Below are 54,929 nucleotides of genomic sequence, written 5' to 3'. Positions count from 1 at the left end.
AGCCTCCCCGGGTCACGACGGTCAACAGCTATCCCGGCCTGGCCACGGCGGAGGACTCGGAGGCCGTCGCGCTGCTGGCCTCGTGGCTGCCGCCGGGCACGCCGCTGACCAAGGCAGCCTTCGGCACCGAGGGCGGCTTGTTCCAGCAATTGTGGGCGCAGACCTCGGTGCTGATCTGCGGACCCGGCAGCATCGAAGTGGCGCACAAGGCCGACGAGTACGTCGAGCTGTCGCAGCTGGAGGCTTGCGACGCCATGATGGAGAAGCTGACCCAGTATCTGATGGCCTAGCGCCAAGACCCGCATCCCTGCAGGAGGATGCGGGTTTTTCGTGGTCCGTTCAGGCGCTGCCCGCCGCCTTCAGGAATTCGCGGACGATGGCGGCGGCGTCCATCTCGAATTTGGCCATCAGATAGGGCGTCGTGCCGCCATGGGTGAACTTGTCGCGCACGCCGACGCGGGCGAAGTTCACCATGACCTTGTGCTCCATGAGCAGTTCGGCCACGGCCGAGCCCAGGCCGCCAATGACCGAGTGGTTCTCGACGGTGAGCACCGTGGGCACTTGCCGCGCCATTTCGGCGATGGCGGGATTCAGCGGCTTGAGCGAGGTGACGGCGACCACGCCGACGTCGCGGCCCTGGCGGGCCAGTTCGCCTGCCGCGGCCTCGGCGGCGGGTATGCCCAGGCCGCAGGCCAGCAGCAGGCCGTCGCGACCGGGCCGCAGCCGCGCCAACCCGTCCTTGGGCGGCGGGTAATCGGCGGCGGCCGCGGAGGGGTTGGCCCGCGCCAGGCGCAGATATGCCGGGCCGTCGTGGGCCAGGGCCTCTTCGACCGCGGCAGCGGCCTGGCCGGCGGCGGGTTCCAGAATCCGCATGCCGGGCAGGGCGCGCATCAGGGCGATGTCGTCGATGGCCTGGTGGCTCACGCCGAGCAGCGTGTCCACGCCGGGAATGAAGCCGACGAGTTTGACGTTCAGGCCGGGATAGGCCACCTGCATGGCGACCTGGTCGTAGGCGCGCCGCGTGGCGAAGACGCTGAACGTGTGCACGAAGGGAATGTGGCCGCAGCGCGCCATGCCGCCGGCCATGCCGACCATATTGGCTTCGGCGATGCCGGCCTGGTAGAAGCGCTCGGGCAGGGCGTCGCGGAAGATGTCGGTCTCGGTGGGACCGCTCAGGTCGGCGGTCAGCGCGACGATGCGCGGATCGCGGCGGGCCGCGGCCAGCAGCGCTTCGCCGTATATGCGGCGCGTGGCCTGGGCGCCGGAGCGGTCGGTGAAGTCGTTGACGGCGAGCGTGTCTGGGGAATGGCTCATGCCAGGGCCTCCTGTTGATCGAGTTCTTCCAGCGCGCGGGCGGCGGCGTCGGCGGGCAGCTTCAGGTTATGGCCCAGTATCCCTTCGAGCGAAGGGGCGCCCTTGCCGACCAGGGTCCGCGCGATGATGCAGTGGGGCTGCCCGGGAGTGGTGCGCGCCAGGCGCAGGGTTTGCTGCAGGGCGGGGATGCTGTTGCCGTCGATGTCGTGCGTGTGCCAGCGGAAGGCGCGCCATTTGTCCGCCAGGGGCTCATCGGGCTGCACCTGGTTGATGTGGCCTTCGACCTGCATGTCGTTGGCGTCGATGATGAGGCAAAGATTGTCCAGGCCCCAATTGCCGGCGACCATGGCGGCTTCCCAGACCTGGCCTTCCTGCAATTCGCCGTCTCCCAGCACGACGTAGACGCGGCTGCGGCTGCCCGCGCGCTTGAGGGCCGCGGCCATGCCCACGCCGACCGACAGGCCCTGGCCCAACGAGCCGCAGGTCGCTTCGATCATGGGGCCCAGGCGTTCCGAGGCATTGATCTCCAGTTCCGAACCGTCATCGCAATAGGTGTCCAGGCGCTTGGCATCGAGGATGCCGCGCGCGGCAAGCGTGGCGTAGAAGATGGCGGTGTTGTGCGCCGTGGACAGGATGAAGCGGTCGCGCTGCGGCCAGGCGGGATCCTCGGGCTTGAGGGTCAGCTCGGAGAAGTACAGCGTGGCGAACAGGTCGGCCGCGCCCAGCCCCTGCTGGACGTAGCCCTGGCCGGTCCGCGCGACCATGCGCACGACCTGCTTGCGCAGCGCGAGCGCGATGCGCGCCAGCTCGGAAGGTTCCTGGGTGGGTGCGAATACGGGGAAAGGCGTGGGTGCAGTCTGTGCGTCCATTTTTTCTCCTTCAGTGGGCGGCCGCGTTGGCGACGGTTTCGAAGGCGCGGTCCGTCACTTGCAGGGCGTGATCGATGTCCCGCGCGGTATGCGCAAGACTGAGGAACATGTTGTGGCGGTGATGCAGGTAGACGCCGTGCTTCAGGGCTTCCGCCATGAAGCGCGCGCCGCGGGAGTAGTCCGCGTCGTCCGCGAACAGCACCAGCGGCAGCTGGGCCGGACCGGTCTGGCTGATCCTGACGCCGTGCCTGTCGGCCTGGCGCTGCAGGCCGTCGCGCAGGCGCTGGCCCATCTGTTCGAAGTGCTGGATGGCATTGCTGCTTTCCAGCACGTCCAGCGTGGCGATCGCCGCCGCCATGGCGACGCCGCCCATCCAGAACGAGCCGGTGATGTAGATCTGCTGGGCCGCCTGGCGGAACGCGTCGTTGCCGGTGACCGCCGCCAGCGCATAGCCGTTGGCGATGGCCTTGCTCCAGGCGCAGATGTCGGGCCGCACGCCCAGGGCTTCCCAGCTGCCCTGCAAGGACAGGCGCATGCCGGCGCGCACCTCGTCGATGACCAGGGCCGCGCCCTGGCGGTCGCACAGGGCGCGCGCCGCCCGGGCGAAGTCGGCGCGCGGCATTTCCTGGGGCGTGCCCAGGTCGTGGCGGAAAGCCGAGACCAGCACGGCCGCCAGGTCGTCGCCGGCTTCCCGCGCCGCCGCTTCCAGGCTTTCGATGTCGTTGAACGTGAAGTAGATGAGATGGGCGCGGTCTTCGGCGGTGACCCCGGCCACCGACGGCGTGCACCAGGGCACGGCGCCGTGGTAGGCGCCTTTGGCCAGCAGGATCTTGCGCTTGCGGGACCCGGCGCGCGCGATCATGAGGGCGGCCGTGGTCGCGTCGGAGCCGTTCTTCTGGAACATGGCCCAGTCCGCGTGGGGCAGCATGCCGACCAGCCGCTCGGACAGTTCCACCAGCTTGGCGGTGGGGCCGTTCATGCAATCGCCCTGTTCGGCCTGCTTGCGCGCGGCTTCGTCAATGGCGGGGTGCTTGTGGCCGGCGATGACCGGTCCCCAGCTGCACATGAAATCCAGGTACTCGCGGCCGTCCACGTCCCAGACGCGGCAGCCGTCGGCGCGGGCATAGAACTGGGGATAGCCGGGCGGCAGGTTCCTGGCGTGCAGGTGGCCGTACATGCCGCCCGGTATGACCTTGGCGGCGCGGGCCCGCAGGGCCGTGTCTACAAGTGCTTGGTTGCTGCCCTGGTTCAGATCTACTGCCGTTTGTGTCGCGGTCATTTGTCGTTCCCATCCCTGGCTTACGGTGCTTGGAGCAAACATGATACATGATATATGATGTTTGAAAACACACTGGTAATCCCGACTGTTGCGCGGGGACCGGAAGGGGAGCGGTTACTTGCGCGGGCTGCGGCGGACCGATTTGGCCGAGGACTTCTTCACTGGCTCGGGCTCTTCGTGGTCGATCGATTCCAGGTAGGCGACGAACTGTTCGCCGCCTTCGATCAGGTCCTGCTCCACGGCGGTTGCCAGCGCCGCGGCGTCGCCGGCCTTCAGCGCGTCGATGATGCGCAGATGCTGGTGCTCGCCTTCATAGGTGGGGTGGCCGTGGGGATAGAGGTAGTTCAGCAAGGGGCCCGCCTGTATCCACAGGCGTTCCAGGATTTCGGTCAGCTGCGGCATGCCGGACCGGCGGTAGAGCGAGAAATGGAAGTCGTAATTGGATTGGACCGCCTGCGGATAGTCTTTTTCCTCTTCGGCGCGGATCAGCGTGGCGTGGATCCGTTCGAGGTCCGCGATGAAGGCCGGGTCCGTGTGGGCCAGCGCCTCGACGGCGGCCATCGGTTCCAGGTGCAGACGCAGACGGCGGATCTCCAGGTATTCCGACAGCGAGAGGCGGCGCGTCAGGAAGTAGTAGCCGGCCTTCATTTCGATGGCGCCGTCGTTGGTCAGCAGCAGGATGGCTTCGCGCACCGGCGTTTCGCTGACTTCGAGGTCAGCCGCCAGCGTGGAGATCTTCAGGCGTTCGCCGGGCTGGAAGCGGCCGGACATCAATCTGTCGCGCAGGGTGCGGTAGACCTGACCGGTAAGGCTGGAGCGAGTGACGGAGGATTTCTCTGTTGCCATGGTGGACGGAGCGGAGGCCGGCATCGGTTGTCTTGGATCTCGATTTTAGGGAAGTACCGTCGCCTAGGTAGAACTACGGATATGACCGCACCCTAAAAGAACACAATATATTATATATCGTGTTAAGCCAGTGGCCCGGGCCACGGCAAACCGGAGGAACGCTGAATGCCATCGTCCCCTGAAGTGCTGCGAGACCGCTGGGGCATCCCGCATGTCCGCGCAGGCGGCATCGACGAGTTGTTCTACGCCAATGGCCATGTGCATGCGCAGGACCGGCTGTGGCAGATGGACGCCGCGCGCCGGCGCGCCGTTGGCCGCTATGCCGAATGGGTCGGGCCCGAAGGGGCGGGGGCGGATGCGCTGGCCCGGCGTTTGGGCGTAGAGGCGGCGTCGCGCCGCGATTACGCCGCCTTGTCTGCCGAGACCCGGCGCATGCTGGAGTGCTACGCCCAGGGCGTCAACGCGGCCATGGCGGAACTGCCCTTGCCGGTGGAGTACGAACTGCTGGGGGAAACGCCGGAACCCTGGGAGCCCTGGCATTCGGTCGCCGTGATGCGGCAGCGCGGCCTGCTGATGGGTTCCATCTGGTTCAAGCTGTGGCGCGCCGCGGCCTTGCGCACGATCGGGCCCGAGGCCGTGGCCTTGCTGCGCTATGACGACGGCGGCAATGAACGCTACGTCGTGCCGCAAGTCGATGACGGCGAGACGCGGCGCTGGATCGCCGGCCTGCAATCCCTGGCGCCCTCCATCGAGGCGCTGCTGGCCCTGGCGCCGGCGGACGGCACCATCGCCGGCTCCAACAACTGGGCGGTGTCGGGCGCGCGCAGCGCAAGCGGCAAGCCCCTGGTCGCGGGGGATCCGCACCGCATCTTCGAAATCCCCGGCATGTACGCGCAACTGCACCTGAGCTGTGGCGAGTTCGATGCCCTGGGCTTTTCGGTGCCGGGCGTGCCCGCCTTCCCGCACTTCTGCCACACGGAACACGTGGCCTGGTGCGTGACGCATGCGTTCGCGGACATCCATGACCTGTACCTGGAACGTTTCGATCCCGACGATCCCTCGCGCTACCAGACCGAAACCGGCTGGGCCCAGGCCCAGGTCCGGGAGGAATGGGTCCGGGTGCGAGGCGCGGAATCCTTCAAGGTGCACGCCATCCAGACCCGTCACGGTCCGCTTCTGGCGGATCCCGGTCCGGAAGGCTACGGCCTGGCGTTGCGGTCGGTGCAGCTGGATCCGGTGGACCGTTCGCTGGACTGCCTGCTGCCCATGCTGCGCGCCCGCGGCACGCGCGAATTCAACGAGGTCTGCCGTCCCTGGGGCGTGATCGATCACAGCGTGGTGGCGGCGGACACGGCCGGCCACATCAGCGTGAATGTGCGCGCCATCGTGCCGCAGCGCGACCGCGCCAACGGCTGGCTGCCGGTGCCCGGCTGGACCGGACAGCATGAATGGCGCGGCTACATTCCCTGGGAGCGCATGCCGCGCCAGGAGGATCCGCCCTCCGGAAAAATCGTCACCGCCAACAACCGCATCGCGCCGGACGATGGCGCCGATTACCTGTGCACCGATTGCCATCCGTCGACCCGCGCGCGCCGCATCAGCGAACGGCTCGACGCCATGGACGGCGCCCGCGTGGACGACATGGTGGCGTTGCTGGGCGATACCGACAGCGCACGGGCCCGCGACATCGCCGCGCGCATCGCCAGGACGCCAGCGCAGGGCGCCGCGGCGCAATTGGCGGCGTCGCTGCAAGGCTGGGACGGCAGCATGGCCGCAGGCCAAACGACGCCCTCGGCGTATTACCTGGTGCGCCAGGAGATGACGCGCATTCTGGCGCGGCGTTCGGGGCTGGACCGCGCAGCACAGGACATGTTCGCCGTGATGGCCGCGCCGGGCGTGGTGCCGGTCAATCAATTGTGGTGGACGCTGCCCGAGCTGCTGCGCCGCGAAGACGCCAGCCTGCTGGCCGGCGCCACCTGGGACGAGGTCATCCGGGAAGCGCTGGATACCGTCGCCGGACGCGGCGCGCCGCCGCCCTGGGGGCAGTTGCACCGCCCCATCTTTGCGCATCCGCTGGCCACGGCCTTCCCCGAGGCGGCCGCCGGGCTGGCGCCCGCTTCCAACGAGGTCGCCGGCGACGGCGATTGCGTCTGCGCCACGGGCGCCTATCCCTCCGGCGGGCCGCCCTCCAGCTATGGGCCGGTCGCGCGCTACGTCTTCGACGTGGGCAATTGGGACGAGAGCCGCTGGTCGGTTTTCCACGGCGCCTCGGGCGCGCCCGGCAGCCCGCATTACAGCGACCAGAACCCGCTGTGGGCGCGTTGCGAGCTTGCGCCCGCGCCGTTCACGCGGCAGGCGGTCGATGCTTGCGCCGTGTCGCGCCAGCGCATCGAGATCCAGGGACTGCGGCCGGAATCAGCAAGCGCCGTCAGTCCATAAGGCCTGGCGCGGGCGCGCAAGCCGCGCGCCCGCGCCGGTCGCAACCGGGTCCGCCGCAATCCTCGGCCGGACCCCATGAACAGAAAGGGGAACAGGATGTTCACGAATTCCACATTGCAGCGGATCGGGTGCGGCCTGGTCATGGGCGCCGCGCTTCTGGCTGGCGCCATGGCGCCGGCAGGCGCGGCGGAAGAGACGCCGAAGCAGGGCGGGACCCTGGTCTACGCCAGCCTGTCCGGCCCGGGCACGCTCGATCCCCAGGTCGCGGCCAGCATGGTCGACCTGGAGGTGATCCATCACCTGTACGAAGGCCTGGTGACCATAGACGGTTCCTACAACACCAAGCCCCTGCTGGCCCGCGAGGTCAAGGTCAGCGACGACCTCAAGACCTACACCTTCCTGCTGCGCAAGGGCGTCAAGTTCCACAACGGCAAGATCATGACGTCCGAGGACGTCAAGGCGACCTTTGAACGCTATGCCCGTGTCAGCCCGAACAAGGCCGCGCTCGACGACGTGGAAAGCTATGAAACGCCCGACGCCGACACCTTCGTGATCAAGCTGAAGAAAACCAACGCGGCCTTCCTGGACGTGCTGAAGACGCCGGTCTATCCCTTCGTGATCCTGCCCGCGGAACAGAAGGACAAGCCCGCGCGCGGCATCGACATCATCGGCACCGGCGTCTTCAAGCTGGGCCAGTGGGTCAAGGACAGCCACCTGGTCATCCAGCGCTTCCCGGACTACGTGCCCGACGACAGCGCGGACGGTCCCGACGGCTTCGCCGGCAAGCGCACCGCCTACCTCGACGCAGTGCGCTTCAATTTCGTGCCCGAGGCCAACGCCCGCGTGGCCGCGATGCAGACCGGCGAAGCGGCCTTCACGTCGACCATTCCGCCGGAACTGGCAGCGCGCCTGAAAGGCCAGAAGCAATTGCAGGAAGTCACGGTCTATCCGTACTGCCAGCAGTACCTGATCGTGCATTCGCAGCAAGCGCCCACGGACAACGTCAAGGTGCGCCAGGCGATACGCGAGGCGGTGCACGTCGACGACATCATGAAGGTGATAGGCGCGTCGAAGAAGAACCACTCCATGGTCTACCCCGAGGGCGCGTACTACGGCGGCAAGGTGACCGACGGCCGCTACAATCAGAACGATCCGCAGAAGGCGCGCGAGCTGCTGAAGGAGGCGGGCTACAAGGACACGCCCATTGTCCTGCAGACCAACAACAACTACGACTACATGCGCGACGCCATCCTGGTGCTGTCCGAGCAGCTCAAGGCGGCCGGCATGAACGTCAAGATCGACATCACCGACTGGACCACCAACGCCTCGAACCTGCAGACCGGCAAGGGCAACTGGAACGTGTCGACCACCAGCTTCTGCTCCAACCCCATCCTGGGTCCGCAGCAGTGGCAGTCCATGATCTACAACTTCCCGCACGTGAAGGACGACAAGGTGCTGGATGACGCCTACGCGACCTTCTACAAGACGCCCGACCTGGCGGGGCGCAAGGCCGCCTGGCTGGACATCGAGCAGCGGGTGCTGGACGAGGCCTACATGATCAAGGTGGCCGACCGCGGCAACGTGCAGGTCATCAACACGCGGAAGGTGGGCGGATTCAGGCCGTACTACATGAACCACTTCTGGAACGTGTGGCTCAAGTAAGGGGCGGCGACCATGTTGCACAGCATATCCACCCGCATCGCGCAGGCGGTGCCGGTCATGTTGATCGTGGCCATCCTGACCTTCTTCCTGATGCACCTGCTGCCTGGGGACCCGGCCGTCATCATCGCCGGCGACCAGGCAGGTCCGGAAGCCATCGAGGCCATGCGCCGCACGCTGGGGCTGGACCGGCCCCTGCTTGAACAGCTCTGGCTGTGGCTCACGCACCTGGCGCAGGGCAACTTCGGCGAATCGCTGGTCCTGAACCAGCCCGTGCTGTCCGCGGTGCTGGAGCGCCTGCCCGTCACGCTGTCGCTCGCGGCCGTGGCGTTCGCCATTACCTTGCCCGTGGGCGTGGCGCTGGGCATTACCGCGGCCTACTGGCGCGATTCCTGGCTGGACTCGGCCGTCATGGGGTTCGCGCTGCTGGGAGTGTCCGTGCCCAACTTCTGGATAGCGACCCTGTCGGTCATCCTGTTCAGCGTGAACCTGGGCTGGCTGCCTTCCGCCGGCTACGTGCCCCTGGAGGACGGCTTCCTGGACTGGCTGGCGGCGCTGCTGCAGCCGGCCGCCGTGCTGGCGCTGTTCCAGATCGGCTTCCTGGCGCGGATGACGCGTTCCGAGATGCTGGAGATCCTGGACCAGGACTACGTGCGCACGGCGCGCGCCAAGGGCGTGTCCGAGTTCTTCACCGTGAGCAAGCACGCCTTTCGCAACACGCTGGTGTCGGTGGTGACGGTCGGCGGCTACATCGTCAGCCTGCTCATCGGCGGTTCCGTGGTGGTGGAGCAGGTGTTCGCCCTGCCGGGCATAGGCCGGCTGCTGGTGCAGGCCATCATGGCGCGCGACTATCCGACGGTGCAGGGCACCATGCTGCTGCTGGGTTTCGCCTTCGTGTTGATCAACGTGTTGATCGATGTGCTCTACACCTTCATCGACCCGCGGGTGCGCTATGACTGATATTGCAATCGACAGCCAGGCGCAGGTGGCGGCCGCGGCTTCCGGCAACCGGCGGCGCGTGCTCAAGCGCCTGTGGCGCCATCGCTCGTTCCGGATCGGCGCGGTCATCCTGCTGGTCATCGTCGCCGGCGCCGTGTTCGCCCCGTTCATTACCTCGGGCGATCCGATGGCGATGCGCATCGCCGACCGCTTCCACGCGCCTTCGCTGCAGCATCCATTCGGCGCCGACATGTACGGGCGGGACGTCTTCACCCGCGTGCTGTACGGCGCCCGCCTGTCCTTGTGGATCGGGCTGGCGGTGTCGGTCCTGGCGGCGATAGGCGGGGCGCTGGTGGGGATGATCGCCGGCTACTTCACCTGGCTGGATTCGCTGCTGATGCGCATCATGGACGCGCTGCTGGCGTTTCCGGCCATCCTGCTGGCCATCGGCATCAACGCGGTGCTGGGGCCGCAGATCCACAGCGTGATCATCGCGCTGGCCTTCGCCTACGTGCCGCGCATCGCGCGCATCGTGCGGGCCACGGTGCTGGTGATCCGCCAGCTGGACTACGTCGACGCGGCGCGCATCAGCGGCGCCAGCGCCTGGCGCATCATCGCCCGCCACATCTTTCCCAACACGCTGGCGCCGCTGCTGGTGTCGCTGACCTTCATCTTCGCCTACGCCATCCTGGCCGAGGCCACGCTCAGCTTCCTGGGCATCGGTCCTCCGCCGCCCATGCCCAGCTGGGGCAACATCATTTCCGAGGGCCGCGACTACGCCGTCGAGGCCTGGTGGATCATGCTGTTCCCGGGCCTGGCCATCAGCCTGTCGGCCCTGGCCATCAACCTGCTGGGGGACGGCTTGCGCGATGTCCTTGATCCCCGCTTGAAAGTGGAGGGCGCGTGATGAACCAGCCCTTGTTGGAGGTGGACAAGCTGAGCGTGGAGTTCCGCACGGACGCGGGTTGGACCCGAGCCGTCAGCGACGTCAGTTTTTCCCTGGACGCCAACCGCTCGCTCGGCATCGTCGGCGAATCCGGCAGCGGCAAGAGCGTATGCGCGCTGTCCATCCTGCGCCTGCACCACAAGCGCACCTCGCGCATGCCCGGCTCGGCCATACGCTTCGAGGGCAAGGACCTGCTGGCCTTGCCCGAGGGCAGGCTGCGCCAGGTGCGCGGCGGCGATATCGCGATGATCTTCCAGGATCCGATGACCTCGCTCAATCCGGTGCTGACCGTCGCCGACCAGATCGGCGAAACGCTGCGCATACACCAGGGCCTGGACCGGGCCGCGGCGCGGCGCCGCGCCATCGAGCTGCTGGACATGGTGCGGATTCCCGACGCCCGCCGGCGCGTGGACGAGTATCCGCACCGCCTGTCGGGCGGCATGCGGCAGCGGGTCATGATCGCCATGGCGATCGCCTGCCGCCCCAAGCTGCTGATCGCGGATGAGCCGACCACGGCGCTGGACGTGACCATCCAGGCGCAGATCATGCAGCTCTTGCGCGAGCTCCAGGCCGAGATCGGCATGTCGGTCATCCTGATTTCGCACGACCTGGGCCTGGTCGCCGAATTCGTCGAGCGCGTCATCGTGATGTACGCCGGCCACATCGTCGAGGAGGCGGGCGCGGCGCAGATGTTCGAAAAGCCCTTGCATCCCTACACCGAGGGCCTGCTGCGGGCCATTCCCGATCTGGATGCCGATCATGAACGGCTGCTGGCCATCCCGGGCAGCATTCCCGCGTCGGGCAATTGGCCCAAGGGCTGCCGTTTCGGGCCGCGCTGCGGCCTGGCGCAGCCTGCCTGTCTGGCGGCGCCGGTGCCGATCCAGGCCTTGCCGTCGGGCCGCATCCTGCGCTGTCCGCCCCGCGCGGCCCTGCAGGCCAAGGAGGAGATCGCCGCATGAGCCAGAATCCCATCGTGCAGGTCAGCGGCCTGAGCCGCGATTTCAAACTGGGCCGGGGCGCGGGCAGGAACGCCGTGCTGCGGGCCGTAGACCAGGTGAGCTTCGACATCCTTCATGGCGAAACCATCGGCCTGGTGGGCGAGTCCGGCTCGGGCAAGTCCACCATCGGCCGGATGATGATCGGGCTGCTGCAACCCACCGAAGGCGATATCCGCCTGTTCGGGAAATCCATCGCCGGCCCGCAGGGGCGCGCCAATCTGGCCGCGGTGCGGCAACGGATCCAGTTCGTGTTCCAGGATCCCTATTCTTCCTTGAACCCGCGCATGCGGGTGGGCGACGCCGTCGCCGAGCCGCTGGACATCGCCGGCAGGCAGACCCGCAAGGAACGGCAGGACCGGGTGGCCGAGCTGTTCGACATGGTGGGCCTGCCGGCGGGCTTCGCCGGGCGCTTTCCGCACGAGTTCTCCGGCGGACAGCGCCAGCGCATCGTGATCGCGCGGGCGCTCGCGCTCAATCCGGATTTCGTCGTGTGCGACGAGGCGGTGGCGTCGCTGGACGTGTCCATGCAGGCCCAGATCGTCAACCTGCTGATGGACCTGCAGCAGCGCCTGGGCCTGAGCTATCTCTTCATCGCCCACGACCTGGCCGTCGTCAAGGCCATCTCCCATCGCGTGGCCGTGCTGTACGCGGGGGAGATCGTCGAGATCGGCCACAAGCGATCGCTCTACGCCGCGCCGCGCCATCCCTACACCCAGGCCCTGCTCAAGGCGGTGCCGCGCCCGGTGGCCGGCCGCGTGCGCCCGCCGCCGATCAAGGGCGAACTGCTGAGCGTGCTGAACCGGCCGGCGGGCTGCAGCCTGAGCCCGCGCTGTCCGCACGCGGCCGACCGTTGCCGGCAGGAGAAGCCCCTGCTGCGCGAGGTCGAGCCCGGCTGGCTGGTGGCCTGCCACTTCCATGACACCCTGGCCGCGCAATCCGTCACTCAATCCGTCGCCCAACCCGCGGTCCAACCCGCGCCCTGACCGCATCCACGAGGATTTCCCGTCATGCCCGACCCGCAGCAGCAAGCCAGACCCGAATTCGGCCCCTTGAACCAGCGGCCGCGTCCCACGGGCATCATGCATCCCGATCAGGCGCTGCACCTGTCGCATTGGTACGAGGCGCCGAGCGAGAATCCGGCGCGGCCGGAGGTGTACGTCTACACGGACGCGATGTCGTACGAGGCGGGCGAGGAGATCGCGTTCCACGCCTCCAGCACCGCGCAACGTTGGACGCTGGAGGTCTGGCTGGACGGCATGGAGCCGCAATGCGTGCATGTCCAGGAGGGCATCGCGGGCGAGTTCGCGCCCATGCCGCGCCAGGCCTATCGCGACGGCTGCGGCTGGCCTGCGGCGCACCGCTGGCGCCTGCCCCAGGACGCCGCCAGCGGCTTTTACCGCGTGGCCGCGCATTGCGAGCGCGCCGATGGCTCGCGCTTCCTGCAGCACCATTTCTTCGTCGTGCGTCCGGCGGCGGGACAAGGCGCGCGCGCCGGCAGGTTCCTGTTCCTGCTGTCCACGTCCACCTGGATGGCGTACAACGATTGGGGCGGCGCGAACGCCTACGACGGCATCGACGGCCCGCAGGAGAACCAGTTCTCGCCGCTGCTGAGCAATCAGCGGCCCTGGACCCGCGGGCTGGTCTGGCTGCCGCCGGGCGCGCCGCGCCTGTGCGATCCGGTGCCGCGCGAGCCTTGGGAGGCGCCACGCTACCCGACCAAGGAATGGGCCTATACCAACGGCTTCGCGCAGTATTACGCGTCGTCGGGCTGGGCCCAGTTCGAGCGGCATTTCGCCGTCTGGGCGCAACGCGAAGGCTATGCCTTCGACATGGCGACGCAGACCGATCTGCACTACCGGCCGGAGATCCTGCAGGATTACGCGGCGGTGGTCATCGCCGGGCACGACGAGTATTGGACGCGCGCCATGCGCGAGTCCATCGACAGCTACGTGGAACAGGGCGGCAACGTGGCGCGTTTCGCGGGCAACTTCATGTGGCAGATCCGGCTGGAGGACGAAGGGCGGACACAGGTCTGCTACAAGGCCCGCGCCAAGGCCGAGGACCCGGTGGCAGGCGGGCCGCAGAACGACTTGCTGACGGGAGCCTGGGAGGAACAGGCGGTGAACTGGCCCGGCGCGGCCACGTTCGGCGTCAACGGCATGCGTGGCGTGTATTCGTCCTGGGGCGGCTTCGCGCCGCGCGCCAGCCGGGGATTCACGGTGTACCGGCCCAGGCACTGGGCCTTCGAGGGCCTGGACATGCACTATGGCGACGTCATGGGGGCGCAGGCCGGCATCTTCGCCTACGAGGTCGACGGGCTGGAATACACCTTCCGCCATGGCTTGCCGTACCCCACGCACGAGGACGGCGCGCCGCGGAGCGCCGAGATACTGGCCATGTCGCCGGCGCTGTACGGCGAGGAAATGCACGACGGCGAAGGCTTCCGCTATTACCTCAAGGACGGCGGACTGGCGCGCAAGGCCGAGGCCTTGAGCGGCGAGGCCACGCCCGAGGCCATCGCCCGCCACCAGTACGGTTCCGGCATGATCGTCTCGATGACCCGGGGCCGCGGCGAAGTGTTCACCGCCGGCAGCTGTGAATGGGTCATGGGCCTGACGCGCAACTGCTATTACACCCAAGGCGTCACGCGCAACGTGCTGAAGCGTTTCCTGGGCCAAGGGGCGGCGTAGCCGGTCTTCCATCCCCGATTTTCCTGGCCATGCCGGTATGGTTTTGACGCCATTCTGCATTGCCGTTTGCAGCGCGCCCGCGCCAGAGCCTGCTATAAATGCGGCTGCAGCTTTTCTGTAGGGCCAGGAAATGTCCATTCAAACGTTGAGCCGCCGTGGTGTGGCGCTGCTTTTCATCGCGCTGGTTGCCGGTTGCTCATCTAGCGGTCCCAAGGGTTCGGATAGCGCTTATCCCGCCCGATCCTCCTCTTCCGCTTCCGGACCGGCCAAGGTCAGCGAGGAATGCCGGGCCAGCCGCAGCAAGTGCCTGTATCAAGGACCCTACGAGTCCGGCGAACGCGACTATGCCGAGGCGGAAGCCAAGCGCCTGAACCTGGCCGAGCTGGAACGCCTGCGCCGCGGCTTCGGCAATTGAGCGGGGCCAGCGACCGGCGCATGCCCACGCCGGCAGACATTATGAGGCATTACGAGTCCGATCCGGACGAGATGCCCTGGGTGCGCGGCAAGCCGGCGCCGGAGCAGGTCCACGTCGTTCCCTATGACCCGGATTGGCCGGTCCGCTATGAGCGGCTGGCGGCGCAGGTGCGCCAGGCATTGGGCGCCGTGGCGCTCGATGTCGAGCACATGGGATCGACGGCGGTGCCGGGCCTGCCGGCCAAGCCGGTGATAGACATCGATCTGGCCGTGGCCGATCCGGCGCGCGAGGACGAGTATGTCCCGGCGCTGGAAGCCTTGGGCTATGCCCTGATCCTGCGCGAACCCTCCTGGCACCAGCACCGCTTGTTGCAGCTGGCCTCGCCCCGCGTCAACCTGCATGTATTCGGGCCAGATTGCCCCGAGAACATCCGGCACCGGATGTTCCGGGACTGGCTGCGCGCGCATGGCGCCGACCGCGATCTGTACGCCCAGGCCAAGCATGCCGCGGCGGACGGCGTGATGCAGGTCATGGAATACAACAAGCGCAAGGAGTCGGTCTTGCGCGGCATCTACGAGCGCATGTTCCGCGCCGCCGGCTTCATCTGAATCCGGGGCGCGTCGGGCGTCCGCGTCAGTAGTGGCTCTTCAGCGGCACGGCCGGATCGGTCAGGGCCTCGCGGGGCGGATTCAGTCCCAATTCCAGCAGCTTGCGCGCCGCCAGGTGGTCCATCGGCGCGTTGATCGACTCCACGCACACCAGGTGGCCGTCGGCGAAGTGCAGGATCGAGAAGCTACCGGGCTTGGCGCCCGGACGCAGCACGCGTTCGGTGTCCGGGGGCGCGAGGCCGGCGATCTGCAGGCGCAGCGCGCCTTGATCCGACCAGAACCAGGGTAGGGCGTGATACGGCGTCTTCGTGCCGAGCAGCACGCCGGCCAGCGTGCGGGCCTGGTCATTGGCGTTCTGCACCGATTCCAGGCGCAGGGTCTTGCCCCAGCGCGCGTAGGGAAATGAGGTGCAGTCGCCGATGGCGTAGATGCCTGGGGCGGAGGTCTGCATCAGGGCGTCGACCACGATGCCGTTCACGCATTCCAGGCCGGCGGCCTGCGCCAGCGCGGTTTCGGGCACGGCGCCGATGCCGGCGACCAGCAGGTCGACCGGATGTTCTTCGCCGTTGACCACGATGTTGCGCACGCGGCCGTCTTCCGCGCGCACCTGTTGCAGATCGGAGGACAGGCGCAGCTGGACGCCGGATTCATGCAGCACGCGGGCGACGTGCTCGGAGGCCTCGGGCGACACGGAGCGCGCCAGCAGGCGGGGAGCGGATTCGAAGACGGTGACCGGGCGGCCGAGGGCGCCGGCCGTGGCCGCGATCTCCAGGCCGATGAAGCCGCCGCCCACGACCGTGACCGAAGGCGCTGCGGCGATCGCGGCGCGCAGGCGCGCGGCGTCGTCGGCGTTGCGCAGGTAGATCAGGTTCTGCAGATCATCGGGCAGGTCCGGCAGGCGGCGCGCGCGCGTGCCGGTGGCCAGCACCAGCGCGTCATAGTCCAGTTGCTTGCCGGAGGCCAGCGTCAGCCGGTGCGCATCGCGGTCGATGGCGACTGCGGGGTCGGCCAGCAGGACCTGCACGCCGGCGTCGGCGTAAGTGGCCTCGGGACGCAGCAACTGGACCGCGGCGTCCCGGGTCTTCAGATAGGTCTTGGAAAGCGGCGGCCGGTGGTAGGGCAGAGTAGCCTCTTCGCACACCAGGGTTACGCTGCCGGGAAAGCCGCCTTCGATAAGGCTGGCGCACAATTGCGCCGCCGCGTGGCCGCCGCCGACGATCACCACTTTTTGCATACCTGACTCCTGTTCTTCCTGGCGCGTCCGGTGAAGAAAGGGTCGGGTCCGGACGCGACCGGCAATCCTACCGCAGGTCGCGGCGGGACGGGGGCGGCAGGGAGGAGTCGGGGGGAGGGATCAGGCGCCCGGCAGCATGTAGCGGGCGGAGACGGCCAGGATGCGCTGGGCGGATTCGCGCAGCATGCGCGATTCGCGGTAGGCGTTGAGGGAAACCACGGCGTCGTAGCGGCGCGCGCTGCGCGGGCCGGCGAGCAGCACCGGGCGGCGGCTGAGAATGGGGGATATCAAGCGTTGCATGTGTAGCATTCCTGCGGGCTCTTGGCCCAGTCGATGCCAGGAATCGTAAGCCGGCCAGGGGCGGCGGCCAACGAATTACCTTTCATATGGATATCCGGGACGGTCCCGGGATTCGGGGTTCGGGATATCCGGACGCCAGTATGGCCCGCGAGTATGACAACCGTATGCCAACGGACCAGGGGTCTTCCCCAGGTCGCGGGAAACGGGTCTTGTGAATTCTGATACTACGCGGTAGCATTAAAAAAACGAATGCTGGATCGGAGACGGAAATGGCATTGCCCCTGGAAGGCCTGTTGGTGATCGCGGTGGAGCAGGCGGCCGCAGCGCCCTACGCATCGTCGCGGCTGGCCGACGCCGGCGCGCGCGTCATCAAGATCGAACGCGCCGCCGGCGATTTCGCGCGCGGCTACGACGGCGCCGTCATGGGCGACAGCACGTACTTCGTGTGGCTCAATCGCGGCAAGGAATCCATCGTGCTGGATTTCTCCCAGCCGCAGGACCTGGCGCTGCTGCGCACGCTGATCCTGCAGGCCGACGTGCTGATCCAGAACCTGGGACCGGGCGCGGCCGAACGCGCCGGCTTCGGCTGGCAGGAAATGCGCGCGGCCAACCCCCGCCTGATCACCTGCGACATCACGGGCTACGGCGAATCCGGGCCTTATGCCGGCATGCGGGCCTATGACCTGCTGGTGCAGGCCGAATCGGGCATCGCGTCGGTGACGGGCACGCCGGAAGCGCCGGGCAGGGTAGGCATCTCCGCCTGCGATATCGGCACCGGCATGTATGCGCACGCGGCCATCCTGGAAGCGCTGCTGCAGCGCGAACGGACCGGGCAGGGCAGCGCGCTGCATGTCTCGTTGTTCGATGCCATGGCCGACTGGATGACCGTGCCGCTGCTGCACTACGACTACGCTGGCACGGTGTGGCCGCGCGTGGGCCTCGGGCACCCCACCATCGCGCCCTATGGCGCCTTTGCCTGCCAGGGCGGCCAGTCGCTGCTGATCGGCGTGCAGAACGACGGCGAGTGGAGCCGTTTCGCCCGCGACGTCCTGCAAAGGCCCGAATGGGTCGACGACGAGCGCTACCGCAGCAACCGCGACCGCGTGCTGCACGCGGACGAACTGAAAGCCGCGATCGAAGCCGTGCTGAGCACGGTGGACCTGGCGGAATTGCGGCAGCGCCTGACGCAGGCCAAGATCGCCTATGCCTCGGTCAACGGGGTCAAGGAACTGTCGGCGCATCCGCATTTGCGCCGCTCCGAGGTGCGCACCGCGCACGGCGTGGCGTCCATCGTGGCGCCGCCCGTCCAGGTGCGCGGCGAGCCGCGAGCCCTGGGCGACGTGCCCGCCATAGGCGCCCACACGCAGGCGATCCGCGACGAGTTCGCGGGCGCCGGCCGGCAGGCCTGAGGGTAGAATTTCGCGTTTATTTCCGCTTTAGCAAGGACATTGATGGGACGGCCTAGCCTGATGGACAGCACGGAAGGAATCGAGAAGCGCCTCGGCATTCTCGACGCAGCTGCGTCCGTGTTCATGAACCTGGGCTTTTCCGCCGCCTCGCTGGACGACATCAGCGTGGCTTACGGCGCCACCAAAGGCATCATCTATTACTACTACCGCAACAAGTCGGCGCTGTTCTTCGCCGTGCAGCGGCGCGCCATGGAACTGACCCGCGAAGCGATCGAGCCGCACGCGCTGTCCGCCGAGCCGCCGGCCGTCAAGCTGCGCAAGATGGCGCACGACCACACCGTGCTGATGATGGAGCACCTGGCCTATCTGCGCGTCGCCGCGCAAGGCCTGGAGCTGCATCTGACGGGCCGCACCACCGCGTCCGAGCGCGCCGAGCTGGAAGATATCCTCAAGCTGCGCGCCGCCAACGAAGCGCTGTACGTGCGGGTGATCGAGGAAGGGGTGCAGAGCGGCGATTTCCGCGCCATGGACGCCAAGCTCCTGGTCAAGCCCTTGCTGGGGGCGCTGAACTGGACCTCGCGCTGGTATCACCCGCGCAAGAACGAAACCGCGAAGGACCGCGAGCGCGTCGCCAGCGAGCTGGCCGGCTTCGCGGTCAGCGCCTTGTTGCCGCATCCGCAGTAAACGCAGGCCGCGCGGACCGACAGGCGCGCGGCTTTTTTTTCAATCATTTTGATACTGCTTGGTATTATTTAAATAACGGGACGACAGCAATTCATGGCTCCGAAAATCCTGGTGGAACGCGATGGCTTTGTGACCACGGTGATCATCAACCGGCCCGAGGTGCGCAATGCGCTGGATCGCGAGGCGGCTTCCGCGCTGGCGCGCGCCTTGCGCGAGTTCGATGCGGACGAGCAGGCCAGGGTGGCCGTGCTGTGCGGCGCCGGCGGCGCCTTCTGTTCCGGCGCTGACCTGAAGGAGCTGGCCGGGGGCACGGACTACGAGCCCTGGGCGGGCAGTCCGGACGGCCCCTTGCATGCGCCGCTGTCCAAGCCCGTCATCGCGGCGGTGGCCGGGCATGCCTGCGCGGGCGGGCTGGGCGTGGCGCTGTGGTGCGACCTGCGCATCGCCGAGGAAAGCGCTTCGTTCGCCGTGCTGTCGCGCCGCTGGGGCGTGCCGATGAGCGACGGCACGACCGTGCGCCTGCCGCGCCTGATCGGCATGAGCCGCGCGCTGGACATGCTGCTGACCGCGCGCATCGTGGGGGCCGCGGAAGCCGAGCGCTTCGGCCTGGTCAACCGCGTGGTGCCGGACGGGCAGGCGCGCGCCGAGGCCGAGGCGCTGGCCCGGCAGATGGCGCAATTCCCGCAGATCGCGATGCGCTCGGACCGGCAGTCGGCCTACGCCCAGATGGCGCTGTCCGAGCGCGATGCCGTCGCCGCGGAAATGGCCTATGCCGCTGCCGCGCGCAAGCTGGAGGCGCGCGCCGGCGCGCAGCGTTTCCAACGGGGCGCGGGCCGTCATGGCGCCTTGCCCGAAGCCGACTAGGAGAGAACCATGCGAGCCGTCATCTGCCGCGGGTTGGACGATCCCGGCCAAGTCAGCGTCGAGACCTGCGCCGCGCCGCCCTTGCGGGCGGACAGCGTGCGCATCGAAGTGCATTCCTGCGGCGTGAGCTTCGCCAACCTGCTGGTGCTGCAGGGCAAGCACCAGAACCGGCCGCCGCTGCCGCTGACGCCGGGCACCGAGGTCGCCGGCATCGTGCGCGAATGCGGGCCCGGCGTGACGCTGTTCCGTCCGGGCGACCGGGTGGTGGCCGGCGTGCAATCGGGCGGATTCGCCAGCGAAGTGATGGCGCCGGTCGACACGACTTTCGCCTTGCCCGACGGCGTGGACTTCGACAGCGCCGTGCAGTTTCCGACCATCTACGCCACGGCCTATGGCGCGTTGAGCTGGCGCGCCCATCTGCAGCCGGGCGAGACCGTGCTGGTGCATGGCGCCAGCGGCGGCAGCGGGCTGGCGGCGATTGAAATCGCCAAGCGCCTGGGCGCGCGCGTGATCGCATGCGCCAGCACCCAGGCCAAGCTGGACGCGGCGCGCGCCCATGGCGCCGACGAAGGGCTGAACTACCGGGAAGGAGGCTTCCGCGATGCGGTGCTGGCGCTGACCGGCGGGCGCGGCGCCGACGTGATCTTCGATCCGGTGGGCGGCAAGGTCTTCGAGGAATCGCTGCGCTGCGTGGCGCCCGAGGGGCGGCTGATCCCCATGGGGTTCGCCGGCGGCGACATCCCGCAGATCCCCGCCAACATCCTGCTGGTCAAGAACGCCACCGCGATCGGCATCTACTGGGGCTATTACATGGGCTGGGGCAGGGTGGCCGTCCCGCCCGAGCGCAAGGCGGCAGTGCGCGCCGCCTTCGCCACGATGTTCGACTGGGTCGTCGAAGGGGCGCTGAAACCCTACACCCAGCAGACCTACGCATTGGAAGCATACGAAGAGGCGCTGGCCGCGCTGGCTTCCCGCGAGGTCATCGGACGGGTCGCCCTGCATCCGCAGTCATCTTCCTGACCGCGCGCGCAGGCGCTCTCATTGCAAAAACCGACAACAAGGCACCCTCACAGGAGTTGGAGACATGAAACGCTTGACCACCTTGCTCATAGGCGCCGCGCTGGCGCTGGGCGCCCAGCTTAGCTACGCATTTCCCGACAAGCCGATCCGGCTCATCGTGCCGTATCCGCCGGGCACCGGCACCGATACGCTGGCGCGCTACACCGCGCGCCAACTGGAAGCCAAGCTGGGACAGCCCGTGATCGCCGAGAACCGGCCGGGCGCCAGCGGCATCATCGCGACCCAGGCCGTCGTGTCGGCGGCGCCGGACGGCTACACGCTGCTGCTGGCGGCCAACGCGCCGGTCGCGACCAACGTCGCGGCCTTCGCCAAGCTGCCCTACGACCCCCTGGTCGATCTGGCGCCGGTGGCGGTGCTGGCCCAGGCTCCGATGGGCTTCTACGTCTATCAGGACTCGCCCTACAAGACGGTCGCGGATCTGGTGGCGGCCGCCCGAAAGGATCCGAAGAAGCTGAACTACGGGGCGGGCAGCGCCACCTACCAGATCGCCAGCGAATGGTTCCTGTCGCTGGCGCAGGCCAGCGCCAACGGCATTTCCTACAAGGGCGCGGGCCCGGCGCTCAATGACCTGGCGGGCAAGCAGGTCGACTTCGTGATCGCCGAGTACAGCGGCGCGCAGGCCCTGGTGCAGGCGGGCAAGCTGCGCCTGCTGGCCGTGACCACCGACAAGCGGCTGGCCAGCGCACCGGACGTGCCCACCTTGCAGGAGCTGGGCTACAAGGACTTCTTCAAGGTGGCATGGTGGGCCATGTTCGCGCCGGCCAAGACGCCCGCGCCGGTCGTGAAGACGCTGCAGGACGCCCTGCTGGAAATCTACGCCGACCCCAAGACCCAGGCCTTCCTGGCGCAGAGCAATTTCATTTCCTTCATCGGCGACGCGGCCGCGCTGGCCAAGTTCCAGAAGAAGGAAATCGAACTTGAGATCGCCACGGCCCAGCGCGCCAACATACCCAAGCAATAGCGCCCGGCTCTGACGACAGGACATTTCTTCATGAGCATGCAAGCGACGCTCGCGTGGCCGTTCTTCGAACCCCGCCACCAGGAAGTGCTGCGGCAGGCCGATGCCTGGCTGGCGTCCTTGCCCGCCTGGACCCCGCCGCAAAACCGGGCGGAAATGGACGGGCTATGCCGAAGCCTGGTGGCCGGCATGGGCCGGGCGGGGCTGCTGGCCCATGCCGTGCCGGACCCGCGCGACCCCGCCGTCCGCATCGACGCGCGCGCGGTCTGCCTGCTGCGTGATCGTCTGGCGCAGCATGGCGCGCTGTTCGATTTCGCCTTCGCCATGCAGGGCCTGGGTTCGGCCGCCATCGCGCTGGACGGCACGGCCGCGCAGCGCGAGCGCTATCTGGCGCCGGCGCGGGACGGGCTGCATATCGCCGCCTTCGCGCTGTCGGAGGCGCAGGCGGGTTCCGACGTGGGCGCCCTGTCGTGCGCCGCCAGGCAGGATGGCGGCGACTACGTGCTGGACGGCGAGAAGACCTGGATCTCCAACGGCGGCATCGCCGACCACTACGTGGTGTTCGCGCGCGATCCGCAAAGCGCGGGCGCCAAGGGTATATCCGCGTTCATCGTGGACGCGGATACGCCGGGGCTGGAAATCGCGGAGCGCATCGACGTCATGTCGCCGCACCCGCTGGCCACGCTGAAGTTCAGCGCCTGCCGCGTCGCGGCCGGGCAATTGCTGGGCGAGCCCGGCCAGGGCTTCAAGCTCGCGATGCGCACCCTGGACATCTTCCGCACGTCGGTGGGCGCGGCGGCGCTGGGCTTCTCGCGCCGGGCCCTGCAGGAAGCCACGCGGCACGCGCTGCAACGCCGGATGTTCGGCAAGACGCTGGCCGATTTCCAGCTGACCCAGGCCGGCCTGAGCCAGATGGCGACGCGGACGGAGGCGTCGGCGCTGCTGGTCTATCGCGCCGCGTGGGCCCGCGACGCCGGGCAGGGTTCGTCGCGCGACGCGGCCATGGCCAAGCTGGCCGCGACCGAGCACGCCCAGCAGGTGGTGGACGCGGCCTTGCAGATGCATGGCGGGCTGGGCGTGCGCGCGGGACACATCATGGAGCAGCTGTACCGCGACGTGCGGGCGCTGCGCATCTACGAGGGCGCGACCGAGGTCCAGCACCTGATCATCGGACGCGACCTGCTGCGCGAGGCGCGTGAGCAATCCGCGCTGGCAGCACTCCCATCCACTCAAGTCCCGAGCAGGGCGACCCTTAACCAGGAACAACCATGACAGGCCCTTTGTCCGGTATGCGCGTCATCGACGCCAGCAATTTCGTGTTCGGACCGATGGCGACCCAGCTGCTTGCCGACATGGGCGCCGATGTGATCAAGGTCGAACCGCCCCAGGGCGATCCGATGCGCATGGTCGGCAAGTCGCGCAACGCCAGGATGGGATCGTTCTTCCTGAACCTGAACCGCGGCAAGCGCAGCGTGGTGCTGGATTTGAAGAATGCCGCCGACGTGGCGCGGCTGGACGCGCTGCTGGCCACCGCCGACGTCTTCGTGCACAACATGCGGCCGGCTGCCGCCAGGCGCCTGGGCATCGATTACGACAGCCTGGCCCCGCGTCACCCGCGGCTGGTCTATGCCGTGGCGCTGGGCTTCCATCAGGACGGCCGCTACGCCGAGCGCCCCGCCTACGACGACGTGATCCAGGGCATGAGCGGCGTGTCCGGCCTGCATGCCAGGATGTATGGCGAGCCGGGCTTCATTCCCATGCTGTTCACCGACAAGCTCTGCGGCGTCTATCTGGCCAGCGCCATCGCGTCGGCGCTGGTGGCGCGCGCCGCCAGCGGGCATGGGCAGCAGGTGGAGGTGCCCATGTTCGAGACCATGGCCTCGTTCAACCTGGTCGAGCATCTGGCCGACAGCATCTTCGGCGGTTCGGAGGCGGTGGCCTCGCCGCGCGGCTATGAGCGCGTCTTCAGCCGCTATCACCGGCCCTTGAAGACGCGTGAGGGCCATGTGTGCCTGGTCGCCAACACCGATGCGCAATGGCAGCGCCTGTTCGCCCTGCTGGGCCGGCCCGAACTGGCCGCCGATCCGCGCTTCGCGACCATGGGAGACCGCATCCGCCACGCCGAACCCCTGTACGAGGAAGTCAGCCGCAGCCTGCTGGAGCGCGGCGCGGTGGAGTGGCTGGCGCTGTTCCTGGAACACGATATTCCCGCGGGCCCCGCCAACAACCTGGACGACCTGCTGCGCGATCCGCATCTGGCGGACGTGGGATTCTTCGAGACCGTCGCGCACCCGACGGAAGGGGAGCTGCTGTGCGCGGCCACGCCGTTCCGGTTTTCCGCGAGTCCCAGGGCGTCCGCCGGCGCCGCGCCGGGGCTGGGCGAGCATAGCGCCGAACTGCTGCGCTAGGCGCTGTGCGATTCCGCCGTCGCCGCGGGATCATGCCCCAGCCGCTGCGATAGCCGCGCGCAGATCTCGGCCAGCACCAGCTTGATCTGGGCGGTATCGGGCGTGGGCGTGCCGTCGATGCGGGCGATGTGCGGGATGTTGATGGCGGCGACCACGCGCTGGCCCAGGCCCCACACCGGACGCGCGATGTTGGTGACGCCCTGGATCTGGATGCTGGGCATCATCGCGTAGCCGGTCTGGCGCACGGTCTCCAGCAGTGAAAACAATTGCCCCGGATCCATGTCGAGCTCGCCTTCGACGTGGATGTGGTTGCTGAGCATGCGCGTGCGGGTGACTTCGTCCTGGTATGCCAGCAGCACGTGGCCGGACGAGGTGTCCGTCAGGCCCATGACCACGCCGACCTTCAAGCCGAAAGACCAGCGCTCGGGGCTGTCGACCTGGGCCACGACCACCACCCGGCCGTTCTGGAAGATGGCCAGGTGCGCGGACTGGCGCGTGCGTTCGGCCAGTTCCTGCAGCAACGGCAGGGCCGCGCCGACCAGGGACTTGATCGGCGGCTGGCGGTGCGCCAGCGCGAACATCTTCAGCGTCAGGGAGTAGCGGTCGTTTTCGTCGGTCTGGATGTAGCCGCGGTGCTGCAGCGTGACGACCATGCGGAAGATTTCGTTGACGTTGCGCTGCAGGACCTGGCTGAGCTGGTTCAGCGTATAGCCCTGCGCGCTGGCGCTCAGCGCTTCCAGGATGTCCAGGCCTTTTTCCAGCGCGGGCGCGCTGTAGCGCGCCGCTTTCTCGGCAAGCTGGGCGTCGCCTTCGGGATGGGCGGGCGGGATTTCGGCGGACAGGTCGGTCGTGCTCATGGGCAGGCGGTTTCACTGGCGATGGACCTCTCAATCATACCTGCGGGGCGCGCCTGGATGGGGTAATTTCATTCACATATAAAAATTTATCTTGTATATAAAAAATCATTGAAGGTGGCGTTCTACGGGAAAGTACGTATTACTAGAGGTAAACACGCAAAATAATATTGAAAAAAGACAGACGCATGTGTTGTTTGGCGGAAATTTATTTTTATACATAAAAATATCTGATCTGAATCGAGGGGCGCGCGGCTGGACCCGGCGCGCATGTCTGCCGGCACTGCCGGCGCTCTTGCGGACCCGCGCAGGGCCGTGGATCCCTTGCTTCATTTCCCTACGCTTGGAGACGAAATGGCTGGTCGTTTGGCAGGAAAGAGCGCATTGATCACGGCTGCCGGGCAGGGCATCGGCCGCGCGGCGGCGGAACTGTTCATCGCGGAAGGGGCGCGCGTCATCGCCACCGATCTCAAGCCCGAACTGCTGCACGGCCTGGCCGGCGGCGAGGTCCGCGGCCTGGACGTCACGGACAGCCGGGCCATCGCCGCGCTGGCGGCCGAACTGGGCGACATCGACGTGCTGTTCAACTGCGCGGGCTACGTGCATGACGGCAACATCATGGACTGCGACCGCGCGGCCTGGGATTTTTCGTTCGCGCTGAACGTGACCGCGATGTACGAAATGACCCGCGCCATCCTGCCGGGCATGCTGCGCCTGGGTCGCGGCTCCATCATCAACATGGCCTCGGCCGCTTCCAGCGTGAAGGGCGTGCCCAACCGCTTCGTCTACGGCGCCAGCAAGGCCGCGGTCATCGGCATGACCAAGGCCATCGCCGCCGACTACGTCGGCCAGGGCATACGCTGCAACGCCATTTGCCCGGGTACGGTGGAGTCGCCGTCGCTGCAGGCGCGCATCGCCAGCCAGGCGGACAAGTACGAAAAAACGCTGGAACAGGTGCGCGCGGATTTCGTGTCGCGCCAGCCGATAGGACGGGTGGGGCGGCCGCAGGAAATCGCCGCGCTGGCCCTGTACCTGGCATCGGACGAGTCCAGCTTCACGACCGGCACCGCCCAGGTCATCGATGGCGGCTGGTCGAACTGATTTTGACAAGGAGTAGTCATGAAGCTTTTGCGATACGGCCCGGCGGGCCAGGAAAAACCCGGCATCCTGGATGCCCAGGGCGCGGTGCGGGACCTGTCCGGCGTGCTGCCTGACATCACCTCGCGGAATCTCTCGGCGCAGGGGCTGGACGCGCTGCGCCGGGTCGATCCGGCGTGCCTGCCGGTGGTGGCCCAGCCCGGCCGGATCGGCACGCCCTACGCCGATCCCGGCAAGTTCATCTGCATCGGCCTGAACTACAGCGACCACGCCGCCGAGACCGGCGCCGAGGTGCCTGCCGAGCCCATCCTGTTCAACAAGTGGTCGCGCGCCACGGGTCCCGACGACGCCATCGTGCTGCCCAAGGGTTCGGTCAAGACCGACTGGGAGGTCGAGCTGGGCGTGGTGATCGGCGCCAAGGCGCGCTATGTGCCGCTGGCGGACGCACTCAAGCACGTGGCCGGCTATTGCGTGATCAACGACGTGTCCGAACGCGAATACCAGATCGAGCGCGGCGGCACCTGGGACAAGGGCAAGGGTTGCGACACCTTCGGCCCGATCGGCCCCTGGCTGGTGACGCCGGACGAGATCGCCGATCCGCAGAACCTGGCCATGTGGCTGGAAGTGAACGGCAAGCGCTTCCAGAACGGCAGCACCCGGACCATGGTGTTCGGCGTGGCCTACCTTATCCACTACGTGAGCCAGTTCGTCACCCTGTATCCGGGCGACCTGATCTCCACCGGCACGCCACCGGGCGTGGGCCTGGGCCAGAAACCGCCGGTCTACCTGAAGGACGGCGACGTGGTGCGCCTGGGCATCGAGGGCCTGGGCGAGCAGACGCAGCGCGTCCACGCCTGGAACGCCGACCTGCTGGACTGATGTTCCACCGCCGCGGGCGCCAGGCGTCCGCGGCAAGACCCCACGGTTTCCTCTCCGTCCGGCGCGCAGCCGGCCCGATAGCCATGAACTACGCTTTCCAGTTCGACGCGGTGTTCGACGCCTGGCCCCTGCTGCTGGAGGGCACGCTGCACACCATTGCGCTTTCCATGGCGGCCATGGCCATCGGCCTGTGCATCGCGGTGCTGTGCGCCTGGGGCAAGCACGCCGGGCCGCGGCCGCTGGCGTGGCTGATCAATGCCTACATCGAAGTCATCCGCAACACGCCGTTCCTGATTCAGCTGTTCTTCTTCTATTTCGCCCTGCCCAGCATCGGCCTGCAATGGTCGGCATCGACGGCGGCGCTGGTCGCCATGTTCGTGAACCTGGGCGCGTTTTCGGCGGAGATCATCCGCGCCGGCATCGAGGCGATTCCCAAGGGGCAGATCGAGGCGGGCCTGGCGCTCAATCTCAAGCGCTACCAGGTCTTCATATACGTGGTGCTGAAGCCGGCGCTCAAGACCATATTCCCGGCCCTATCCAGCCAGTTCATCCTGCTGATGCTGACCTCCAGCGTGGTCTCGGCGATCTCGGCCGACGACCTGACCTCGGTGGCGGCCAGCATCCAGTCCAACACCTTCCGCAGCTTCGAGATCTACATCGTCGTCACGGCCATCTACTTTGCGCTGTCCATGGCGTTCATGGCGCTGTTCAAGCTCTGCTACCAGCGTTTCCTCTATTACCCGGGGCATCGGTAATGCGCGACTTCTCGGTTTCAGATGTCTGGCTGATCGTCGGCGCCGTGCGCTGGACGCTGGCGCTGTCGGTGATCGCCCTGATCGGCGGCAGCCTGGGCGGATTGCTGGTGGCGCTGTGCCGCAGCTCGGAAAACCGGACGCTGCGCGCGCTGGCGCGTGGCTTCATCCTGGTGTTCCAGGGCACGCCGCTGCTGCTGCAGCTGTTCCTGATCTTCTTCGGCCTGCCCATCGTCGGGCTGGAGATCAATCCCTGGATCGCGGCCGGCGCGGCCCTGGTGCTCAATACCAGCGCCTTCCTGGGCGACATCTGGCGGGGTTGCATCGAGGCGGTGGCGCATGGCCAGACCGAAGCCGCCAAGGCGCTGAACCTGGGCTACTTCCACCGCATGCGATACGTGGTGCTGCCGCAGGCCTTCCGCATCGCGGTGCCGCCCACGGTGGGCTTCATGGTGCAGATCATCAAGGGCACCTCGCTCACCGCCATCATCGGCTTTGCCGAACTGACCCGGACCGCGCAGGTGGTCAATAACGCGACATTCGCGCCGATGCAGGTCTTCGCGCTGGTTGCCGCCCTGTATTTCTGCTTGTGCTGGCCGCTGTCCAGATGGGCCACGCACCTGGAAGGACGCCTGAAGGTTTCAGGACGATAAGGGGCGCAGCGCGCCCGATAAACCCCATGGAGACTACCGTGCATCTCAACCGCCTCAAGAATCGCCTGCATCACGCCGTGTTCGCCCTGCTGGGCGCGGCCGCCATCGCTGCCGCGCCCGCGGCGCAGGCCGCCGACAATGCCCTGGCCGCCATCCAGAAGCGCGGCACCATCAAGGTCGGCATCGTGGTGGACTTTCCGCCCTATGGCTCCACCGACGCGAACAACCAGCCCGACGGCTATGACGCCGACGTGGCCAAGCTGCTGGCGCAGCAGCTGGGCGTGAAGCTGGAGCTGATCCCCGTGACCGGCCCCAACCGCATTCCCTTCCTGCTGACCGACAAGACCGACGTGCTGGTGGCATCGCTGGCCATCACGCCCGAGCGCGAGAAGCAGGTGCAGTTCTCGCGGCCGTACTCCGCCGCCAGCATGGTGCTGCTGGGCCCCAAGGCCGTGGCCATCAAGACACCCGAGGATTTCGTCAAGTACAAGATCGGCGTGCCGCGCGCCAGCACCACCGACCTGGGCGTCAGCAAGATCGCGCCCGCCGGCACCAATATCCGCCGCTTCGACGACGACGCCTCGGCCCTGCAGGCCATGATGGCCGGCCAGATCGACGCCGCCGGCACCTCGTCGGTCATCGCCGCCCAGGCGCAGAAGCGCGCGCCCGGCAAGTTCGAGATCAAGTACGTCATCAACGAGCAGCTGATGGGCATCACGATGCAGAAGGACCGCCCCGAACTGCTGGCGGCCATGAATGACTTCGTGGCGGCCAACACCGCCAACGGCAAGCTCGACCAGCTGTTCCAGAAGTGGCTGGGCACGCCGCTGCCCGCGTCGGTCAGCAAGCAGCCCTGAGCGCCCGGCCGCCGAGCCGTCTTCCGCATTCCCGAATCGAGCATGGTCCGCAATGAACAATGACAAGCACATCATCCAGTTCACGCAAGTCGAGAAATGGTACGGCGCGTTCAAGGTCCTGAACGACATCAACCTGTCGGTCAGGAAGGGCGAACGCATCGTGATCTGCGGGCCTTCCGGTTCGGGGAAATCCACCTTGATCCGCTGCATCAACGGCTTGGAGTCCATCCAGGGCGGCCGCATCGAGGTCGAGGGCATAGATCTGACCGGCGGCGCGCGCAACGTGGAGTCGGTGCGCCGCCACGTCGGCATGGTGTTCCAGCAGTTCAACCTGTTTCCCCACCTGACCATCCTGGAGAACTGCATCCTGTCGCCGATGCGCTCGCTCAAGCAGAGCCGGGAAGCGGCCGAGCAGATCGCCATGGACTACCTGCGCCGCGTGCGGATTCCGGACCAGGCGCACAAGTATCCCAGCCAGCTGTCAGGCGGCCAGCAGCAGCGCGTGGCGATCGCGCGGGCGCTGTGCATGAAGCCGGATATCATGCTGTTCGACGAGCCGACCTCGGCGCTGGATCCCGAGATGGTCAAGGAAGTGCTGGATACCATGATCGCGCTGGCTGGCGACGGCATGACGATGTTGTGCGTGACCCATGAAATGGGCTTTGCCCGCAGCGTCGCCGACCGGGTGATCTTCATGGCCCAGGGCGAGATCGTGGAGGAAGCGCCGCCGGGCGACTTCTTCACCAATCCCAGGAACGAAGTGACGCGCAACTTCCTGGGCCAGATCCTGAACCACTGAGGCCCGGCGCCGCGCGGCGGCGTCTCGCCCTATTGCGGTTATTGCGGCTTCAGCCGCGACGGCACTTCGCCCACGTCGCTGCACACCGCCAGCACTTCGGCGGGCTTTTTGCTCAGCGACAGGTAGACGTGGCCGATGCTGCTGTCGAAGTAGGCGGTCTCCAGCTTGCCGAGCACCACGCTGTCGCCGTTCTCGAACTGGATGCGGACCTTGCCCGACAGCACCACCGCGAATTCCTGGCCCGGGTGCCGGATGTAGTCCTCGAACTCGACCACCTCGCGCGCGTCGATCAGCGCCAGCATGGGCGTCATCTTCTTGCCGGGGTACTCGCCCATCAGCAGGCGGTAGTGGTAGTTCTCGGTGACGTAGTCGCGGGCGTCGCTGAGCTTGTTCTTGACGAAGGTGGGGGCGACGGCGGCCTGCGAGGCGTCCGGCAGCATGAACATGCGGGTCATGTCTATGCCCAGCGCGCGCGCCAGGGCGGCGAACTTCTCGTAGCTCAGGGCGATCTGCCCCAGCTCCGCCTTCGACAGCGTCGATACCGCGATGCCGCTGGCCTGGGACAGCGCCTGCAGCGTCATCTTGCGCGCCTTGCGCTCGGCCCGCAGGCGAGCGCCCATTTCTTCCTTGCCCACGATCTCGGGGGGGGATGTAGTGCCGGGTAGGGCCATGTAGCGGTCTGGCAGTTAGGGTTGGTTGGGGGCAGGGCCCGCAAGCCCCGCCGCGTATGCCGGATTGTACGGGTTGGCGGGCCTCAGGCCGCGGCCCGGTTGAGCACCCGGCCGGCGTGCTGGCCGGTGAAGGACTGGTCCTGCCAGACCGCCGCGCCGTTGACGTAGACCGAGTGGATGCCGGCGGCGCACTCGGTGGGACGCTCGAAGGTGGCCGAGTCGGCCACGGTGGCGGGGTCGAAGACCACCAGGTCGGCGTAGTAGCCGGGCTGCACCTGGCCGCGCTCGGCCAGGCCGAACTTGGCGGCGGTCAGGCCGGTCATCTTCCAGACCGCCGTTTCCAGCGGGAACAGTCCCAGGTCGCGTGAGTAGTGGCCCAGCACCCGGGGGAAGGTGCCCCACAGGCGCGGATGAGGGCGCTCGTCATGCGGCAGGCCGTCGGAGCCGATCATGGTGGGGCCGAAGGCCAGGATGCGCTGCACGTCAGGCTCGTCCATCATGAAGTAGATGGCGCCCGCCGGCTGCAATTCCGGCACCACGTCGTACTTCGATTTGCCGCGTTCGGCGGCGATTTCCTCCAGGTCGCGCCCGCTCAGTTCGGGAAAGGGCTTGCACCAGGTGATGAGGGTGCGGCCCGCCAGCAGCACGCGGTCCTGCTTCAGCATGGTGGAGCCGGCCACGTAGGGATAGGCGTCCAGCGACACGTCCTGCCTGGCCATGGCGGTCTCGATCAGGGCCAGCGTTTCCTTGGAGCGGCCAAAGTTGGGCTTGCCCATCACCTTGTGGTGCGAGATCACGACCGGCACGTCCAGCTCGCGGCCGATGCGGAAGGTCTCTTCCAGGGCGGCCACGATGTGCTCGCCTTCGTCGCGCATATGGGTGGCGTAGACCCCGCCGCGCGCGCCCAGCGGGCGGCAGACCTCGATGATCTCCTCGGTGCTGGCATGGGCGGCGGGCGGATAGAAGGCGCCGGTGGAGATGCCGATGGCGCCGCTGGCGAGCGCGTCGTCGGCCAGTGCCTGCATGGCCTGGATCTCCTCGTCCGTGGCCTCGCGCCGCAGGTCGGGCATGACGGCGGCGCGCAGGGTGGAATGGCCCACCATGCAGGCGGCGTTGACCGCGGGCGGCGCGGCGCGCAAGGCTTCCAGGTAGTCGGAGAAGCGCTCGAAGCGGAACGAGCCGCCTTCGTCCAGCAGGTCCAGCGGCGCGGGCGGGTTGGCGTGCGCCAGCGGCGCCAGGCTGATGCCGCAGTTGCCGGTCACCACGGTGGTGACGCCCTGCGAGATCTTGGGCGTCATGTCGCGGTGCTTGAGCAGGTAGTTGTCGTCGTGCGTGTGCGAGTCGATGAAGCCCGGGGCCACCACTTTGCCGGCGACGTCGATGCGGCGGCGGGCGCTGCTGGCGCTCAGGTCGCCGACCGCGGCGATGCGGTCGCCGCGCACGCCCACGTCGGCCAGCCGGCCCGGAGCATTGGTGCCGTCGATGACGGTGCCGCCTGCAAGTATGTAGTCGAACGGGGTGGCGTCGGTCTGGGACATGCGTATCTCCGGCTAAATGGGGGCTGCGAAATGGCAGGCGACTTGCTGGTCGGGGGCAATCTGGCGCGGCTGCGGCGTTTCCTCGGCGCAGCGCGGCTGCGCCATCGGGCAGCGGGTGCGGAAGGCACAGCCCGATGGCGGCGACAGCGGGCTGGGAATCTCGCCTTTCAGCACCTGCACCGGCGCGCGCTCGCCTTGGCGCGCGGACGGCACGGCGGCCAGCAGGGCGCGGGTATAGGGGTGGGCGGGACGTTCGTAGATGGCGTCGCGGGTGCCGGTCTCGACGATCTTGCCCAGGTACATCACGGCGACGCGGTGGCTGATGTGGCGCACCACGCTCAGGTCGTGCGAAATGAACACATAGGTCAGGCCCAGGTCGCGCTGCAGGTCCATCAGCAGGTTGATGACCTGCGCCTGCACCGACACATCCAGCGCGGATACCGGTTCGTCGCACACGATCAGGCCCGGGTCCAGCGCCAGCGCGCGCGCGATCACGATGCGCTGGCGCTGCCCGCCGGAGAACTCGTGGGGGTAGCGGTCGGCGGCGTCCGGGCGCAGGCTGACGCGGGCCAGCAGCTGCGCGACGCGGTCGCGGATGGCGGTGCGGCCGTGGCCGAAGGCGCGCAGCGGCTCGCCGATGATGTCGCGCACCCGCATGCGCGGGTTCATCGACGAGAACGGGTCCTGGAAAATGAACTGCATGCGCTGGCGCATGGCACGCAGCTCGCGGCTGTTCATGGCGGCCAGGTCGCGGCCTTCCAGCAGGATGCGGCCTTCGGTGGGATCGGTCAGGCGGATCAGGCATTTGCCCGTGGTGGACTTGCCGCAGCCGGATTCGCCCACCAGGCTCAGCGTCTGGCCGCGCGGCACCGACAGAGAGACGCCGTCGACGGCGCGCAGCACCTTGGCGGCGCCGCCGTTGTCCACGGGGTAGTGCTTCTTCAGGCCGATGACTTCCAGCAGGGGCGAGGCCTCGGCCGCGGGCGCGGAGGCGGCGCTGGAAAGGGGGATGTCGTGCAGGTTCATGGCGGCTCTCAGGCGGTCAGGGCGGCAGGCGCGGGCGCGGCCTCGCGGGCCCAGCACCAGACGCGGTGGCGGCTGCCGGCGTCGGCGGCGGGCGGGGCCTGTTCGGCGCAGCGCGGCTGCGCCTCCGGGCAGCGCGCGGCGAAGGCGCAGCCGCGCGATTCCGGCGTCATCACCGGCACGATGCCGGGCAGTTCGGCCAGGCGCGCGTCGTGGCCCTGGCCGGCGGCAAAGTCGGGCAGGGAACGGAGCAGGGCCTGTGTATAGGGATGCTGGGCGCGGTCCAGGATGTCGTCCACGCTGCCTTCCTCCACCTTGCGCCCGGCGTACATCACGATGACGCGCTGGCACATCTGCGCGACCACGCCCAGGTCGTGCGTGATCAGCACGATGGAGGTGCCCAGCCGCTGCTGGATTTCGCGCAGCAGATGCAGGATTTGCGCCTGGATGGTGACGTCGAGCGCGGTGGTGGGCTCGTCGGCGATCAGGACCTTGGGCTGGCAGGCCAGCGCCATGGCGATCATGGCGCGCTGGCGCATGCCGCCCGACAACTGGTAGGGATACTCGCGCACGCGCCGCGCCGGATCGGAGATCTGCACCAACTCCAGCAGCGACTCGGCCTGCGCCATGGCCTCGCGCCGCGACAGGCCCTGGTGCAGCATCAGCGATTCGCTGATCTGCCGGCCCACCGTGAACACGGGGTTGAGCGAGGTCATGGGTTCCTGGAAGATCATCGAGATCTGGTTGCCGCGGATCGCGCGCATGGCCTTCTCGGGCAGCGCCAGCAGGTCCTGGCCGTCGAACTCGATGCTGCCGCCGGCCACGCGTCCGGGGGCGCGCAGGAGGCGCATGATGGACAAGGACGTGACGCTCTTGCCGCAGCCGGATTCGCCCACCAGGCCCAGGGTTTCGCCGGGCATCAGGTCGAAGGACAGGCGGTCCACGGCGACTACCGTGGTCTCGTCGCCGTCGAAACAGGTGGTGAGGTCGCGCACGCGCAAGACGGGTTGGGTTTGCATGGGCGCTCCTACAGCTTTTTCGCCAGACGGGGATCGAGCATGTCGCGCAGCCCGTCGCCCACCAGGTTGACGGCCAGCACGGCCACGCCCAGGAACAGGCCCGGGTACAGGATGATATGGAAGGCCACGGCGACGAAGTTGCGGCCTTCGGCCATGATGTTGCCCCAGCTGGGGATGTGCGGCGGAATGCCCACGCCCAGAAAGCTCAGCACGGCCTCGGTCAGGATGGCGGAGGCCGCGATGAAGGTGGCCTGCACCATCAGCGGAGCGAACAGGTTGGGCAGGATGTGGCGCAGCAGTATCGCGGGCACGCGCGTGCCCGAGGAAATGGCGGCCTCGATATAGGGCTGCTCGCGTATCGTCAGCACCAGCGCGCGCACCAGCCGTACCACGCGCGGCACTTCGGGGATGACGATGGCGATGATCACGGTGCCCAGGCCGCCCTTCAAGGTGGCCATCAGGGCGATGGCCAGCAGCACGCCCGGAATGGCCATCAGGCCGTCCATGATGCGCATGATGAAGGCGTCGATGCGGCGGAAGTAGCCGGCCGCCATGCCCAGGGCCACGCCGGCCACGGTGGACACCAGCGCCACCACGATGCCGACCACCAGCGAGACGCGGGCGCCCCAGACGGTGCGCGAATAGACGTCGCGGCCCAGCGCATCGGTGCCGAAGAAGTGTTCCGACGAGGGCGGCTTCATGCGCGCCAGCGGATTGATGTCCTGCGGGTCGACGGTGGCCAGCCAGGGCGCGGCCAGGGCGATGGCGGCCAGCGCCAGCAGGATGGCGCCGCCGATGTAAAGCATGGGGTGGCGGCGCAGCGAGCGCAGGAGGCGGCGGTGGCGCGGCCGCCGCGCGGGCAGGGACAGGGTGGTGGTAGTCATGCGTCGCCCCGTTAGTAGCGGATGCGCGGATCGAAGAGCCGGTAGCTCAGATCGACCAGCAGGTTGATCAGTACATAGATGCCCGAGGCCACCAGCAGCACGCCCTGGATCACGGGATAGTCGTGGCGCAGCACGGCATCGATGGTCAGCCGGCCCAGGCCGGGGATGGCGAACACGGTTTCCGTGACGACCACGCCGCCGATCAGCAGGGCCACGCCCACGCCGATGGTGGTGACGATGGGGTTGGCGGCGTTCTTCAGCGCGTGCCAGACGATGGGGCCCGCCGCCAGGCCCTTGGCGCGGGCGGTGCGGATGTAGTCCTCGGACAGGGCTTCAAGCATGGTGGCGCGCGTCATGCGCGTCAGCAGCGCCATGTAGACCAGGCCCAGCGACAGGCAGGGCAGCACCAGGTGGCGCAGATAGGGCACCACGCCGTCGGCCAGCGGCTTGTAGCCCTGCACCGGCAGCCAGCCCAGCTTGATGGAAAAGCCGTAGACCAGGCTGTAGCCGATCAGGAACACCGGCACCGAGAAGGCGCAGACCGCGCCTATCATGACCAGCCGGTCCAGCCAGCGCCCGGCGTTCCAGGCCGCCAGCACGCCCAGCGGAATCGCCGCGATCACGGCGAACAGCATGGTGAAGAGGGCGATGGACAGCGTCGGCCCCATGCGCTGGCCGATCAGCTGCGAGACCGGCATCTGCGTCGACATCGACGTGCCCAGGTCGCCCGTGGCGATGTGGCTGACCCAGATGCCGAACTGCTGCAGCAGCGGCTTGTCCAGGCCCAGGTTCTGGCGGATTTTCTCCACGTCGTCGGCGGTGGCGTTGTCGCCCGCGATCACGGCCGCCGGATCGCCCGGCGACAGATGGATCAGCAGGAACACCACGACCGCGACCACGGCCATGACGGGTATGACGGCCGCGATGCGGCGCAGTATGTATTTCACGCTGGATTCCCCCTGGCTGGCGGCCGGGCGCGCGCGGCGCCCGGCGCCTGCCTTACGGCTTCTCGATGTTCCACATCACCGGGATGCCGGTCTTCAGCAGTTCGGTGTGCGTCAGGCCGCGGAACGCGGACACGGGCTTGAATTCGCCCCACATGACGTACGGCACGGTCTGGTAGGCGCGGGCCTGCATCTGCGCGGCGATCTCCTTGCGCTTGGCCGCGTCGGTCTCGCGGATCCAGCTGGTGCGCAGCGCGTCCAGTTCCTTGTCGCAGGGCCAGCCCGGCAGGCTGTTGCCGCAGGCCGCGGACATCCAGGGGTTGGTCACCGGCGTGCTGGCGTCGTAGTAGCCGCCCCAGGTCAGGAACACGTTCCATCCGCCTTGCGCGGGCGGATCCTTCTTCAGGCGGCGTCCGGCCAGCGAAGCCCAGTCCATGGATTGCAGGTCGACGTTGATGCCGGCCTTCTTCATGTTCTGCGCCAGCACCATGACGGCGGGCGCGCTCAGGTGGTCCGTGGGGTACAGGACCACGACCTTTTCGCCCTTGTAGCCGGCTTCCTGCAGCAGCTGCTTGGCGCGCGCCGTGTCGGTCTTGGCGTAGGGCGCCGCGCCCGCGTCGCTGGCCAGCGGCGAGCCGCAGACGAACAGGCTGGGGCAATAGTCGACCCGGTACTTGTCCGGGTAGCCCATGGCCGACAGCATTTCCTTCTGGTTCACCAGGTGGTACAGCGCCTGGCGCGCCAGCTGGTTGTCGAAGGGCGGATGCAGCGAGTTGAGAATGACCATGCCCTGCGAGGCGACGGACGTGCTCAGGGTGATGTCCTTGTTGCTTTCCAGCACGGGCAGGAAGTCGGGCGTGGTCTGTTCGATCATGTCGACCTCGCCGTTCATCAGCGCGGCGGTGGACGTGTTGCCGTCGGGGATGTAGACCCATTCGACCCGGTCGACCTTGACGTTCTTGCCACCCGCCAGGCCGTCGGCCGGTTCTGCGCGGGGCACGTAGGCCGGGTTCTTCACGTAGACGACCTTGTTGCCCGGCACCCATTCGTCGCGCTTGAACAGGAAGGGGCCCGAGCCGACCATTTCGGTGACCTGGGTGTTCGGGTCCGTCATGGCCAGGCGCTTGGGCATGATGAAGGGCGGCATGCCGGACGGCTTGGACAGGGCGTCCAGCACCAGGCCGAAAGGCTCCTTGAACGTCAGCGTGAAGGTGTTGTCGCCGGTGGCGGCGAGTTCGGCGCCGGCGGCCATCATGGCCTGGCCCAGCGTGTCCTTCTTGGCCCAGCGCTGGATCGACGCGACGCAGTCCTCGGCCTTGACCGGGGTGCCGTCATTGAACTTCAGGCCGGGACGCAGCGTGAAGCTCCAGCTCTTGCCGTCTTCGGACGTGGTCCAGCTGTCCACCATCTGCGGCTTGGGCTGGCCCTTGCTGTCCTGCGAGAACAAGGTGTCGAACACCATGTAGCCATGGTTGCGCGTGATGTAGGCCGTGTTGAACAGCGGATCCAGCGTCTTGAGGTCCGCATGCGGCACCAGGCGCAGGGTCTTGGTCTGCGCCAGCGCGCCGGTGGCGGCCCCCATGGCCAGCAGGGCGGCTGCGCCCAGCAAACTGAAACGTCTGATCATTGTTATCCCCTTCGTTATTCCCACGCCCGGGTCGGGCGGCAATCGTTGAGCCTCAGGCCTTGAACGGCCACTTCGGCAATTTGCGCTTGGTGTACGGCAGCGCGTTGTAGTCGGTCGTGATGGCGCCCGGCGTTTCCACGTAGATGACGTGGCGGCCGACCTGCGAATACGAGGCGTAGAAGTGCTGCGACGATTTCACGATGATGAGCTTCATGGCATGCAGGTCGACGCCGAACTGCGTGAACAGGTCGGTGCCCATGGCCTGGGTGCGGTTGGTGGTCAGGGCGATGGTCACGCCCTGGCTGCGCACGATGGCCACGTCGCCCAGCAGCGCGGGTGTGCCCGCCAGTCCGGTCATGATGGCGTCGCGCTTGAGCGCCACGATCTCGCAGTCCAGGTCCAGCGGCCGGCCCGACACCGGCGCCACCTTGCCGCCGATGCGCAGCTGGATGCGGGCGCCTTCGCCCGCCTCGAAACAAAGCTGCACGGCCACCGGATCCCAGAACGGGCCGGTCGCGACGTCGGTGATGCCGCGCGCCAGCACGCGCTCGAGGATGAAGGTGGCGTCGCTGGGCGCACCGCCGCCCGCGTTGTCGGCGGAATCCGCCAGCACCACGGGGAAGTCGTTCAGCGCCAGCGCCTGGTCCAGCGCCTCGTCGGCGCCGGGGTAGGGCGGCGCCAGCTGGTCGCGGAAACCGATGATTTCTTCGCCCAGCGCGCGCGCCAGGGCTTCGGCCTGGGCCTGGTCTCCGTCGGTGTAGACCAGCACCTTGGAACCCATGTCGGGCGTGTCGCCCCAGGGAAAGCCGTGGGCGATGGACACGGACAGCACGCCTTCCTTGCCTTCCAGGGCGAGCAGGCGGTCGACGAAGCTGCGCATGGGCTCGCGGCTGGTGTGCATGATGGAGATCATTTCGCAGTCGTACACGGCGCGCGCGGGTTTGATGCGGCCTTCGGCGCGCGCCACGCACAGATCCACCAGGTCGTAGGCGCGCTCCAGGATGTCGGTATGCGGATATTCCTTGAAGCACACCAGGAAGTCGGCGTTCTGCACCATGGCGTCCGTCATGTGGCAGTGCGGGTCCAGTTCGGCGCCGATCACGGCGTCGGGGCCGACGATCTCGCGCGCGCGGCGCAGCAGGTCGCCTTCGCAATCGTCATAGCCGTCGGCCACCATGGCGCCATGCAGGCCGAACAGGGCGATGTCGACGCGGCCGGCGCGCTTCAGGTCCGCCAGCAGTTCGTCGCGCAGGGTTTCGTAGGCATGGCGGGTGGTGATGCCGGCCGGCGTGGCGCCGGCGGTCAGGCCCTCGACCAGCGTCCAGTCCTTGCCCTGTGCGCGCTGGCGCGCGGCCCACAGCGGGCCGGAGAACATCTGCATGCGGTCCGGATGCTGGCCGGCGGGATAGTAGCCGCGGGCCCGGTAGGCGGACAGCCCGGTCGGAATGGGAGAAAAGGTGTTCGTCTCGGTCGCCAGGGACCCGGAAAATATCTTCATGCTGCCGCTCCGCGTAGGGATGTGCACAGGAGGGCGCAGGCGTTGCCGCGAGCGCGTGGGAAAGTCCGCACCGCCCGGCTCCGGCCAGGCGGTGGCTAGCAATCAAATCGGCCCGCGCCGCGGGCTCAGGCTTCGGACACGGGGCCCGGCATGAAGCCGCCGCGGCCCACGGCCGCGCCCAGCCAGGCCTGCACTTCGATCTCGACGTCCACGCCCATGGCCAGTTTGGCCTCGACCGTCGAGCGCGAGGGGAAATCGGACGAGAAATGGCTGCGGTAGGCGTCGTTGAACTGGGCGAACAGCTCCAGGTCCGACAGCCACACCGTCACGCGCACCACGTCCTTGAGCGTGGCGCCCGCCAGGGCCAGGGTCTCCTTGATGCGCTCGATGGCGGCATGGGTCTGGGCGGTGATGTCGCCGCGCACGACCTGGCCGTTGGCGTCCATAGGGATCTGTCCCGACAGGAACAGGAAGCCGCCGGCCTGGGTGGCGCGGGAGAACGGCAGGGGCAGCGTGCTGGGGTAGCGGGCGATGGAGGTCATGGTGTGGGCTCTCTCAGGCTAAGGGGAGGTCAGCGCAGGCGCGCGGGACGCACGGCTTCGGCATCCACGCCGTGCGCATGCAGATGGGCGGGCAGCGGCTGGCGAGTCAGCAGCGCGGCGGCCAGCTCGGAAGTCGCCGCGGCCGTCTGGATACCATAGCCGCCCTGCGCCGCCAGCCAGAAGAAGGCGGGCGCGTCGGCATCCCAGCCAACCACGAAATCGCCGTCGCGCACGAAGGAGCGCAGGCCGGCCCAGGTGTGCTTGGGGCGGCGGATGGTCAGCGAGGTCGCGGTTTCGATGCGGTAGATGCCGGTGGCCACGTCCAGTTCTTCCGGCACCACGTCGTGGGCCGCGACCGGATCGGCGTTGGCCGGCGATCCCAGCAATTGGCCTGCATCGGGCTTGAAGTAATAGCTCTCGTCGACGCCGACCACCGCCGGCCAATGGGAAAAGTCCACGTCCTGCGGACCGGAAAAGGTGAAGGCGGTGCGGCGGCACGGCTGCAGGCCGACCGGCGAGGCGCCGCACAGCGCGGCCGTGTGGTCCGCCCAGGCGCCGGCGGCGTTGACCAGCGCGCGCGCCCGCAGGCTGCGGCCGTCGGCCAGCGTCAGCGTCCAGGCGCCATCGGCATGGGCGGCCGACACGACTTCGGCATTGTTGTGCAGCACCGCGCCCTGGCGGACCATGCCGCGCAGAAAGCCCTGGTGCAGCGCGTGCACGTCGATGTCGCGCGCGTCCGGTTCTTCGATGGCGCCGCAGATCTGGTCGCCCCGCAGGCAGGGCACGCGCTCGACCGCTTGTTCGGCGTCGATCAGCGCCACGTTGGGCGACTGGCTGCGGAAGTCGTCGTACACCTCTTGCAGCAGGTCCCGCTGTTCCGGCGTGGCGATGTACAGCACGCCGCGCGGGCTGAGCAGCGGGTGTTCGCTGAAACCTTGCGGCGGATTCTCGTAGAAGGCGCGGCTGGCGCGGGTGAGCGCCTTGATCTGGGCCGTGCCGTAGGTTTCCATGAACATGGCCGCGGAGCGGCCGGTGGAGTGGTAGCCCGGCTGGGCCTCGCGTTCCAACACGGCGACCGAGGCCGAGGCGCTCAGGCGGTAGGCCACGGAAGCGCCGGCGATGCCGGCGCCGATCACGGCGTAATCGAATAGGGGTTCTGCTGTCATTTTGTCGGAAGCGAGAATTCTCTTATTTGATAATTCTCGAATACGATAGTTTTTTGACGGCAGCCAGGTAATAGGGGAAACCCCGGATGGTGATTTAAGGCTTCAGGTCAGCCGCGTGCCGTTGGGCACCTCGGCGTCCGGCACGCCCAGCACGATGCCGCCGGCCTCGTCGGCGAAACCCAGCACCAGGACCTCGGATTTCACTGGCCCGATCTGGCGCGGCGGAAAATTCACCACCGCCATGACGCGCTTGCCGGCCAGGTCCTCCAGCGTATAGCGCGCGGTGATCTGCGCCGAACTCTTCCTGATGCCCACGCCGGGACCGAAATCTATCGTCAGTTTGTAGGCGGGCTTGCGCGCCTCGGGAAAGGCCTCGGCGGATTGGATCGTGCCGATGCGGATATCGACCTTGAGGAAATCGTCGAAGCCGATGTCGGCGGCGGGCGGGGAGTTCGGATCTTGCGTGAAGTGCATATGGGTTCCTTGAATTGGCGCGGTCCGTGTCTTACCAGGAGCTGATTTGCTTCATGGGCAGAACAGTTTGTTCCGATTGCCACCACGCTTTTTTGGCTTGTGTACGTATTCGGGACAATTGCCGCTCGTTAGAATTCCTCATGCATTTTCCCCTATCTACTCGTCGGAAGGCCATATCGTCATGAGCAACGCTTATCTGGAGGCGCTCAAGCAGCGCCGCACGCAATACTCGCTGGGCCGCAACCTGTCGATCTCCAAGGAGGATCTGGCCTCCCTGATCCAGGAAGCGATCAAGCACAGCCCCTCGTCGTTCAACTCGCAGAGCTCGCGCGCGGTGATCCTGTTCGGCGCCGAAAGCGAAAAGCTGTGGAACATCGCCATCGAGGAAGTGCGCAAGGTCGCGCCGGCCGAAGGCTTCGACAAGACCGAAGCCAAGCTCAAGAGCTTCGCCGCCGGCGTGGGCACCGTGCTGTTCTACGAAGACCAGGACGTGGTGCGCGGCCTGCAGGAAAAATTCGCGCTGTACGCGGACAACTTCCCTGTCTGGTCCGAGCAGTCGGGCGGCATGGCCCAGCTGTCCACCTGGAGCGCCCTGGCCAGCGCCGGCGTGGGCGCCAGCCTGCAGCACTACAACCCGCTGATCGACGCCGCCGTGGCGCGTGAGTGGAACGTTCCGGCCTACTGGAAGCTGCGCGCGCAGATGCCTTTCGGTTCCAACGAGAACGGCTTTGGCGCCAAGGCCTTCATGGACGACGCCGAGCGCTTCCGCGTGGTGGGTTGAGCGGTCGGGCGCCTTGGGCGCCCCTGTATCGCTCCCGCATCGCCGAGCCCGCATTGCCTTCAAGGGAATGCGGGCTTTTGTTTGCCCGAGGGGCTCAGGACAGCTTCATGACCTCGCCCGTGGCGCGCGGATCGCGCGCTGTCCAGCGGCCGGCCTCGACCGTGGATATGAAGTCCAGCACGGCGCGGTTGAAGGTTTCGGGCTCTTCCAGGTTCAAGGTATGGCCGGTCTTGGGCAATACCAGCAAGCCGCTGCAGGGCAACGTGCGCTTGAGGAACAGCGCCGGCTCCAGGGCATGGTCATCCTCGTCGCCGGCGATGATCAGCGTCGGCACCGCCAGCTTGGCCAGCGGACCGGCCAGCGTGTCCAGCGCGGGACGTCCGGCCTGCACGCCGCGCAGGGTCAGGGCGGCGCCGGTGGCGTCGTGGCGGGCGAGGGCCTCGGCAAACGCCTGCCAGCCGCGCGGATCCTTGTTCTGGTACTGGACGCGGGCGGCTCCTGCCGCGTAGACCGGTCCATAGCCTGCGCTGCCCTGCGCCTCGAAGCGTTCGGCCGCCTGTAGCGAGGCGTCGCGGAAGGCGGCGTGGCCCGAGGCTAGGGCGCCGTATCCTGCGCCGGCGATCGTGAGCGACAGGGCGCGTTCCGGGTGCGCCAGGCCGAAATGCAGCGCGGCAAAGCCGCCCATGGACAGTCCGACGACATGGGCGCTGTCGACGCCGGCGGCGTCCAGCGCCGAGACGATGTCGCGGACCGCGTTTTCCTGGGAATAGGCGGCCGGGTCGCGCGGCACGTCTGATGGCGGATAGCCGCGGGCGGCGTATGCGATGCAGCGGTGGCGGCGGGCGAAGGCCCGCAGCTGGGGTTCCCAGCTGAGATGGTCGCCAGCGAATTCATGGACGAAGACGACGGGAGATCCCTGTCCGGCTTCTTCCATGTGGAGGCGGTAACCGTCGTGGGTGAGGGCAGTGCGCATGGCGGCTAGCGTCCGGAAACTGGGGGCGGGCGGCGGAGCTTGAACCAGTCGGCGATCTGGCCTCCGGTCATGAAGTCCACCTTGGGGTGGCGCATCAGCAGATCCAGCATTTCCTCGAAATAGCCATGGCGGTGCGGCACGCCCATCAGATGGGGGTGCAGGCCCAGCGCCAGCACGCGGGGCTGGTTCTCGCATTCGCGTTCGAACAGTTCCAGGGTCCGCGTCAGCCGCAGCAGGAACTCCGGAGAGGAGTGCTTTTCGATGGCGTAGATGACCGAGTCGTTGAGCTCGAGGTTGTAGGGCATCTGGATCAACGTGCCGCGCTTGACGCGCATCCAGTTGGGCAGATCGTCCAGTACCCAATCGCACACGTACTCGACGCCGGCGTCGGCCAGCAGGTCCGGCGTGTCGGGCGTTTCACGCAGGCCGGGGCTGAGCCAGCCCCGCGGGCGGCTGCCGGTGAAGGCGCGCAGCTTATCTAGGCAGGACTCGATGAGCGCGGCTTCGCCGTCGGCCTGGTTCAGCGACTTCTGGTGCATGCCGTGGCCGATGAATTCCCAGCCCGCGGCGAGCATGGCTTCGGCCGCGCGCGGGTAGGCGTCGATCACGCTGGCGTTGCAGCTGGTGGACGCGGGCAGGCCGCGCGCCTGGATGGCCGCGAGCATGCGCGGCAATCCGGCGCGCATGCCGTATTCCGCCCAACTGAAATTGGGTACGTCAGGCACGGTTTCGCGGCCGTGGGGCGGGGTGATGATGGTGCGCGGCATGGGCTGGTCGAAGGGCCAGTGCTCGACGTTGATGACCAGGTGCACCATGATCCTGCCTTGCCCCGGTTCGGCCAGGTCGGACGGGTCGGCGGAAAACGCGTGGGGGATACGGGGAGTCGCCATGATGGATCCGTGGGGTCAGTGCCGCATTTGCTTGAGGATTTCGCGCTTGAGTCCGTTGAACGCCTCGCCGGTGATCAAGTCCAGCGAGCGCGGGCGTTCGATGGGCACGGTGATGCGGGTGGCGATGCGCCCCGGGCGCGCCGACATGACGTAGATCGTGTCGGCCAGCAGGATGGCCTCGTCGATGTCGTGGGTGACGAAGACCACCGTGGTGCGCAGCTTCTGCCACACGGACAGCAGCAATTCCTGCATGGTGAGCCGCGTCTGCGCGTCCAGCGCGCCGAAAGGCTCGTCCATCAGCAGCACCTTGGATCCCAGGGTGAGCACGCGCGCGATGCCCACGCGCTGGCGCATGCCGCCCGAGAGCTGGATGGGCAGATGGCGCGTGAACGCCGACAGGCCGGTGATGCGCAGCATCTCTTCGGCGCGCCCGGCGTATTCGGCCTTGGGCAGTCCGGCGATCTTGGGGCCGAACACCACGTTTTCCCAGACGTTCAGCCAGGGGAACAGCGCCGCTTCCTGGAATACCACGCCGCGTTCCGGACCCGGGCGCGACACGGGCTTGTGATCGACGGCCAGGGCGCCCGAAGAGGGCGATTCAAAGCCGGCGATCAGGTTCAGCAGCGTGGACTTGCCGCAGCCGGAGGGCCCGAGCAAGGCCACGAACTCGCCCGCGGGGACGTGCAGGTCGATGTTGTCCAGCGCAAGCACCGGGGTCGTTCCCGGATAGGTCTTGCTCAGGTTCGAGACGGAAATGTCAGACATGGCACCCTCAATGGTTCTGCAGCATGCGCCAGACCAGCACCCGGCGTTCGATGATGACGATCAGGCGGTCGCTGAGAAAGCCCATCAGCCCGATGGAAACCATGTCCGCCAGCACGATGTCCATGCGGCCGACGTAGTAGGCGTCCCATAGCACATAGCCCAGGCCCGATTTCACGGCCACCATTTCAGAGACGATCACTGCCGTCCAGGATATGCCCAGCCCGATGCGCAGCCCGGTGAAGATGGCCGGCATAGCCGCGGGCAGGACGACCCTGCGCAGCAGCTGGCTCGACGAGGCGCCCATCATGCTGGCCGCGCGCACCAGGTTGCGGTCGACGTCGCGGGCGCCTTGCGTGGTGTTGACGACGATGGCGTAGAAGCCGCCCAGGAAGATCAGGAAGATCGAGCCCATGTCGCGTATGCCGAACAGGGCGATGGAGAAAGGCAGCCAGGCCGTGATGGGGATCGGCCGCAATCCCTGTATCAGCGGGTCCAGCGTTTGAGAGGCCAGGCGGCTCCAGCCTATGGTCAGGCCCAGCGGTATGCCCAGCAGCATGGCCAGCGCAAAGCCCTGCAGCACGCGCATGGCCGAGTACTGCACGTTGCCCGCCCAGGTGCCCTGGTAGGGGTTCAGGCCCATGCCCGGGGAGCCGAAGATCCAGGCGTACCAGGCGCGGGCCACCTGGACCGGCGTGGGGACCACGCCGGCCATGTCGGGCGACTGCCCCGCGAGTTGCCAGATGATCAGGATGAGGGCTGGCACGGCCAGGGCCAGCCCGGCCCGGCCGATCGCGCGGCGGGAGCGGCGGATCGGCGTTGCGTATTTCAGTGTTGAAGCGTTCACCTGCGTCTCCCTGGCCGGCGGCAGCGCGCGCTGCCCGCCAGCCGCGCAATCACATGATTTCCTTGAGCAGCCCTTCGTCCCAGACCGTGTCGATCTGTCCGCTCACGTCCTTCGGAATGACGCCCAGTTCGTTGAAGGTCTTGGCCTGCCGGCGCAACTGATCCAGGTCCAGCACGCCGCCCAGCTTGATCAGCTTGGCCGATTCGCGGGTGACGTTCAATGGCAGGCCGGTGTACTTGGAGTAGGCTTCGGCGAACGCCTCGGGATCCTTGGCGAGCCTTTCTTCGGCGCTCTTGTAGGCCCACAGGAAGCACTTGACCGCCTCGCGCTTGTCGCGCAGCGCGTCGCGGGTGGCCGCGAGCAGGCCTAGTTCGGCGCCGACCGCCTTGCTCTGGCTGTACTCCAGGTTCTTTGCGAAGAAGGCGCTGCCGTCGGCGACCAGCTGCGATTCGAAGGGTTCCCACAAGGCCACGGCGTCGACGTCGCCGCGTTGCAGGGACTGGACGAAGGCCGTGCCCCCGCCCTGGATGTTGACGGCGGTGAAAGTGTTGTACGGCACGCCCTTCTCGGCCAGCATGGCGGCCCACTGGAACCAGACGGCGGATCCGGGCGCGATGCCGATGCGCTTGCCCGCGAGGTCCTTCCAGTCGTCCATCTTGACGCCCTTGCGCGTCACCAGGTATTTGGGCGAGGAGGCGACGCCCGACAGGCCGACCAGCTTCTGGCTGCCTTGGGCCAGCGCGATCGCCAGATCGGCGGGGCCGATGCCGGAGACATCCACCGAGCCGGAAAGCAGGGCGGTGCGCGCGTCGGCATAGCGGACGAATTCAACCGGCTTGACCTCCACGTTGCAGGCCTTCAGTTCGTCGGCGACGAAGATGATGGGCGAAAGATGGCCGACCTTGACATAGCCCACCGTCAGGACCTGCTTTTGCGGCGCGGGCGCGGGACGCGGGCCGACTGCGTGGCTGGCCGCGGCATAGGCGCAGAGCGCGGCCGCCAGGGTCATCCTATGGATATGGAGCGTTTTCATGCATTTTCCCCTTGTTGCTTGATAAACACTGCGAGCGGCGCGGCGGCGCCGCGCCGGGAAGGAGCCGGGCGCGCTCGCGCTCAGCTCCCGGTAAAGGCCGGCGGCCGCTTTTCGCGGAAGGCTAGCTGCCCTTCCTGATAGTCCCGGCTGACAAAGCAGGCGCCGACGGCCGTGTTCACTGCTTGCGCGGACGGCGCCGAGGGTTCGCCCGCCAGATGCCGCAAGGCCATCTTGGCGGCGCGCAGCGTCAGCGGTGCATTGCCCGCCACTTCGCCGATGCGCCGGGCGACGGCCTGGTCGAATACCTCGTCGTCATAGACCTCCTGCACCAGGCCGATGCGCGCGGCCTCCAGGCCGTCCACGGTGCGCGCCGTCAGGAACAGGTCGGCGGTGCGCGCCGTGCCCAGCATGTCGCGCATGCGTTGCAGGCCCTCCATCGCATAGCCCAGGCCCAGCCGGCCCGCAGGCATCCGGAAGCGCGAGGCGGGCGTGCAGTAGCGCAGGTCGCATGCCAGCGCCAGCGCCATGCCGCCGCCCATGCAGATGCCGCGTATCGCCGCGATCACCGGCAGGGGGCAGGCGCTCAGGGCGTGCATGGCCGCGGCCACCGCCGCGTCGTAGCGCGCCACCTGATCGGGGTTCTTGCGCTGGGAGGCGAATTCGGAAATGTCGGCGCCGGACACGAACGCGCGCTGGCCCTCGCCCGCCAGCACCACGGCGCGCGCGCCGTCATGCTCCGCGGCCGCGTGCAGCGCGCGCGCCAGGTCTTCCCACATGGCCAGGGACATGGCGTTGTAGCGCGCGGGGTTGACGATGCGCACGCGCACGATGCTGCCGTCGAACGCGATGTCCAGACGGCCGGTAGAGGGGGGAGAGCTCTGGGTCATGTTGATTTCCGCTGCTGCGTCAGATGGCGCGGGCCGCGCGCAGGCGTTCGATGTCGGCATCGCCGTAGCCGGCTTCGAGCAGGATTTCCTCGGTGTGTTCGCCCCAGCCGGGCGCGGTGCGGGCGATGTCGGCGGGCGTCCTGGCCAGGGTGACCGGCTGGGTGATGAGCGTGCGCTCGCCGCCTTGCCACGCCGGGCAGGCGCGGGCGGTCTGCAGGTGCCGCACCTGAGGATCGTCGAACATCTGCGGCACGGAATAGACCGGACCCGCCGGCACGCCCGCGTCGTTCAGCAGCGTCACCCAGTGGTTCACGTCGGCGTGCAGGAAGACGGCCTGGATCTCGCGGTTCAAGCGCTGCCGATTGGCCACGCGCAGCTTTTCCGTGGCGAATTCCGGATCCGATTCCCAGTCCGGCCGTTCCAGCGCGGCGCAGAAGCGCTTCCAGTTGCCTTCGCCGGCGGCGCCCAGGTTGAACATGCCGTCGTTCGCCTGGAACAGCCCCATCGGGCTGCTGGTCGGATGGTCGTTGCCCTCCTGGCGCGGCACGTCGCCGTCATTGAGGTAGCGCGCCGCCTGGAAATCCATCATGGCGATCTGCGCGTGCAGCAGCGAGGCATGGACCCATTGGCCCTGGCCGGATTGCTCGCGTTCCAGCAGCGCGGTCAGGATGCCCAGCGCGGCATACAGCCCGGTGCTGGAATCCGCGACCGCCAGGCCCGCGCGCACGGGACCCTGGCCCGGCAGGCCGGTGACCGACATCAGGCCGCCCATGCCCTGGATGATCTGGTCGAAGCCGGGCCGGCCCGCGTACGGGCCGCTCTGGCCGAAGCCGGAAATGCTGGCGAGCACCAGGCGCGGATTGATCAGGCGCAGCGATTCATAGTCGAGGCCGAGCCGCTGCTTGACGTCCGGACGCCAGTTTTCGACCACCACGTCTGCCTCGGCGGCCAGGCGCTTGAACACCTCCAGGCCTTCGGGCTTCTTCAGGTTGAGGGTCAGCGAACGCTTGTTGCGGTTCAGGTTCTGGAAGTCTCCGCTCCAGCGGTCCGCCGCGAACATGGCCTCGTTGGGATCGACTCCGGGGGGCGGTTCTATCCGGATCACGTCCGCGCCGAAATCGGCAAGCATGCGCACGCAGGTGGGGCCGGCGCGCACGCGGGAAAGGTCCAGCACGCGGAAGCGACGAAGGGCGGGCGAGGCGGAGAGTTGTGGCATGGTCTCGGCTTCAAAGAGTGGATGGAAGGAAAGGAGCCGCGCAGGGATGCGCCTGCTCCACGTGGTGCGCGAACGCCAGCAGGCGGGCTTCCTGTCCGGGCCGGGCGATGGCTTGAACGCTGATGGGGCGTCCGCGTCCATCCAGCCCGATCGGAAAGACGATGGCGGGCAGTCCCAGGTAATTGACGAAGGACATCCAGGAAAACAGGTCGAGCAGGCGGCGTGGTTCGAATTCGGCCGAAGTGGTCAGCACGTGGCGCCAGTCGGGGACGCCGCGCGGCAGCGCGGGTGTCAGCAGCAGATCGGCACGGCGCAGCGCTTGCGCGATGAACCGGCGAGCCTGCGCGCCGCGTTGGCGCAGCGCTTCGATGTACCAGGGAGCGGGCAGGGCCGCGCCGGCCAGCGCGACGGTTCTCGTCAGCGGCGTCAGCGGCGGTGCTTCGGCGCGCAGGGCCGCATGGTGCACGGCGGCGGCTTCGGCGTGCAGCAGCGTGTCCGCAAGCCGGGTCCAGGTCGACAGGTCGTCGAGCGTGGCCGCGGTCCGCGCCGTGCCTGGCGGCAGGGCGTCCACCAGGTCTTGCAAGGCTTGGCCGACGTCGCCGTCCAGCGCCACGGCGGAATTCGGATGTTCCCAGCAGGTCGCGACGCGCCAATCCGCCCGCGCCGGCGCGCCGGCAAACATGGCGGCGCCTTGCGGGAACAGGCGCCGCGCCTGGGCTGGAGCGACCAGGTTTTCCAGCAGCAGCGCCGCGTCGGCGGCGCTGCGCGCAAGAATGCCGGCCGTGTCCAGGCTGGGCGCCAGGGGCGCGATGCCCTGCGTGGGCAGCAGCCCTCTGGTTGGCTTGAGGCCCAGGATGCCGCAGGTCGCGGCGGGGATGCGCACCGAGCCCGCCGTGTCGCTGCCCAGCGAGCCGTAGCAGAGGCCCGCGGCCACGGCGACCGCCGATCCGCTGGAGGATCCGCCCACGGCCGCTTGCGCGTCGAGCGGATTCTGGGGCAGGGGGAAATGCGGATTCTCGCCGGTGGCGCCGCAAGCATGTTCCGCCATGACCAGCGCGGCCAGGGGGAGGCTGCCGGCGCGATCCAGCCGGCGGATCAACGTCGCGGCCGAGGCCTGCGGCGCTGCGGCGCCAGGTTGCGTGCCACAGCCTGGCGCGCGGCCGGCCAGCGCATAAATGTCCTTGTGCGCCAGGCCCACGCCGGCCAGCGGCAACGACAGGTCGGGCAACTTTTCGGGGGGATCGAACAGCGCGCAGCAGCTGTGCCGCGTGTCCGCGGCGAATGCCGCACGCTGTCTGGAAAGGGCTTCGCCCAGGCTGAACTCGCCTCGCAGCAGGGCGGCGCGCAGTTGCGCGATGCCGGCGGGCAGTCCGGCCGGTGTCATGGCCGGGGCTCCGGCGGCGGCGCAAGCCGGATCAAGGTCTTCGCGACGCCGTGCGCCTGCGCTTCGCTGGCGGCGATGCCTTGCAGGGCCAGCAGTTCGCGTACGGCGAGGGCCAATGACGACGCGCCGGCGTTGCCATGTGGGGCTGCTACAGCCTGGTGTGGAGCTGCCATGCCTTTCCCTTGATATGTATTATTTGAATGTTTATAAATATATTTATAGAACAAGGGATAATTTACAGCAACCGAATTTTTATATGTGGAAAGCATGAAAGTCAGTGAACGCATCCGCTTGGCCGTCGAGGAGGACATCCGCGCCGGCGTTTTGCTGCCCGGCGACGCGATCGACGAACAGGAGCTCGCCGCGCGCTTCGGCGTGTCGCGCACGCCGGTGAGGGAAGCGTTGATTCAGTTGAAAGTGCAGGGCATGCTGGCCAGCCAGCCGCGCAACGGCATGGAAGTGGCGAGGATGGACGTGCAGGAGCTGTTGGCCATCTGGGAACTGATGGCGGAAATGGAAGGCGTCTGCACGCGGATGGCCTGTCAGCGCATGTCGCCGGAAGAGCGCCAGGAACTGGCGCGGATCCATCGCGAGGCGGCGGCGCTGGTCGAGGCCGACGATGCCCAGGGCTGGCGCGAAGCCAACCACGCGTTTCACGAAGTGCTGTACCGGGGTTGCCGCAACCCCTATCTGCGGCAGGAGCTCCTGAGCCTGCGCGCCCGCACGGGTGCATATCTGCGCCATGCGTTCAGCGCGGTGGGCCGCGTGCGGGCGTCGTACGAGCAGCACGGCGAATTGCTGGAAGCGATCCTGGCCAATGATCCGGAGCGGGCGCACCTGATGATGATGCGCCACATCTCCCTGGCCCAGGGCGCCAAGGGGTTGGCCGATTTCCTGATCAACCTGCCCCGTTCCATGGTCAAGACCTGAGGCGGCGCGCTCGCGGCCACACGGAACTCAATCCGTCTTCCAGCCCCACTTCTTGAAAATCGCCCGGCCTTCGGGCGCGGTCAGGAAGTCGACGAAGGCCTGCGCCTGCGGATTGGCCTTGCCCTTTTTAGTGACCACGGCGCCCGCGTCCCGGTAGATGCGGTACGGTTCCTCCACCTCGACCAGGCTGGCCAGATCGGGGTTCGACACCAGCCAGATGTTCCAGATCAGCCAGGCGTCTATGGCGGGGTCCTCGGTCCATTGCTTGCGCGCCTGCGCGCTGTTGCCGGCCTCCGGCAGCACCAGGTTGGCGCGGAAGGCGCGGACGGTCTCGATATCGCCCAGCCGGCCTGCCACGTCTTCCCACAGGCCGGTCTGCCCCGCGCCTGACACCGCCATCACCTTGATGCCCGGCTTGAGCAGGTCCTTGAAGCCCTTGATGGCCTTGGGATTGCCCGGGCGCACCAGGATGGCGGAGGGCCGCAGGTACAGCGTGCGCGCCTCGCGCAGGTCGAACACGCCGGGCAGCGCCGAGGCGAATCCGCTCATCATGTTCTCGGCGCCGCTGTAGATCACGTCGGCGTCCTGTTTGGCCTGCTCGGCCCAGGCGGGCGTCGGGCCCGCGGTGACCGTGACGCTGATGCCCTGCGCCTTGCCGAATGCCTCGGCCGCCTCTTTCATCGCGGGGGCGGGGCCGCCCGGCCCGTACACGTTCAGGCCAGGCGCGGCCCAGGCGCTGCCTGCGGCAACGCAGGCCAGCGCAATGCCGCAGGCCAGGGATTTGATCGACTTCATATCAAGCTCTTCCGTTTTGCGCCGATGCGCGCATGCAGAATGCCGAAGGACGGCGCTATCGGCTGGTTGGTCCCAAGGGCGCGCCGCGCGGTCCCGTTGCGCGGCCGGCCTGCCAGGTAGACGTCGAAGGGCAGGCGGATATTCCGCGTCCGGCTGGCAAGGCATGGATTGGCCACGGACGCGGCGCGAGTTTCAGAGCGTTGGACTCCGTTGCCATTCTGTTGCCAAATCTCGTGCAGAATTGCAGCCTTGTCGAGTCTGTCCCCATGGACCACCGCGCAAGATACCGAGTAGGGAAACGTCACATGAAATCCGGAATGTCCGCTGTTCGCCTGCTGTGCCTCGCAGGCCTGTACGCGCTTTCGTCGCCCGCCCTGGCCATCGATTGCGCCAAGGCCGGCAGCGCGGTCGAGAAGCTGATTTGCGCCGATCGCAAGACGGTAGCCGCCGATGCCGAATTGAACCGCGCCTATGCCGCGATCTTGAAGCAGGCGCCCGACAGCGAGATCCGCGCCATGCTGGTGGCCGGCCAGAAGCGCTGGATCGCGGCGCGCGACAAGACGCTGGACATGATGATCAAGGAACCGGACGAGCGGCCCGAAGGCCAGACGCCCGGCGCCATCGCCCGCGATCTCATCCTGGGCCGCGCCGCGGAATTCAAGGCCACGGCCAAAGGCTCCGCCACGCCGCGCCTCATCGACAGCGCGCTGCGCCAGCGGAAATTCCAGGCGCAGTTCAGCGGCGGCAAGTTCGCCGGCTTTTCGACCTCCTGCGACGTGCTGCCGCGCGACTACACCGGCTACAGCTGTTTCGCCACCCGGCATTATCAGAACAAGGACCGCATCTGCTCCGTCGATGAATACTGGGCGACCAACGCCGGCTATACCAAGCGTTATGTCGCCAATGTCGTGAACGGCAAGCCGAAGGTGGTCGCGTCTTGCTCGTTCAGCAGCGCGGACGAGGCCTGCTCCGACTCCGAGGGCCAGGCGAAATGGAATATGAAGCCGCAGCAGCCGGCGGATTTCTCCTATCCGTCCAGCCCGCTGCCCAAGATCGATGGCGAGGTCTACACCGAGGATGATTACGCATGGGCGCAGGCCTGTCTGAGCGCTCCGGTCTATCCGCCGGCCGGAGTGATTTCGGCGCACTGACCGCGTCGGGATGACGCGCCCATGCAAACTCCGTAAGGGCAGGCTAGGTGTGCGTTGCCAGCAAATGAAGTGGTGTTGGCAAGAAATGCAGTATTTTGCGGGTAATGTGTCGATTTGTAAGTGACGCCGGGGCGGCGTGGACAAGCGTCCGCGCGTTTCGGCGGCGCTTGCCGCAGCAGGGAAAAGCGGCTGCAAGAGCGACCTGCAACTTGCGTTTCGGACCGGATCGGCAGCAAGATTTTGAAACGGTCTGGAAGCCCGCAAGCCAAAAACGTCCATTGCGCGAACGTAGAATGCCGCTTTTCATCAGTGCCATCCGGCTGACAGGAACGAATCATGAAGAAAACCATCCTCCTTGCGTCCGTATGCGCCGCGCTGCTGCAAGCTTGCGCTCCGACTTCCTCCCCCCGTGAAGGATCGTCCTCCATGCCCACCACCGCCACCACGCCGGCCAGCCCGGAAGTGCAACTGCCCGCCTACTACTGGCGCCTGGCCTCCGCCACCGACGCGTCCGGCAAGCCCATCGCCGCGCTGCAGATCGGCATCGAGCGCCCGCTGCGCCTGTCGTTTTCGCAGGACGCGCTGAACGTCCGCGGCGGCTGCAACGCGCAGTTCGGCGGCTACACCTATAAGAACGGCGTGTTGAGCGTCGCCAACCTCGCGTCCACGATGAAGGCCTGCGACCAGAGCCTGATGAGCCTGGACGCCGAGATCGGCCAACGCCTGAAGGGCGATCTGCGCGCGACGCTCAGCGGCGATGCGGCCGAACCCGGACTGGAACTGGTTGCCAAGGATGGCAGCGTCCTCAAGTTCGTCGGCGAACCCACGCCCGAGACCCTGTACGGCAGCGCCGGCGAGATCATGTTCCTCGAAGTCGCCGCCAAGAAGACCGCCTGCAGCCACCCGCTGATTCCTGGCTACCAATGCCTGATGGTGCGCGAACGCCGCTACAACGAAGCCGGCGTGCAGCAGCCCACCAAGGACAAATGGCATCCGCTGTACCAGTCCATCGAGGGCTACGACCACCAAGACGGCGTGCGCACCGTGCTGCGCGTGAAGCGCTACGACTGGAAGAACCCGCCCGCCGATGCGCCCAAGCAGGTATATGTGCTGGACATGGTGGTGGAGCAGGACGCGTCGAAGAAGTAAGACGCCAGCATTCCACCCGGCAGCCCTTCTGCGCCCGGCCCCTGGAGACAGCGGCCGGGCGCAGTCATTTCACCCGTCGCAGGCACAATATTGTAAATTATAGTTATTCTCATTTGTGACTGTGCGTCTTCATGGCCGCTTCAGACCCTTCTCCGCGGCACCCCCTGCACACCCTGTACCAAGAGCATCAAGGCTGGCTGCAGGGCTGGCTGCGCAAAAAGGTGGGATGTGCGTTCGACGCGGCGGATCTGGTGCACGACACCTACCTGCGCGTGCTGGCGCGGCGCCAACCTGACGATATCCGCGAACCGCGTTCCTATCTGGCGACCATCGCGCACGGCCTCATGGTCAACCACTTGCGGCGCAGGGATCTCGAGCGCGCCTACCTGGAAACGCTGGCCCAGCTGCCCGAAGCCCAGTCGCCGTCGCCCGAGGCCCGCGCGCTGGCGCTGGAAGCCTTGTACGAGATCGACGCCATGTTGGACGGCCTGCCCGTTCGGGTGCGGCGCGCATTCCTGCTGTGCCAGCTTGAAGGACTGACTCACGCGGAGATCGCCCAGGCGCTGGGCGTGTCGGTCGGGTCGGTTCGGCTGTACATCGCGCGCGCCTTGCGCCACTGCCTGGAATTCGCGCCATGAGCGCCGACGAGTCACGGAGCATCGACCCGCGGGCGCTGGACGGCGCGGTGGACTGGTTCCTGCGGCTGACATCGGGCGCCGTCAGCGACGCGGAGCGGGCGGCATGGCAGGCCTGGCGCCAGGCCGATCCTGAACACGAGCGCGCTTGGCAGCGCACCGAAGTCTTGACGCGCCGTTTCGAGGCGCTGCCCAAGGGCATGCTGCCCGTCCTGGGCCAGCCGCGCTCGCCCGCGCGCAGGGCTGCGCTTGGCAAGCTGCTGGTGCTGATCGGCACCG

At 67.7% G+C, this 54,929-nt stretch carries 57 protein-coding genes (2 of these 57 only partly in view); 29 read left to right on the top strand and 28 right to left on the bottom strand.

What is annotated here, in order from left to right:
* Positions 1–290, top strand: partial view of an acetylornithine deacetylase gene (gene argE, locus HWY37_RS11600; RefSeq protein ID WP_176088674.1) — the final stretch only. Its footprint begins 886 nt before the window's first position; 290 of the gene's 1,176 nt are visible here — the last part of the coding sequence; its start codon lies off the left edge, out of view; the stop codon is at positions 288–290.
* 49 nt (positions 291–339) lie between these two features.
* Here argE and HWY37_RS11595 read toward each other — a convergent pair whose 3' ends face one another.
* From HWY37_RS11595 to HWY37_RS11580, 4 genes are all read right to left on the bottom strand, one after another.
* Positions 340–1,314: a transketolase family protein gene (locus tag HWY37_RS11595; protein WP_175205010.1), complete on the bottom strand. Its 975-nt coding sequence runs from the start codon at positions 1,312–1,314 to the stop codon at positions 340–342.
* Positions 1,311–2,183 carry a transketolase gene (locus HWY37_RS11590; protein WP_175205009.1) on the bottom strand — a complete coding sequence of 291 codons (873 nt, stop codon included), beginning with the start codon at positions 2,181–2,183 and terminating at the stop codon, positions 1,311–1,313. The genes HWY37_RS11595 and HWY37_RS11590 overlap by 4 nt, the downstream gene beginning before the upstream one ends.
* Before the next feature lie 10 nt (positions 2,184–2,193).
* Positions 2,194–3,462 carry an aminotransferase class III-fold pyridoxal phosphate-dependent enzyme gene (locus HWY37_RS11585; protein ID WP_175205008.1) on the bottom strand — a complete coding sequence of 423 codons (1,269 nt, stop codon included), beginning with the start codon at positions 3,460–3,462 and terminating at the stop codon, positions 2,194–2,196.
* A gap of 114 nt (positions 3,463–3,576) precedes the next feature.
* Complete coding sequence (locus tag HWY37_RS11580; RefSeq protein ID WP_175205007.1) at positions 3,577–4,332, bottom strand: GntR family transcriptional regulator; 756 nt, start codon at positions 4,330–4,332, stop codon at positions 3,577–3,579.
* Between the two features lie 141 nt (positions 4,333–4,473).
* On the opposite strand from HWY37_RS11580, the gene HWY37_RS11575 reads away from it, so the two are divergent.
* The 9 genes from HWY37_RS11575 (at position 4,474) to HWY37_RS11535 (ending at position 15,002) form a co-directional block, all read left to right on the top strand.
* Positions 4,474–6,747: a penicillin acylase family protein gene (locus HWY37_RS11575; protein WP_176088673.1), complete on the top strand. Its 2,274-nt coding sequence runs from the start codon at positions 4,474–4,476 to the stop codon at positions 6,745–6,747.
* 96 nt (positions 6,748–6,843) lie between these two features.
* A complete protein-coding gene (locus HWY37_RS11570; protein WP_217481265.1) occupies positions 6,844–8,409 on the top strand; it encodes an ABC transporter substrate-binding protein in 1,566 nt (521 codons plus the stop codon).
* Positions 8,410–8,421: 12 nt separating this feature from the next.
* On the top strand, positions 8,422–9,366 hold the full coding sequence (locus HWY37_RS11565) for an ABC transporter permease (protein WP_217481264.1): 945 nt from the start codon (positions 8,422–8,424) through the stop codon (positions 9,364–9,366).
* The gene (locus HWY37_RS11560) at positions 9,359–10,252 is read left to right on the top strand and encodes an ABC transporter permease (RefSeq protein ID WP_175205005.1); all 894 of its coding nucleotides are present in this window, start codon (positions 9,359–9,361) and stop codon (positions 10,250–10,252) included. The genes HWY37_RS11565 and HWY37_RS11560 overlap by 8 nt, the downstream gene beginning before the upstream one ends.
* A complete protein-coding gene (locus HWY37_RS11555) occupies positions 10,252–11,250 on the top strand; it encodes an ABC transporter ATP-binding protein (protein ID WP_175205004.1) in 999 nt (332 codons plus the stop codon). The genes HWY37_RS11560 and HWY37_RS11555 overlap by 1 nt, the downstream gene beginning before the upstream one ends.
* Complete coding sequence (locus tag HWY37_RS11550) at positions 11,247–12,272, top strand: ABC transporter ATP-binding protein (RefSeq protein WP_175205003.1); 1,026 nt, start codon at positions 11,247–11,249, stop codon at positions 12,270–12,272. Before HWY37_RS11555 ends, HWY37_RS11550 begins: the two co-directional genes overlap by 4 nt.
* A 24-nt stretch (positions 12,273–12,296) precedes the next feature.
* On the top strand, positions 12,297–13,979 hold the full coding sequence (locus tag HWY37_RS11545; protein WP_176088672.1) for a N,N-dimethylformamidase beta subunit family domain-containing protein: 1,683 nt from the start codon (positions 12,297–12,299) through the stop codon (positions 13,977–13,979).
* A gap of 130 nt (positions 13,980–14,109) precedes the next feature.
* The gene (locus tag HWY37_RS11540; RefSeq protein ID WP_175205001.1) at positions 14,110–14,394 is read left to right on the top strand and encodes a hypothetical protein; all 285 of its coding nucleotides are present in this window, start codon (positions 14,110–14,112) and stop codon (positions 14,392–14,394) included.
* 20 nt (positions 14,395–14,414) lie between these two features.
* A complete protein-coding gene (locus HWY37_RS11535) occupies positions 14,415–15,002 on the top strand; it encodes a GrpB family protein (RefSeq protein WP_176088671.1) in 588 nt (195 codons plus the stop codon).
* 25 nt (positions 15,003–15,027) lie between these two features.
* Here the strand turns inward: HWY37_RS11535 and HWY37_RS11530 are convergent, their stop codons facing one another.
* Both HWY37_RS11530 and HWY37_RS11525 read right to left on the bottom strand, forming a co-directional pair.
* Positions 15,028–16,236, bottom strand: coding sequence for an NAD(P)/FAD-dependent oxidoreductase (locus HWY37_RS11530; RefSeq protein ID WP_176088670.1), 1,209 nt, complete (start codon positions 16,234–16,236; stop codon positions 15,028–15,030).
* 120 nt (positions 16,237–16,356) lie between these two features.
* Entirely contained in the window at positions 16,357–16,536 is a 180-nt protein-coding gene (locus HWY37_RS11525) for a hypothetical protein (RefSeq protein ID WP_175204998.1), read from the bottom strand.
* A 269-nt stretch (positions 16,537–16,805) separates the two neighbouring features.
* On the opposite strand from HWY37_RS11525, the gene HWY37_RS11520 reads away from it, so the two are divergent.
* The 7 genes from HWY37_RS11520 to HWY37_RS11490 all read left to right on the top strand — a co-directional run bounded on the left by HWY37_RS11520 (position 16,806) and on the right by HWY37_RS11490 (position 23,939).
* A complete protein-coding gene (locus HWY37_RS11520; RefSeq protein WP_175204997.1) occupies positions 16,806–17,945 on the top strand; it encodes a CaiB/BaiF CoA transferase family protein in 1,140 nt (379 codons plus the stop codon).
* 42 nt (positions 17,946–17,987) lie between these two features.
* A complete protein-coding gene (locus HWY37_RS11515; protein ID WP_175204996.1) occupies positions 17,988–18,629 on the top strand; it encodes a TetR-type transcription factor C-terminal domain-containing protein in 642 nt (213 codons plus the stop codon).
* A gap of 93 nt (positions 18,630–18,722) precedes the next feature.
* Positions 18,723–19,493, top strand: coding sequence for a crotonase/enoyl-CoA hydratase family protein (locus HWY37_RS11510; protein ID WP_175204995.1), 771 nt, complete (start codon positions 18,723–18,725; stop codon positions 19,491–19,493).
* A 9-nt stretch (positions 19,494–19,502) separates the two neighbouring features.
* A complete protein-coding gene (locus HWY37_RS11505; protein ID WP_176088669.1) occupies positions 19,503–20,513 on the top strand; it encodes an NADPH:quinone oxidoreductase family protein in 1,011 nt (336 codons plus the stop codon).
* Positions 20,514–20,577: 64 nt separating this feature from the next.
* Positions 20,578–21,534: a Bug family tripartite tricarboxylate transporter substrate binding protein gene (locus HWY37_RS11500; protein WP_176088668.1), complete on the top strand. Its 957-nt coding sequence runs from the start codon at positions 20,578–20,580 to the stop codon at positions 21,532–21,534.
* Between the two features lie 30 nt (positions 21,535–21,564).
* Positions 21,565–22,803, top strand: a complete 1,239-nt coding sequence (locus HWY37_RS11495; protein WP_176088667.1) for an acyl-CoA dehydrogenase family protein — start codon at positions 21,565–21,567, stop codon at positions 22,801–22,803.
* Positions 22,800–23,939, top strand: a complete 1,140-nt coding sequence (locus tag HWY37_RS11490; protein ID WP_176088666.1) for a CaiB/BaiF CoA transferase family protein — start codon at positions 22,800–22,802, stop codon at positions 23,937–23,939. The genes HWY37_RS11495 and HWY37_RS11490 overlap by 4 nt, the downstream gene beginning before the upstream one ends.
* On the opposite strand, the gene HWY37_RS11485 is transcribed toward HWY37_RS11490, so the two are convergent.
* Entirely contained in the window at positions 23,936–24,796 is an 861-nt protein-coding gene (locus tag HWY37_RS11485) for an IclR family transcriptional regulator (RefSeq protein ID WP_175204990.1), read from the bottom strand. The genes HWY37_RS11490 and HWY37_RS11485 overlap by 4 nt on opposite strands.
* A 351-nt stretch (positions 24,797–25,147) precedes the next feature.
* On the opposite strand from HWY37_RS11485, the gene HWY37_RS11480 reads away from it, so the two are divergent.
* From HWY37_RS11480 to HWY37_RS11455, 6 genes are all read left to right on the top strand, one after another.
* Positions 25,148–25,894, top strand: a complete 747-nt coding sequence (locus HWY37_RS11480; protein ID WP_176088665.1) for an SDR family oxidoreductase — start codon at positions 25,148–25,150, stop codon at positions 25,892–25,894.
* Between the two features lie 18 nt (positions 25,895–25,912).
* Complete coding sequence (locus HWY37_RS11475; protein ID WP_176088664.1) at positions 25,913–26,770, top strand: fumarylacetoacetate hydrolase family protein; 858 nt, start codon at positions 25,913–25,915, stop codon at positions 26,768–26,770.
* 83 nt (positions 26,771–26,853) lie between these two features.
* On the top strand, positions 26,854–27,525 hold the full coding sequence (locus HWY37_RS11470; RefSeq protein ID WP_175204987.1) for an amino acid ABC transporter permease: 672 nt from the start codon (positions 26,854–26,856) through the stop codon (positions 27,523–27,525).
* The gene (locus HWY37_RS11465) at positions 27,525–28,175 is read left to right on the top strand and encodes an amino acid ABC transporter permease (RefSeq protein ID WP_175204986.1); all 651 of its coding nucleotides are present in this window, start codon (positions 27,525–27,527) and stop codon (positions 28,173–28,175) included. Before HWY37_RS11470 ends, HWY37_RS11465 begins: the two co-directional genes overlap by 1 nt.
* Before the next feature lie 26 nt (positions 28,176–28,201).
* Positions 28,202–29,032, top strand: a complete 831-nt coding sequence (locus HWY37_RS11460; protein ID WP_176088663.1) for a transporter substrate-binding domain-containing protein — start codon at positions 28,202–28,204, stop codon at positions 29,030–29,032.
* A gap of 52 nt (positions 29,033–29,084) precedes the next feature.
* Positions 29,085–29,831, top strand: coding sequence for an amino acid ABC transporter ATP-binding protein (locus HWY37_RS11455; protein ID WP_175204984.1), 747 nt, complete (start codon positions 29,085–29,087; stop codon positions 29,829–29,831).
* Positions 29,832–29,869: 38 nt separating this feature from the next.
* Here the strand turns inward: HWY37_RS11455 and HWY37_RS11450 are convergent, their stop codons facing one another.
* From HWY37_RS11450 to HWY37_RS11400, 11 genes are all read right to left on the bottom strand, one after another.
* Positions 29,870–30,502 (bottom strand): helix-turn-helix domain-containing protein, encoded by a 633-nt coding sequence (locus HWY37_RS11450; protein ID WP_175204983.1) that lies wholly within the window; start codon positions 30,500–30,502, stop codon positions 29,870–29,872.
* Between the two features lie 83 nt (positions 30,503–30,585).
* Positions 30,586–32,040 carry an N-acyl-D-amino-acid deacylase family protein gene (locus HWY37_RS11445; protein WP_176088661.1) on the bottom strand — a complete coding sequence of 485 codons (1,455 nt, stop codon included), beginning with the start codon at positions 32,038–32,040 and terminating at the stop codon, positions 30,586–30,588.
* Positions 32,041–32,052: 12 nt separating this feature from the next.
* Positions 32,053–33,066, bottom strand: a complete 1,014-nt coding sequence (locus HWY37_RS11440; protein ID WP_246302263.1) for an ABC transporter ATP-binding protein — start codon at positions 33,064–33,066, stop codon at positions 32,053–32,055.
* Positions 33,067–33,074: 8 nt separating this feature from the next.
* The gene (locus tag HWY37_RS11435; protein ID WP_176088660.1) at positions 33,075–34,082 is read right to left on the bottom strand and encodes an ABC transporter ATP-binding protein; all 1,008 of its coding nucleotides are present in this window, start codon (positions 34,080–34,082) and stop codon (positions 33,075–33,077) included.
* Between the two features lie 8 nt (positions 34,083–34,090).
* The gene (locus HWY37_RS11430) at positions 34,091–34,966 is read right to left on the bottom strand and encodes an ABC transporter permease (protein WP_176088659.1); all 876 of its coding nucleotides are present in this window, start codon (positions 34,964–34,966) and stop codon (positions 34,091–34,093) included.
* Between the two features lie 11 nt (positions 34,967–34,977).
* Positions 34,978–35,913, bottom strand: a complete 936-nt coding sequence (locus HWY37_RS11425; RefSeq protein WP_175209207.1) for an ABC transporter permease — start codon at positions 35,911–35,913, stop codon at positions 34,978–34,980.
* A 52-nt stretch (positions 35,914–35,965) separates the two neighbouring features.
* Positions 35,966–37,537 carry an ABC transporter substrate-binding protein gene (locus HWY37_RS11420; RefSeq protein ID WP_175209206.1) on the bottom strand — a complete coding sequence of 524 codons (1,572 nt, stop codon included), beginning with the start codon at positions 37,535–37,537 and terminating at the stop codon, positions 35,966–35,968.
* 52 nt (positions 37,538–37,589) lie between these two features.
* A complete protein-coding gene (locus HWY37_RS11415; RefSeq protein ID WP_176088658.1) occupies positions 37,590–39,035 on the bottom strand; it encodes a M81 family metallopeptidase in 1,446 nt (481 codons plus the stop codon).
* 125 nt (positions 39,036–39,160) lie between these two features.
* Positions 39,161–39,577, bottom strand: a complete 417-nt coding sequence (locus HWY37_RS11410; protein WP_175209204.1) for a RidA family protein — start codon at positions 39,575–39,577, stop codon at positions 39,161–39,163.
* A gap of 29 nt (positions 39,578–39,606) precedes the next feature.
* Positions 39,607–40,743, bottom strand: a complete 1,137-nt coding sequence (locus HWY37_RS11405; RefSeq protein WP_176088657.1) for an NAD(P)/FAD-dependent oxidoreductase — start codon at positions 40,741–40,743, stop codon at positions 39,607–39,609.
* Between the two features lie 102 nt (positions 40,744–40,845).
* Complete coding sequence (locus HWY37_RS11400; RefSeq protein WP_176088656.1) at positions 40,846–41,217, bottom strand: tRNA-binding protein; 372 nt, start codon at positions 41,215–41,217, stop codon at positions 40,846–40,848.
* 181 nt (positions 41,218–41,398) lie between these two features.
* Here HWY37_RS11400 and HWY37_RS11395 point away from each other — a divergent pair, with 181 nt between their 5' ends.
* A complete protein-coding gene (locus HWY37_RS11395; protein WP_175209201.1) occupies positions 41,399–41,998 on the top strand; it encodes a nitroreductase family protein in 600 nt (199 codons plus the stop codon).
* 94 nt (positions 41,999–42,092) lie between these two features.
* Here HWY37_RS11395 and HWY37_RS11390 read toward each other — a convergent pair whose 3' ends face one another.
* From HWY37_RS11390 to HWY37_RS11350, 9 genes are all read right to left on the bottom strand, one after another.
* Positions 42,093–42,971: an alpha/beta fold hydrolase gene (locus tag HWY37_RS11390; protein ID WP_175209200.1), complete on the bottom strand. Its 879-nt coding sequence runs from the start codon at positions 42,969–42,971 to the stop codon at positions 42,093–42,095.
* A 5-nt stretch (positions 42,972–42,976) separates the two neighbouring features.
* Positions 42,977–43,861, bottom strand: a complete 885-nt coding sequence (locus HWY37_RS11385; RefSeq protein ID WP_175209199.1) for a polysaccharide deacetylase family protein — start codon at positions 43,859–43,861, stop codon at positions 42,977–42,979.
* Positions 43,862–43,876: 15 nt separating this feature from the next.
* Positions 43,877–44,626, bottom strand: coding sequence for an ABC transporter ATP-binding protein (locus HWY37_RS11380; RefSeq protein ID WP_175209198.1), 750 nt, complete (start codon positions 44,624–44,626; stop codon positions 43,877–43,879).
* Positions 44,627–44,633: 7 nt separating this feature from the next.
* On the bottom strand, positions 44,634–45,470 hold the full coding sequence (locus HWY37_RS11375; RefSeq protein ID WP_175209197.1) for an ABC transporter permease: 837 nt from the start codon (positions 45,468–45,470) through the stop codon (positions 44,634–44,636).
* A gap of 49 nt (positions 45,471–45,519) precedes the next feature.
* Entirely contained in the window at positions 45,520–46,503 is a 984-nt protein-coding gene (locus HWY37_RS11370; RefSeq protein WP_175209196.1) for an ABC transporter substrate-binding protein, read from the bottom strand.
* Positions 46,504–46,583: 80 nt separating this feature from the next.
* Positions 46,584–47,390 (bottom strand): enoyl-CoA hydratase, encoded by an 807-nt coding sequence (locus tag HWY37_RS11365; RefSeq protein ID WP_175209195.1) that lies wholly within the window; start codon positions 47,388–47,390, stop codon positions 46,584–46,586.
* Between the two features lie 19 nt (positions 47,391–47,409).
* Positions 47,410–48,606, bottom strand: a complete 1,197-nt coding sequence (locus HWY37_RS11360) for a CaiB/BaiF CoA transferase family protein (protein ID WP_175209194.1) — start codon at positions 48,604–48,606, stop codon at positions 47,410–47,412.
* Between the two features lie 10 nt (positions 48,607–48,616).
* Positions 48,617–49,990, bottom strand: coding sequence for an amidase (locus HWY37_RS11355; protein WP_176088655.1), 1,374 nt, complete (start codon positions 49,988–49,990; stop codon positions 48,617–48,619).
* A complete protein-coding gene (locus HWY37_RS11350; protein WP_176088654.1) occupies positions 49,987–50,277 on the bottom strand; it encodes a hypothetical protein in 291 nt (96 codons plus the stop codon). Before HWY37_RS11350 ends, HWY37_RS11355 begins: the two co-directional genes overlap by 4 nt.
* Here HWY37_RS11350 and HWY37_RS11345 point away from each other — a divergent pair.
* The gene (locus tag HWY37_RS11345) at positions 50,258–50,920 is read left to right on the top strand and encodes a GntR family transcriptional regulator (protein WP_176088653.1); all 663 of its coding nucleotides are present in this window, start codon (positions 50,258–50,260) and stop codon (positions 50,918–50,920) included. The genes HWY37_RS11350 and HWY37_RS11345 overlap by 20 nt on opposite strands.
* A gap of 27 nt (positions 50,921–50,947) precedes the next feature.
* On the opposite strand, the gene HWY37_RS11340 is transcribed toward HWY37_RS11345, so the two are convergent.
* Positions 50,948–51,715, bottom strand: a complete 768-nt coding sequence (locus HWY37_RS11340) for an extracellular solute-binding protein (protein WP_176088652.1) — start codon at positions 51,713–51,715, stop codon at positions 50,948–50,950.
* A gap of 317 nt (positions 51,716–52,032) precedes the next feature.
* Between HWY37_RS11340 and HWY37_RS11335 the strand changes: the two genes are divergently transcribed.
* The 4 genes from HWY37_RS11335 to HWY37_RS11320 form a co-directional block, all read left to right on the top strand.
* A complete protein-coding gene (locus HWY37_RS11335; protein ID WP_246302262.1) occupies positions 52,033–52,866 on the top strand; it encodes a lysozyme inhibitor LprI family protein in 834 nt (277 codons plus the stop codon).
* Between the two features lie 426 nt (positions 52,867–53,292).
* Positions 53,293–54,015, top strand: coding sequence for an META and DUF4377 domain-containing protein (locus HWY37_RS11330; protein ID WP_217481320.1), 723 nt, complete (start codon positions 53,293–53,295; stop codon positions 54,013–54,015).
* A gap of 131 nt (positions 54,016–54,146) precedes the next feature.
* A complete protein-coding gene (locus HWY37_RS11325) occupies positions 54,147–54,653 on the top strand; it encodes a sigma-70 family RNA polymerase sigma factor (protein ID WP_175209188.1) in 507 nt (168 codons plus the stop codon).
* Positions 54,650–54,929, top strand: the beginning of a protein-coding gene (locus HWY37_RS11320; protein ID WP_176088649.1) for a FecR domain-containing protein. Its footprint extends 704 nt past the window's final position; the window shows 280 of its 984 coding nt (coding positions 1–280); its start codon is at positions 54,650–54,652; its stop codon lies beyond the right edge, outside the window. The genes HWY37_RS11325 and HWY37_RS11320 overlap by 4 nt, the downstream gene beginning before the upstream one ends.

It is taken from the genome of Achromobacter anxifer (assembly GCF_903652925.1).
Taxonomy (GTDB): Bacteria; Pseudomonadota; Gammaproteobacteria; order Burkholderiales; family Burkholderiaceae_B; genus Achromobacter; species Achromobacter anxifer.
The sequence above is the reverse complement of the archived record's forward strand: the minus strand, read 5'-3'. Positions and strand labels throughout refer to the sequence as shown.

Bases quoted from the DNA above. Each gene is read 5' to 3' on its own strand.
- HWY37_RS11465 (WP_175204986.1), top strand. From the start codon at position 27,525: ATGCGCGACTTCTCGGTTTCAGATGTCTGGCTGATCGTCGGCGCCGTG.
- HWY37_RS11365 (WP_175209195.1), bottom strand. From the start codon at position 47,390: ATGACCCAGAGCTCTCCCCCCTCTACCGGCCGTCTGGACATCGCGTTC.
- HWY37_RS11440 (WP_246302263.1), bottom strand. From the start codon at position 33,066: ATGAACCTGCACGACATCCCCCTTTCCAGCGCCGCCTCCGCGCCCGCG.
- HWY37_RS11540 (WP_175205001.1), top strand. From the start codon at position 14,110: ATGTCCATTCAAACGTTGAGCCGCCGTGGTGTGGCGCTGCTTTTCATC.
- HWY37_RS11470 (WP_175204987.1), top strand. From the start codon at position 26,854: ATGAACTACGCTTTCCAGTTCGACGCGGTGTTCGACGCCTGGCCCCTG.
- HWY37_RS11395 (WP_175209201.1), top strand. From the start codon at position 41,399: ATGAGCAACGCTTATCTGGAGGCGCTCAAGCAGCGCCGCACGCAATAC.
- HWY37_RS11370 (WP_175209196.1), bottom strand. From the start codon at position 46,503: ATGAAAACGCTCCATATCCATAGGATGACCCTGGCGGCCGCGCTCTGC.
- HWY37_RS11455 (WP_175204984.1), top strand. From the start codon at position 29,085: ATGAACAATGACAAGCACATCATCCAGTTCACGCAAGTCGAGAAATGG.
- HWY37_RS11510 (WP_175204995.1), top strand. From the start codon at position 18,723: ATGGCTCCGAAAATCCTGGTGGAACGCGATGGCTTTGTGACCACGGTG.
- HWY37_RS11515 (WP_175204996.1), top strand. From the start codon at position 17,988: ATGGGACGGCCTAGCCTGATGGACAGCACGGAAGGAATCGAGAAGCGC.
- HWY37_RS11390 (WP_175209200.1), bottom strand. From the start codon at position 42,971: ATGCGCACTGCCCTCACCCACGACGGTTACCGCCTCCACATGGAAGAA.
- HWY37_RS11595 (WP_175205010.1), bottom strand. From the start codon at position 1,314: ATGAGCCATTCCCCAGACACGCTCGCCGTCAACGACTTCACCGACCGC.
- HWY37_RS11525 (WP_175204998.1), bottom strand. From the start codon at position 16,536: ATGCAACGCTTGATATCCCCCATTCTCAGCCGCCGCCCGGTGCTGCTC.
- HWY37_RS11575 (WP_176088673.1), top strand. From the start codon at position 4,474: ATGCCATCGTCCCCTGAAGTGCTGCGAGACCGCTGGGGCATCCCGCAT.
- HWY37_RS11475 (WP_176088664.1), top strand. From the start codon at position 25,913: ATGAAGCTTTTGCGATACGGCCCGGCGGGCCAGGAAAAACCCGGCATC.
- HWY37_RS11585 (WP_175205008.1), bottom strand. From the start codon at position 3,462: ATGACCGCGACACAAACGGCAGTAGATCTGAACCAGGGCAGCAACCAA.
- HWY37_RS11530 (WP_176088670.1), bottom strand. From the start codon at position 16,236: ATGCAAAAAGTGGTGATCGTCGGCGGCGGCCACGCGGCGGCGCAATTG.
- HWY37_RS11355 (WP_176088655.1), bottom strand. From the start codon at position 49,990: ATGACACCGGCCGGACTGCCCGCCGGCATCGCGCAACTGCGCGCCGCC.
- HWY37_RS11535 (WP_176088671.1), top strand. From the start codon at position 14,415: ATGCCCACGCCGGCAGACATTATGAGGCATTACGAGTCCGATCCGGAC.
- HWY37_RS11335 (WP_246302262.1), top strand. From the start codon at position 52,033: ATGTCCGCTGTTCGCCTGCTGTGCCTCGCAGGCCTGTACGCGCTTTCG.
- HWY37_RS11410 (WP_175209204.1), bottom strand. From the start codon at position 39,577: ATGACCTCCATCGCCCGCTACCCCAGCACGCTGCCCCTGCCGTTCTCC.
- HWY37_RS11325 (WP_175209188.1), top strand. From the start codon at position 54,147: ATGGCCGCTTCAGACCCTTCTCCGCGGCACCCCCTGCACACCCTGTAC.
- HWY37_RS11550 (WP_175205003.1), top strand. From the start codon at position 11,247: ATGAGCCAGAATCCCATCGTGCAGGTCAGCGGCCTGAGCCGCGATTTC.
- HWY37_RS11330 (WP_217481320.1), top strand. From the start codon at position 53,293: ATGCCCACCACCGCCACCACGCCGGCCAGCCCGGAAGTGCAACTGCCC.
- HWY37_RS11545 (WP_176088672.1), top strand. From the start codon at position 12,297: ATGCCCGACCCGCAGCAGCAAGCCAGACCCGAATTCGGCCCCTTGAAC.
- HWY37_RS11505 (WP_176088669.1), top strand. From the start codon at position 19,503: ATGCGAGCCGTCATCTGCCGCGGGTTGGACGATCCCGGCCAAGTCAGC.
- HWY37_RS11360 (WP_175209194.1), bottom strand. From the start codon at position 48,606: ATGCCACAACTCTCCGCCTCGCCCGCCCTTCGTCGCTTCCGCGTGCTG.
- HWY37_RS11580 (WP_175205007.1), bottom strand. From the start codon at position 4,332: ATGCCGGCCTCCGCTCCGTCCACCATGGCAACAGAGAAATCCTCCGTC.
- HWY37_RS11430 (WP_176088659.1), bottom strand. From the start codon at position 34,966: ATGACTACCACCACCCTGTCCCTGCCCGCGCGGCGGCCGCGCCACCGC.
- HWY37_RS11445 (WP_176088661.1), bottom strand. From the start codon at position 32,040: ATGTCCCAGACCGACGCCACCCCGTTCGACTACATACTTGCAGGCGGC.
- HWY37_RS11480 (WP_176088665.1), top strand. From the start codon at position 25,148: ATGGCTGGTCGTTTGGCAGGAAAGAGCGCATTGATCACGGCTGCCGGG.
- HWY37_RS11560 (WP_175205005.1), top strand. From the start codon at position 9,359: ATGACTGATATTGCAATCGACAGCCAGGCGCAGGTGGCGGCCGCGGCT.
- HWY37_RS11495 (WP_176088667.1), top strand. From the start codon at position 21,565: ATGAGCATGCAAGCGACGCTCGCGTGGCCGTTCTTCGAACCCCGCCAC.
- HWY37_RS11435 (WP_176088660.1), bottom strand. From the start codon at position 34,082: ATGCAAACCCAACCCGTCTTGCGCGTGCGCGACCTCACCACCTGTTTC.
- HWY37_RS11345 (WP_176088653.1), top strand. From the start codon at position 50,258: ATGAAAGTCAGTGAACGCATCCGCTTGGCCGTCGAGGAGGACATCCGC.
- HWY37_RS11520 (WP_175204997.1), top strand. From the start codon at position 16,806: ATGGCATTGCCCCTGGAAGGCCTGTTGGTGATCGCGGTGGAGCAGGCG.
- HWY37_RS11380 (WP_175209198.1), bottom strand. From the start codon at position 44,626: ATGTCTGACATTTCCGTCTCGAACCTGAGCAAGACCTATCCGGGAACG.
- HWY37_RS11555 (WP_175205004.1), top strand. From the start codon at position 10,252: ATGAACCAGCCCTTGTTGGAGGTGGACAAGCTGAGCGTGGAGTTCCGC.
- HWY37_RS11400 (WP_176088656.1), bottom strand. From the start codon at position 41,217: ATGCACTTCACGCAAGATCCGAACTCCCCGCCCGCCGCCGACATCGGC.
- HWY37_RS11500 (WP_176088668.1), top strand. From the start codon at position 20,578: ATGAAACGCTTGACCACCTTGCTCATAGGCGCCGCGCTGGCGCTGGGC.
- HWY37_RS11565 (WP_217481264.1), top strand. From the start codon at position 8,422: ATGTTGCACAGCATATCCACCCGCATCGCGCAGGCGGTGCCGGTCATG.
- HWY37_RS11405 (WP_176088657.1), bottom strand. From the start codon at position 40,743: ATGACAGCAGAACCCCTATTCGATTACGCCGTGATCGGCGCCGGCATC.
- HWY37_RS11340 (WP_176088652.1), bottom strand. From the start codon at position 51,715: ATGAAGTCGATCAAATCCCTGGCCTGCGGCATTGCGCTGGCCTGCGTT.
- HWY37_RS11450 (WP_175204983.1), bottom strand. From the start codon at position 30,502: ATGGCCCTACCCGGCACTACATCCCCCCCCGAGATCGTGGGCAAGGAA.
- HWY37_RS11420 (WP_175209206.1), bottom strand. From the start codon at position 37,537: ATGATCAGACGTTTCAGTTTGCTGGGCGCAGCCGCCCTGCTGGCCATG.
- HWY37_RS11350 (WP_176088654.1), bottom strand. From the start codon at position 50,277: ATGCGTTCACTGACTTTCATGCTTTCCACATATAAAAATTCGGTTGCT.
- HWY37_RS11570 (WP_217481265.1), top strand. From the start codon at position 6,844: ATGTTCACGAATTCCACATTGCAGCGGATCGGGTGCGGCCTGGTCATG.
- HWY37_RS11460 (WP_176088663.1), top strand. From the start codon at position 28,202: ATGGAGACTACCGTGCATCTCAACCGCCTCAAGAATCGCCTGCATCAC.
- HWY37_RS11415 (WP_176088658.1), bottom strand. From the start codon at position 39,035: ATGAAGATATTTTCCGGGTCCCTGGCGACCGAGACGAACACCTTTTCT.
- HWY37_RS11485 (WP_175204990.1), bottom strand. From the start codon at position 24,796: ATGAGCACGACCGACCTGTCCGCCGAAATCCCGCCCGCCCATCCCGAA.
- HWY37_RS11590 (WP_175205009.1), bottom strand. From the start codon at position 2,183: ATGGACGCACAGACTGCACCCACGCCTTTCCCCGTATTCGCACCCACC.
- HWY37_RS11490 (WP_176088666.1), top strand. From the start codon at position 22,800: ATGACAGGCCCTTTGTCCGGTATGCGCGTCATCGACGCCAGCAATTTC.
- HWY37_RS11385 (WP_175209199.1), bottom strand. From the start codon at position 43,861: ATGGCGACTCCCCGTATCCCCCACGCGTTTTCCGCCGACCCGTCCGAC.